This window comes from Streptomyces sp. AP-93 (assembly GCF_022808175.1).
Classification (GTDB): Bacteria; Actinomycetota; Actinomycetes; order Streptomycetales; family Streptomycetaceae; genus Streptomyces.
Genome location: NZ_JALGBX010000006.1, coordinates 1 through 56,432, shown reverse-complemented (window position 1 = coordinate 56,432; position 56,432 = coordinate 1). Strand labels below are relative to the sequence as shown.

At 71.4% G+C, this 56,432-nt stretch carries 52 protein-coding genes, 4 tRNA genes and 1 pseudogene (1 of these 57 running past the window's edge); 17 read left to right on the top strand and 40 right to left on the bottom strand.

The window, feature by feature from the left end; translation table 11 throughout:
• From rplL to MTF69_RS11810, 8 genes are all read right to left on the bottom strand, one after another.
• Window positions 1-139 carry the 5' portion of a 50S ribosomal protein L7/L12 gene (gene rplL, locus MTF69_RS11845; RefSeq protein ID WP_243333341.1) on the bottom strand. It extends 242 nt beyond the left edge of the window, so 139 of the gene's 381 nt are visible here — the first part of the coding sequence; its start codon is at window positions 137-139; its stop codon lies off the left edge, out of view.
• A 110-nt stretch (window positions 140-249) separates the two neighbouring features.
• The gene (gene rplJ, locus MTF69_RS11840; protein WP_215023401.1) at window positions 250-780 is read right to left on the bottom strand and encodes a 50S ribosomal protein L10; all 531 of its coding nucleotides are present in this window, start codon (window positions 778-780) and stop codon (window positions 250-252) included.
• A 281-nt stretch (window positions 781-1,061) separates the two neighbouring features.
• A complete protein-coding gene (locus tag MTF69_RS11835) occupies window positions 1,062-1,952 on the bottom strand; it encodes an LppX_LprAFG lipoprotein (RefSeq protein WP_243333340.1) in 891 nt (296 codons plus the stop codon).
• Between the two features lie 167 nt (window positions 1,953-2,119).
• Window positions 2,120-2,848 carry a 50S ribosomal protein L1 gene (gene rplA / locus MTF69_RS11830; RefSeq protein WP_243333339.1) on the bottom strand — a complete coding sequence of 243 codons (729 nt, stop codon included), beginning with the start codon at window positions 2,846-2,848 and terminating at the stop codon, window positions 2,120-2,122.
• Between the two features lie 86 nt (window positions 2,849-2,934).
• On the bottom strand, window positions 2,935-3,369 hold the full coding sequence (gene rplK / locus MTF69_RS11825) for a 50S ribosomal protein L11 (RefSeq protein ID WP_053682632.1): 435 nt from the start codon (window positions 3,367-3,369) through the stop codon (window positions 2,935-2,937).
• A gap of 170 nt (window positions 3,370-3,539) precedes the next feature.
• Complete coding sequence (nusG, locus tag MTF69_RS11820) at window positions 3,540-4,472, bottom strand: transcription termination/antitermination protein NusG (RefSeq protein ID WP_243333338.1); 933 nt, start codon at window positions 4,470-4,472, stop codon at window positions 3,540-3,542.
• 84 nt (window positions 4,473-4,556) lie between these two features.
• Window positions 4,557-4,838 carry a preprotein translocase subunit SecE gene (gene secE / locus MTF69_RS11815; RefSeq protein WP_243333337.1) on the bottom strand — a complete coding sequence of 94 codons (282 nt, stop codon included), beginning with the start codon at window positions 4,836-4,838 and terminating at the stop codon, window positions 4,557-4,559.
• A 107-nt stretch (window positions 4,839-4,945) separates the two neighbouring features.
• Window positions 4,946-5,018, bottom strand: a tRNA-Trp gene (locus MTF69_RS11810).
• Window positions 5,019-5,209: 191 nt separating this feature from the next.
• Here MTF69_RS11810 and MTF69_RS11805 point away from each other — a divergent pair.
• Window positions 5,210-6,436 carry a pyridoxal phosphate-dependent aminotransferase gene (locus MTF69_RS11805; protein ID WP_243333336.1) on the top strand — a complete coding sequence of 409 codons (1,227 nt, stop codon included), beginning with the start codon at window positions 5,210-5,212 and terminating at the stop codon, window positions 6,434-6,436.
• 413 nt (window positions 6,437-6,849) lie between these two features.
• Window positions 6,850-7,869: an adenosine deaminase gene (locus MTF69_RS11800; protein ID WP_243333335.1), complete on the top strand. Its 1,020-nt coding sequence runs from the start codon at window positions 6,850-6,852 to the stop codon at window positions 7,867-7,869.
• A 38-nt stretch (window positions 7,870-7,907) separates the two neighbouring features.
• Here the strand turns inward: MTF69_RS11800 and MTF69_RS11795 are convergent, their stop codons facing one another.
• The 10 genes and pseudogenes from MTF69_RS11795 to MTF69_RS11750 form a co-directional block, all read right to left on the bottom strand.
• Window positions 7,908-8,324, bottom strand: a complete 417-nt coding sequence (locus tag MTF69_RS11795) for a hypothetical protein (RefSeq protein ID WP_243333333.1) — start codon at window positions 8,322-8,324, stop codon at window positions 7,908-7,910.
• Window positions 8,325-8,341: 17 nt separating this feature from the next.
• A pseudogene (locus MTF69_RS11790) lies at window positions 8,342-9,415 on the bottom strand (UDP-N-acetylmuramate dehydrogenase); the annotation flags it as partial.
• A 78-nt stretch (window positions 9,416-9,493) separates the two neighbouring features.
• Window positions 9,494-9,961 carry a DUF3291 domain-containing protein gene (locus MTF69_RS11785; protein ID WP_243333329.1) on the bottom strand — a complete coding sequence of 156 codons (468 nt, stop codon included), beginning with the start codon at window positions 9,959-9,961 and terminating at the stop codon, window positions 9,494-9,496.
• A gap of 109 nt (window positions 9,962-10,070) precedes the next feature.
• Complete coding sequence (locus tag MTF69_RS11780) at window positions 10,071-11,552, bottom strand: DHA2 family efflux MFS transporter permease subunit (protein WP_374322938.1); 1,482 nt, start codon at window positions 11,550-11,552, stop codon at window positions 10,071-10,073.
• 147 nt (window positions 11,553-11,699) lie between these two features.
• Window positions 11,700-12,254: a TetR/AcrR family transcriptional regulator gene (locus tag MTF69_RS11775; RefSeq protein ID WP_243333326.1), complete on the bottom strand. Its 555-nt coding sequence runs from the start codon at window positions 12,252-12,254 to the stop codon at window positions 11,700-11,702.
• 196 nt (window positions 12,255-12,450) lie between these two features.
• The gene (locus tag MTF69_RS11770) at window positions 12,451-12,879 is read right to left on the bottom strand and encodes a MaoC family dehydratase (protein WP_243333324.1); all 429 of its coding nucleotides are present in this window, start codon (window positions 12,877-12,879) and stop codon (window positions 12,451-12,453) included.
• Window position 12,880: 1 nt separating this feature from the next.
• Window positions 12,881-13,372 (bottom strand): MaoC family dehydratase N-terminal domain-containing protein, encoded by a 492-nt coding sequence (locus MTF69_RS11765; RefSeq protein ID WP_243333321.1) that lies wholly within the window; start codon window positions 13,370-13,372, stop codon window positions 12,881-12,883.
• A gap of 108 nt (window positions 13,373-13,480) precedes the next feature.
• Window positions 13,481-13,645, bottom strand: coding sequence for a 50S ribosomal protein L33 (gene rpmG, locus MTF69_RS11760; RefSeq protein WP_003956487.1), 165 nt, complete (start codon window positions 13,643-13,645; stop codon window positions 13,481-13,483).
• 89 nt (window positions 13,646-13,734) lie between these two features.
• Window positions 13,735-13,807 (bottom strand) — tRNA-Met (locus tag MTF69_RS11755).
• A 48-nt stretch (window positions 13,808-13,855) separates the two neighbouring features.
• A tRNA-Thr gene (locus tag MTF69_RS11750) sits at window positions 13,856-13,928 on the bottom strand.
• An 865-nt stretch (window positions 13,929-14,793) separates the two neighbouring features.
• Between MTF69_RS11750 and MTF69_RS11745 the strand changes: the two genes are divergently transcribed.
• Window positions 14,794-16,119: an amidohydrolase family protein gene (locus tag MTF69_RS11745; RefSeq protein ID WP_243333319.1), complete on the top strand. Its 1,326-nt coding sequence runs from the start codon at window positions 14,794-14,796 to the stop codon at window positions 16,117-16,119.
• A gap of 54 nt (window positions 16,120-16,173) precedes the next feature.
• Window positions 16,174-16,830 carry an SDR family oxidoreductase gene (locus MTF69_RS11740; RefSeq protein ID WP_243333318.1) on the top strand — a complete coding sequence of 219 codons (657 nt, stop codon included), beginning with the start codon at window positions 16,174-16,176 and terminating at the stop codon, window positions 16,828-16,830.
• A 159-nt stretch (window positions 16,831-16,989) separates the two neighbouring features.
• Here the strand turns inward: MTF69_RS11740 and MTF69_RS11735 are convergent, their stop codons facing one another.
• From MTF69_RS11735 to MTF69_RS11725, 3 genes are all read right to left on the bottom strand, one after another.
• On the bottom strand, window positions 16,990-17,427 hold the full coding sequence (locus MTF69_RS11735; protein WP_243333316.1) for a DUF3574 domain-containing protein: 438 nt from the start codon (window positions 17,425-17,427) through the stop codon (window positions 16,990-16,992).
• A gap of 87 nt (window positions 17,428-17,514) precedes the next feature.
• Window positions 17,515-17,946 carry a hypothetical protein gene (locus tag MTF69_RS11730; protein WP_243333313.1) on the bottom strand — a complete coding sequence of 144 codons (432 nt, stop codon included), beginning with the start codon at window positions 17,944-17,946 and terminating at the stop codon, window positions 17,515-17,517.
• 145 nt (window positions 17,947-18,091) lie between these two features.
• Window positions 18,092-18,173, bottom strand: a tRNA-Tyr gene (locus MTF69_RS11725).
• A gap of 198 nt (window positions 18,174-18,371) precedes the next feature.
• On the opposite strand from MTF69_RS11725, the gene MTF69_RS11720 reads away from it, so the two are divergent.
• From MTF69_RS11720 to MTF69_RS11710, 3 genes are all read left to right on the top strand, one after another.
• Window positions 18,372-18,860 (top strand): YajQ family cyclic di-GMP-binding protein, encoded by a 489-nt coding sequence (locus MTF69_RS11720; protein WP_243333311.1) that lies wholly within the window; start codon window positions 18,372-18,374, stop codon window positions 18,858-18,860.
• 253 nt (window positions 18,861-19,113) lie between these two features.
• Window positions 19,114-20,541 (top strand): SulP family inorganic anion transporter, encoded by a 1,428-nt coding sequence (locus tag MTF69_RS11715; protein ID WP_243333309.1) that lies wholly within the window; start codon window positions 19,114-19,116, stop codon window positions 20,539-20,541.
• A 39-nt stretch (window positions 20,542-20,580) separates the two neighbouring features.
• Window positions 20,581-21,804, top strand: coding sequence for an APC family permease (locus MTF69_RS11710; protein ID WP_243333826.1), 1,224 nt, complete (start codon window positions 20,581-20,583; stop codon window positions 21,802-21,804).
• On the opposite strand, the gene MTF69_RS11705 is transcribed toward MTF69_RS11710, so the two are convergent.
• The 14 genes from MTF69_RS11705 to MTF69_RS11640 all read right to left on the bottom strand — a co-directional run bounded on the left by MTF69_RS11705 (window position 21,788) and on the right by MTF69_RS11640 (window position 35,757).
• On the bottom strand, window positions 21,788-22,333 hold the full coding sequence (locus MTF69_RS11705; protein ID WP_243333308.1) for an SMI1/KNR4 family protein: 546 nt from the start codon (window positions 22,331-22,333) through the stop codon (window positions 21,788-21,790). The two genes, MTF69_RS11710 and MTF69_RS11705, sit on opposite strands and share 17 nt — an antisense overlap.
• Before the next feature lie 78 nt (window positions 22,334-22,411).
• Entirely contained in the window at window positions 22,412-23,431 is a 1,020-nt protein-coding gene (locus MTF69_RS11700; RefSeq protein ID WP_279345667.1) for a glycosyltransferase family 2 protein, read from the bottom strand.
• Between the two features lie 102 nt (window positions 23,432-23,533).
• Entirely contained in the window at window positions 23,534-23,926 is a 393-nt protein-coding gene (locus MTF69_RS11695) for a YccF domain-containing protein (RefSeq protein ID WP_243333307.1), read from the bottom strand.
• Window positions 23,923-24,786, bottom strand: coding sequence for a zinc metalloprotease HtpX (htpX, locus tag MTF69_RS11690; protein WP_243333306.1), 864 nt, complete (start codon window positions 24,784-24,786; stop codon window positions 23,923-23,925). Before htpX ends, MTF69_RS11695 begins: the two co-directional genes overlap by 4 nt.
• Before the next feature lie 299 nt (window positions 24,787-25,085).
• On the bottom strand, window positions 25,086-26,669 hold the full coding sequence (locus tag MTF69_RS11685) for an NADH-quinone oxidoreductase subunit N (protein WP_243333305.1): 1,584 nt from the start codon (window positions 26,667-26,669) through the stop codon (window positions 25,086-25,088).
• Window positions 26,666-28,234, bottom strand: coding sequence for a NuoM family protein (locus MTF69_RS11680; protein ID WP_243333823.1), 1,569 nt, complete (start codon window positions 28,232-28,234; stop codon window positions 26,666-26,668). Before MTF69_RS11680 ends, MTF69_RS11685 begins: the two co-directional genes overlap by 4 nt.
• Before the next feature lie 38 nt (window positions 28,235-28,272).
• Entirely contained in the window at window positions 28,273-30,354 is a 2,082-nt protein-coding gene (locus MTF69_RS11675) for an NADH-quinone oxidoreductase subunit L (protein ID WP_243333304.1), read from the bottom strand.
• Entirely contained in the window at window positions 30,351-30,731 is a 381-nt protein-coding gene (nuoK, locus tag MTF69_RS11670; protein WP_243333303.1) for an NADH-quinone oxidoreductase subunit NuoK, read from the bottom strand. The genes MTF69_RS11675 and nuoK overlap by 4 nt, the downstream gene beginning before the upstream one ends.
• Window positions 30,731-31,336, bottom strand: coding sequence for an NADH-quinone oxidoreductase subunit J (locus MTF69_RS11665; RefSeq protein WP_243333302.1), 606 nt, complete (start codon window positions 31,334-31,336; stop codon window positions 30,731-30,733). Before MTF69_RS11665 ends, nuoK begins: the two co-directional genes overlap by 1 nt.
• A complete protein-coding gene (locus MTF69_RS11660) occupies window positions 31,333-31,956 on the bottom strand; it encodes an NADH-quinone oxidoreductase subunit I (protein WP_243333301.1) in 624 nt (207 codons plus the stop codon). The genes MTF69_RS11665 and MTF69_RS11660 overlap by 4 nt, the downstream gene beginning before the upstream one ends.
• Complete coding sequence (locus tag MTF69_RS11655) at window positions 31,957-32,925, bottom strand: complex I subunit 1 family protein (RefSeq protein ID WP_243333299.1); 969 nt, start codon at window positions 32,923-32,925, stop codon at window positions 31,957-31,959.
• Entirely contained in the window at window positions 32,922-34,745 is a 1,824-nt protein-coding gene (locus tag MTF69_RS11650) for an NADH-quinone oxidoreductase subunit C (RefSeq protein WP_243333296.1), read from the bottom strand. Before MTF69_RS11650 ends, MTF69_RS11655 begins: the two co-directional genes overlap by 4 nt.
• A complete protein-coding gene (locus MTF69_RS11645) occupies window positions 34,742-35,359 on the bottom strand; it encodes an NADH-quinone oxidoreductase subunit B (protein ID WP_243333295.1) in 618 nt (205 codons plus the stop codon). The genes MTF69_RS11650 and MTF69_RS11645 overlap by 4 nt, the downstream gene beginning before the upstream one ends.
• The gene (locus MTF69_RS11640; RefSeq protein WP_243333294.1) at window positions 35,350-35,757 is read right to left on the bottom strand and encodes an NADH-quinone oxidoreductase subunit A; all 408 of its coding nucleotides are present in this window, start codon (window positions 35,755-35,757) and stop codon (window positions 35,350-35,352) included. The genes MTF69_RS11645 and MTF69_RS11640 overlap by 10 nt, the downstream gene beginning before the upstream one ends.
• Window positions 35,758-35,912: 155 nt before the next feature.
• On the opposite strand from MTF69_RS11640, the gene MTF69_RS11635 reads away from it, so the two are divergent.
• From MTF69_RS11635 to rarD, 6 genes are all read left to right on the top strand, one after another.
• Window positions 35,913-37,106, top strand: coding sequence for a sensor domain-containing protein (locus MTF69_RS11635; RefSeq protein WP_243333293.1), 1,194 nt, complete (start codon window positions 35,913-35,915; stop codon window positions 37,104-37,106).
• A 1,183-nt stretch (window positions 37,107-38,289) separates the two neighbouring features.
• On the top strand, window positions 38,290-39,600 hold the full coding sequence (locus MTF69_RS11630; RefSeq protein ID WP_243333292.1) for a sensor histidine kinase: 1,311 nt from the start codon (window positions 38,290-38,292) through the stop codon (window positions 39,598-39,600).
• A 323-nt stretch (window positions 39,601-39,923) separates the two neighbouring features.
• Complete coding sequence (locus tag MTF69_RS11625; RefSeq protein WP_308313410.1) at window positions 39,924-40,583, top strand: response regulator transcription factor; 660 nt, start codon at window positions 39,924-39,926, stop codon at window positions 40,581-40,583.
• Between the two features lie 144 nt (window positions 40,584-40,727).
• A complete protein-coding gene (locus tag MTF69_RS11620; RefSeq protein WP_243333289.1) occupies window positions 40,728-42,731 on the top strand; it encodes a 2-oxoacid:acceptor oxidoreductase subunit alpha in 2,004 nt (667 codons plus the stop codon).
• Window positions 42,724-43,791, top strand: a complete 1,068-nt coding sequence (locus tag MTF69_RS11615) for a 2-oxoacid:ferredoxin oxidoreductase subunit beta (protein ID WP_243333287.1) — start codon at window positions 42,724-42,726, stop codon at window positions 43,789-43,791. Before MTF69_RS11620 ends, MTF69_RS11615 begins: the two co-directional genes overlap by 8 nt.
• A gap of 185 nt (window positions 43,792-43,976) precedes the next feature.
• Window positions 43,977-44,972 (top strand): EamA family transporter RarD, encoded by a 996-nt coding sequence (gene rarD / locus MTF69_RS11610; RefSeq protein ID WP_243333285.1) that lies wholly within the window; start codon window positions 43,977-43,979, stop codon window positions 44,970-44,972.
• Between the two features lie 120 nt (window positions 44,973-45,092).
• On the opposite strand, the gene MTF69_RS11605 is transcribed toward rarD, so the two are convergent.
• On the bottom strand, window positions 45,093-45,500 hold the full coding sequence (locus MTF69_RS11605) for a DUF6193 family natural product biosynthesis protein (RefSeq protein ID WP_243333283.1): 408 nt from the start codon (window positions 45,498-45,500) through the stop codon (window positions 45,093-45,095).
• Between the two features lie 192 nt (window positions 45,501-45,692).
• Here MTF69_RS11605 and MTF69_RS11600 point away from each other — a divergent pair, with 192 nt between their 5' ends.
• On the top strand, window positions 45,693-47,009 hold the full coding sequence (locus tag MTF69_RS11600; protein ID WP_243333281.1) for a M28 family metallopeptidase: 1,317 nt from the start codon (window positions 45,693-45,695) through the stop codon (window positions 47,007-47,009).
• Between the two features lie 98 nt (window positions 47,010-47,107).
• On the opposite strand, the gene MTF69_RS11595 is transcribed toward MTF69_RS11600, so the two are convergent.
• The 3 genes from MTF69_RS11595 to MTF69_RS11585 all read right to left on the bottom strand — a co-directional run bounded on the left by MTF69_RS11595 (window position 47,108) and on the right by MTF69_RS11585 (window position 49,064).
• The gene (locus tag MTF69_RS11595; protein ID WP_243333280.1) at window positions 47,108-47,524 is read right to left on the bottom strand and encodes a hypothetical protein; all 417 of its coding nucleotides are present in this window, start codon (window positions 47,522-47,524) and stop codon (window positions 47,108-47,110) included.
• Window positions 47,521-47,724 (bottom strand): ribbon-helix-helix domain-containing protein, encoded by a 204-nt coding sequence (locus MTF69_RS11590; protein ID WP_239516343.1) that lies wholly within the window; start codon window positions 47,722-47,724, stop codon window positions 47,521-47,523. Before MTF69_RS11590 ends, MTF69_RS11595 begins: the two co-directional genes overlap by 4 nt.
• Before the next feature lie 98 nt (window positions 47,725-47,822).
• Window positions 47,823-49,064, bottom strand: a complete 1,242-nt coding sequence (locus MTF69_RS11585) for a sigma-E factor regulatory protein RseB domain-containing protein (RefSeq protein WP_243333278.1) — start codon at window positions 49,062-49,064, stop codon at window positions 47,823-47,825.
• Window positions 49,065-49,523: 459 nt separating this feature from the next.
• On the opposite strand from MTF69_RS11585, the gene MTF69_RS11580 reads away from it, so the two are divergent.
• Window positions 49,524-51,164 (top strand): IS200/IS605 family accessory protein TnpB-related protein, encoded by a 1,641-nt coding sequence (locus MTF69_RS11580; protein ID WP_243333276.1) that lies wholly within the window; start codon window positions 49,524-49,526, stop codon window positions 51,162-51,164.
• Between the two features lie 50 nt (window positions 51,165-51,214).
• Here the strand turns inward: MTF69_RS11580 and MTF69_RS11575 are convergent, their stop codons facing one another.
• Entirely contained in the window at window positions 51,215-52,225 is a 1,011-nt protein-coding gene (locus MTF69_RS11575) for a polyprenyl synthetase family protein (RefSeq protein WP_243333274.1), read from the bottom strand.
• 212 nt (window positions 52,226-52,437) lie between these two features.
• Between MTF69_RS11575 and MTF69_RS11570 the strand changes: the two genes are divergently transcribed.
• A complete protein-coding gene (locus MTF69_RS11570) occupies window positions 52,438-53,955 on the top strand; it encodes a peptide MFS transporter (RefSeq protein WP_243333272.1) in 1,518 nt (505 codons plus the stop codon).
• A 65-nt stretch (window positions 53,956-54,020) separates the two neighbouring features.
• Entirely contained in the window at window positions 54,021-56,027 is a 2,007-nt protein-coding gene (locus tag MTF69_RS11565) for a CocE/NonD family hydrolase (protein ID WP_243333820.1), read from the top strand.
• The last annotated feature ends 405 nt before the right edge of the window (window positions 56,028-56,432 follow it).

The window sequence follows — 56,432 nt, the reverse complement described above, 5'->3', positions numbered from 1 at the left end:
CACCCGGACCGGCAACGGCGACGGCCGCAGCGGCGGTGACGTCGAACTTCTCCTCGAACGCCTTCACGAACTCGGAGAGCTCGATGAGGGTGAGCTCCTCGAACTGAGCGAGCAGGTCTTCCTGAGAGAGCTTCGCCATGATGGGCGATCCTTCCACTAAATCGGCAGGTGCCGGATGTATATAGAGGCGGGCGTAACGGCCCGCTTTGACCCACGCACTAGGCGGCGTGGATCAGTGCGCGAGCCGAATTACTCGGCACCGCCCTGCTCGGCGAGCTTGACGCGAAGCGCTTCCGCGGTGCGGACGAACTTCGACGGCAGCGCCTGGAAGAGCGAGGCAGCCTGAGACTGCTTGCCCTTGAACGCGCCGGCCAGCTTGCTGAGCAGAACCTCGCGGGACTCGAGGTCCGCAAGCTTCTTGATCTCATCGGCGGTGAGCGCCTTACCATCAAGGACACCCGCCTTGATGATGAGGTTCGGGTTTTCCTTGGCGAAGTCACGCAGGCTCTTCGCCGACTCCACCGGGTCACCGGTGATGAAGGCGACCGCGGTGGGACCAGCGAAGTGCTCGTCCAGCGCGGTGATCCCGGCCTGGTTGGCCGCAATCTTGGTCAGCGTGTTCTTCACCACGGCGTACTGGGCGTTCTCACCGAGAGAGCGACGCAGCGTCTTGAGCTGCGCGACGGTGAGACCCCGGTACTCGGTCAGCACGGCGGCGTTCGAGTCGCGGAACTGGTCCGTGAGCTCGGCTACCGCGGCAGCCTTGTTGGGCGTCGGCATAGTGCGTCGGCCTCCTTCCGGGTGATGAGGACCGCTCAGAAGGGGCATAAATACGAAACGCCCCGGCGCAGGCGCCAGGGCGTAGCTCAACCGGAACGAGTCCGGGAACTTTCCTTGAACACCTGCGCAGGACGTCCGCAGTTAGCGGATCCTTCGGCCACCGCCCCCTTGCGGGCACGGCAACGACCAGCGGTCTTTGGCTTCTCCGGAAGAGTACGGGACCGGTGCCGCGCAGAGCAAATCGGTCACCCGACGACCCCGCGCGGCCCTGAAATGCCAGGTCAGCCCTGCTCCTGCCCGGCGCCCTTCATCATCTCCGCCAGGTCGGTGACCTGGTCGGCGGGCGGCGCGGCCACCTCGACCGGCTGGTTGTAGTCCAGGAACTTGATGGTCGTGTCCACCGGGCCCTTGGCCGCGTCACCGCGGGTGCGGACCTGCTTGGTGTGGTCCGACTCGTCGATCCACATGTCCAGGGTCAGCTTCTTGACGCCCTGCGCCTCCAGCGCCTTGACGGACTGCTCCTGGCGCTTCTTGGCCTCGGGGGTCGCGGAGGCCAGCGCGGCCCGCAGGTCGTCGAGGGTGACCGTGCCGCTGAGGTGCCTGGTCTTCACCCCGTCGATGGTCTCCTCGCCGACGAACGTGAGGTCCTTGGCCTTGAGGAGCTCACCCGCCCGGTCACCGGGGTTCTCGCCGGTCCTGTTCGCCGTACCGCCGGCGCCGTTCAGCTTCTTCGTCAGGGCCGGGTCCAGGCTCTTCATGTCGAACTTGATCCACTTGCCCTCGGCGCCGATGAACATCGCCTCGTCGACGAGGCGGATCTCGGCCGCCTGGCCGCCCTCGCCCGAGGTGGTCATCTTCATCGACATGGCCACCGACGGCTTGAGCCGCATGGAGACGTCGCCGGAGAACTGCTCGCCCTCCGCCGTACCCGTCATCGAGTAGCGCAGGGAGGTGATCTCCTGCGACTTGACCTTGACCTTCTCCAGGTAAGCGGCCGGGACCACCTCCACGGCGCCCTTCGCGGCGCCCTTCCCGGCGCCCTGGGCGGCCGCAGCCTTCCCCGTGCCGTCATTCTGCCCGCTCTCGCACGCCGTGGCCCCACCCACGAGCAGTACGGCGGCCAGCGCGGCCCCAGCGGTCTTCGTACGGTTGCTGTTGCGGTACGCGAACAAGAGTCCCCACCCCTGATGTGATCGTTTGATGTGATCCGACCCTACGGGCAAGGCCCCCGATCGCTTCGGCATTTTCCGCGCGAAACGCAGAACGGGCCCTCCTCCCCCCGTGAAGGGAGAGAAGGGCCCGTTCGGGCAACTCAGGCGAGCCGTCAGGCCCGGCTCAGTCAGACCGCGGCCGGGTCTTCCTCGACGAGGAGGTTCCGGGTGCGGTTGGAGTCCAGCAGGATGCCGGGGCCCATGGTGGTGCTGAGGGCGGCCTTCTTGATGTAGCGGCCCTTCGCGGCGGACGGCTTCAGACGAAGGATCTCGTCCAGGGCCGCGCCGTAGTTCTCGACCAGCTGCTCATCGGAGAAGGAGACCTTGCCGATGATGAAGTGCAGGTTCGAGTGCTTGTCGACGCGGAACTCGATCTTGCCACCCTTGATCTCGGTGACAGCCTTCGCGACGTCCATCGTGACGGTGCCGGTCTTCGGGTTCGGCATCAGGCCACGGGGACCGAGCACGCGGCCGAGGCGGCCGACCTTGCCCATGAGGTCCGGCGTGGCGACAACGGCGTCGAACTCGTTGAGGCGGTTGCCCTTGGCGATCTCGTTGATGAGCTCGTCGTCGCCGACAATGTCGGCGCCGGCGGCTTCCGCGGCCGCAGCACGGTCACCGGTCGCGAAGACCAGGACCCGGGCGGTCTTGCCGGTGCCGTGCGGGAGGTTCACGGTGCCGCGGACCATCTGGTCGGCCTTGCGCGGGTCTACACCCAGGCGGAAAGCGACCTCGACGGTGCCGTCGAACTTCGTGGTGGAGGTCTCCTTGGCGAGACGGACGGCCTCGAGCGGGGCGTACTGCTTCTCCCGGTCGACCTTGGCGTCCGCAGCGCGGAGAGTCTTGCTGCGCTTCACTTCTGCTCCTGTGTTGTGGCTTCAGGTGTGGAGTCGTGGTGCGGACCAGCGCTTGGCCCTACCACTGTGGTGCTGGGGTGGCTGAATCAGCCTTCGACCGTGATGCCCATCGAACGCGCGGTGCCGGCGATGATCTTCTCGGCCGCGTCGATGTCGTTGGCGTTCAGGTCAGGCATCTTGAGCGTGGCGATCTCACGGACCTGGTCACGCGTGAGCTTCGCGACCTTCGTCTTGTGGGGCTCGCCAGAGCCCTTCTCCACGCCGGCGCTCTTCAGGATGAGGCGCGCGGCCGGCGGCGTCTTGGTGATGAAGGTGAAGGAGCGGTCGTCGTAGACCGTGATCTCCACCGGCACGACCATGCCACGCTGCGACTCGGTCGCGGCGTTGTAGGCCTTGCAGAACTCCATGATGTTGACGCCGTGCTGACCGAGCGCGGGGCCGACCGGCGGAGCCGGGTTGGCCGCACCGGCCTTGATCTGGAGCTTGATAAGCCCCGTGATCTTCTTCTTCTTGGGAGGCATTGCTCTCTCCGGGTCCTAGTGAGAGTTTTCGCCGCCAATCCGGTCATCCGGATGGAGGCATACCGCACCACGATAACGGGTATCGGTGCGAGGCTGAAAACCGAGCAGGTCAGACCGCCCCCAAGGGGGCAATCTGACCTGTCCGGAAGCGTGTGCCAGAAGGCTGTGGATCAGTTCTTCTGGATCTGGTCGAAGCTGAGCTCGACCGGGGTCTCGCGGCCGAAGATCTCGACGAGACCCTTGACCTTCTTCGAGTCCGGGTTGATCTCGTTGATGGTCGCCTGCAGCGTCGCGAACGGGCCGTCGGTGACGGTGACCGAGTCGCCGACCTCGAAGTCCAGGACCTCGATGGCGCGCTTGACGGCGGGCGCCGGCAGACCGGCCTCTTCCGCTGCCAGCTTGGCGGCCTTCTCCTGCAGCTCCGGGGCGAGCATCTTGACGATCTCGTCCAGGGTCAGCGGGTACGGGTCGTACGCGTTGCCCACGAAGCCGGTGACGCCCGGGGTGTTGCGGACGACGCCCCAGGACTCGTTCGTCAGATCCATGCGGACGAGAACGTAACCGGGCAGCTTGTTCTGCCGGACGTTCTTGCGCTCGCCGTTCTTGATCTGGACGATCTCTTCCTCGGGCACCTCGGCCTGGTAGATGAAGTCCTCGACGTTGAGCGAGACGGCGCGCTGCTCCAGGTTGGCCTTCACGCGCTTCTCGTAGCCGGCGTAGGTGTGGATGACGTACCACTCGCCGGGCAGGAGGCGCAGCTCTTCGCGCAGGGCCTGGATGGGGTCGACAGGCTCGGCGGGCTCGACGTCGGCGGCGTCCTCGGCCTCCGCGTCATCGGCCTCGGCCTCGGCCTCGGCGGCATCGTCGTCGGAAGCCTCGTCGGCCTCTTCGGCGTCGTCCTCGTCGGCGTCCTCGGAGTCGTCGGCCTCTTCGGCTTCGTCGGCCTCTTCGGCGGTGTCGTCGTTGGAGTCCTCGACCTCAGCCTCGGCGTCGGCGAGCTCGGCCTCGTCCGGGTCCACAGCGTCTGCAGCCTCGACGATGTCGAGCTCGTCCTCGACGGACTCGACGGAGTCGGGGCTCACGTTCAGGTTCGGGTCAGACACGGTGGCTGCTTCTTCCTGGATACAAAAGGTGGTCGAACATGCGAAAACGGGCGGCACCCATCAAGGCGCCGCCCTCCGCGGGGATCAGCCGAAGACGAACTTGATGGCTTCCTGGAACCCATAGTCAATCACGGTCACCAGACCGATCATGATGACGACGAAGACAATCACCACGGAGGTGTACGTCGTCAGCTGGTTGCGAGTGGGCCAAACAACCTTGCGGAGTTCCGCGACGATCTGGCGGTAGAACAGCGCGAGACGACCCAGAGGGCCCTTCTTGCCGCGCTTGCCGCCCTTGCGGGCCTTCTTCTCGCGAGTGTCATCCTCGGCGTCAGGCATGTCGATGGAGCCCAGGGCGTCCGTCACGTCTCTCACCTGAATCCGGGTCGTGGCCGTAGCCGCGCCCGGTTGCGCCGCACGGCACTGCATCTAAGTACGTACCTGCGCACACACTTCCGAGATGGAGTGTGGAGCAGGGCCGGAGGGACTCGAACCCCCAACCGCTGGTTTTGGAGACCAGTGCTCTACCAATTGAGCTACGACCCTTTGCGTCCCTCAACCTACCGCATCCGGGCGTGTGCACGGTGTGCTCACGCTCTGCAGCGGTCGACGAGGGCCAACGACGGTTGAGTGTACGTGGTCCGGGCCCTGACGTCGAACAGCGCCGTCCGGAGAGCGTCCGTCCGGTAACTGAAACGGCGTGCGGCGCTCGTTTGACGTCTGGGACGATTGGCCGCATGACCTCTGAAACGCCTTCCGCCGAGCGCCGCGTCTCCGCCCGTATCGGTGCCATCTCCGAGTCCGCCACCCTCGCCGTCGACGCCAAGGCCAAGGCCCTCAAGGCCGCCGGGCGTCCGGTCATCGGTTTCGGAGCCGGTGAGCCCGACTTCCCGACCCCGGACTACATCGTCGACGCCGCGGTCGAGGCCTGCCGCAACCCCAAGTACCACCGCTACACGCCGGCCGGCGGCCTGCCCGAGCTGAAGGCCGCCATCGCCGCGAAGACGCTGCGCGACTCCGGCTACGAGGTCGACGCGTCCCAGGTCCTGGTGACCAACGGCGGCAAGCAGGCGATCTACGAGGCGTTCGCGGCCATCCTGGACCCGGGTGACGAGGTCATCGTCCCGGCCCCGTACTGGACGACGTACCCGGAGTCGATCCGTCTCGCCGGCGGTGTCCCGGTCGAGGTCGTCGCCGACGAGACCACCGGTTACCGGGTCTCCGTCGAGCAGCTCGAAGCGGCCCGCACCGAGCGCACGAAGGTCGTCCTCTTCGTCTCCCCGTCGAACCCGACCGGCGCCGTCTACTCCGAGGCCGACGCCGAGGCGATCGGCCGCTGGGCCGTCGAGAAGGGCCTGTGGGTCCTGACCGACGAGATCTACGAGCACCTGGTCTACGGCGACGCGAAGTTCGTCTCGCTCCCGGCGATCGTTCCCGAGCTGGCCGACAAGTGCATCATCGTCAACGGCGTCGCCAAGACGTACGCCATGACGGGCTGGCGCGTGGGCTGGGTCATCGGCCCGAAGGACGTGGTCAAGGCCGCGACCAACCTGCAGTCGCACGCCACCTCCAACGTCTCCAACGTGGCCCAGGTCGCGGCGCTGGCCGCCGTCTCCGGCAACCTGGACGCCGTCCACGAGATGCGCACGGCCTTCGACCGCCGCCGCCAGACGATGGTGCGGATGCTGAACGAGATCGACGGCGTCTTCTGCCCGACCCCCGAGGGCGCCTTCTACTGCTACCCGGTGGTCAAGGACCTCCTCGGCAAGGAGATCCGCGGCAAGCGCCCGCAGACCTCCGTCGAACTCGCCGCGCTGATCCTGGACGAGGCCGAGGTCGCGGTCGTCCCGGGCGAGGCCTTCGGCACCCCCGGCTACCTCCGCCTCTCCTACGCCCTGGGCGACGAGGACCTGGTCGAGGGCGTCTCCCGCATCCAGAAGCTCCTGGCGGAGGCGAAGGCCTAAGCCTCCGGCGGTTCGCAGCCTGACCTGAGCGGCGGTTCCCTCCGGGGGAGCCGCCGCTCAGGCGTGTCCGGAGCTGCCGCTCCACCCCCGCCCTCTGCGCGGGGCTGCTGTCCCCTACCCGCCCTTCGCCCGTTCCCCGGACTCCGCCCGGACCCAACCTGGGGCTCCGCCCCAGACCCCGCGCCTCAAACGCCGGCCGGGCTGGATCTTCCCGACCGCCGACGGTCACGTACGGACTGACGCCGGCAACATCCAGCCCCGCCGGCGTTTGAGGAGCGGGTCCGGGCGGCGCCCGGGAAGCCCCGCGCAGCGGCTTCCCGGCGCCCCCGCGCACCCCTGGATTTACGTTCGGGCAAGGACCCGTTCAGGGAATCGGGCTGCCGATCGGGTGACAAGTGCGGCAGGATCAGCAAATGGAGCACGTACGCGATCTCACGCTTCTGCCGAAAGCCCACCTCCACCTGCACTTCACCGGCTCGATGCGCCCGTCGACCCTGCTGGAGCTCGCCGACAAGTACGGCGTCCGCCTCCCGGACGCCCTCACCTCCGCCGAGCCCCCCAAGCTCCGCGCCACCGACGAACGCGGCTGGTTCCGCTTCCAGCGGCTCTACGACGCCGCCCGCTCCTGCCTCCGCGAGCCCGACGACATCCGCCGCCTGGTCCGCGAGGCCGCGGAGGAGGACGTGCGCGACGGCAGCGGCTGGCTGGAGATCCAGGTGGATCCCACCTCCTACGCCCCCCTCCTCGGCGGGATGATCCCGGCCGTCGAGATCATCCTCGACGCCGTGGACGCCGCCTCCCGCGAGACCGGCCTCGGCATGCGCGTCGTCATCGCCGCCAACCGCATGAAGCACCCCCTCGACGCCCGCACCCTGGCCCGGCTCGCCGTCCGCTACGCCGACCGCGGCATCGTCGGTTTCGGCCTCTCCAACGACGAGCGCCGCGGCATGGCCCGCGACTTCGACCGGGCCTTCGCCATCGCCCGCGAGGGCGGACTGCTCGCGGCCCCGCACGGCGGCGAGCTCACCGGCCCGTCCTCCGTCCGCGACTGCCTCGACGACCTGCACGCCGCCCGCATCGGGCACGGCGTACGGGCCGCCGAGGATCCCCGCCTGCTCAAGCGGCTCGCCGACCGGCAGATCACGTGTGAGGTCTGCCCGGCGTCCAACGTCGCCCTCGGGGTGTACGAACGCCACGAGGACGTCCCGCTGCGCACCCTCTTCGAGGCCGGGGTCCCGATGGCCCTGGGTGCGGACGATCCGCTGCTCTTCGGGTCCCGGCTCGCGGCCCAGTACGAGATCGCCCGCCGGCACCACGCCTTCACGGACGCGGAGCTCGCCGAGCTGGCCCGCCAGTCGGTGCGCGGCAGCGCGGCGCCCCCCGACGTGCAGGACAAGCTGCTGGCCGGAATCGACCACTGGATCGCCTCGTAAGGGGGCGCCTCGTAAGGGGGCGAGAGGGGCGGCGCGCGTCAGCGCGTGAGCCGCAGGTCGCCTTCGTGGCAGTCGGCCCGCACCCGCGCGCCGTCCGGGAAGCCGATCTCCAGGTGGGTGCGCCCCTGCGCGGGCAGCGCGAATTCGGCGACCGACTCGACGGTCTCGCCGAGGTGGCGCAGGAAGGGGTGGTCTCCGAGGTCCTCGCCGACCTCGATGCGGCCCCACTCCCCCATGTCGTAGGGCTCGTGCGGCGCCTCGGATTCCACGATGAGACAGGCGTCGGACCCGGTGGTGATCCGGGTGGACTCCCCGTCGCTGTCGAGGAGCCAGACGTCGAGGGGAGCCTCGGAGCGTTCGCCGTCGCTGATGTGCCAGGACGCGACGACCTTGTCGATCGTGCGTCCCACCAGCCGGGTGGGGTCCGTACCGGCCCCGTGCAGGGGACAGAGCATGGGCGGGCCGGGACTCCTCAGATGCTGACGCCGACCGTTACCGGCTCGTTGACCAGGGTGACGCCGAAGGCCGCGTGCACGCCCGCGACGACCTCGCGGGCCAGGGCGAGGAGGTCTTCGGTGGTGGCCTCGCCCCGGTTGGTGAGGGCGAGGGTGTGTTTGGTGGAGATGCGGGCGGGGCCGTCGCCGTAGCCCTTGGTGAAGCCGGCCTTGTCGATCAGCCAGGCCGCGCTGGTCTTCGTACGGCCCTCCCCGGCCGGGTACGCGGGCGGGGCGGTCTCGGGGCCGAGCCGCTCCTGGGCGCGGGCGAGGAAGGCGGCGTACGCCTCGTCGCCGAGGATCGGGTTGTGGAAGAAGGAGCCGGCCGACCAGGTGTCGTGGTCGGCGGGGTCGAGGACCATGCCCTTGCCGGCGCGCAGCCGCAGGACGGTCTCGCGGGCCTGGGCGGCGGGCACCCGGTCGCCGGCCTCGACGCCGAGGGCGCGGGCCGTCTCGGGGTACTTGACCGGCGCGGACAGGCCGCCCGCGTCCTCCAGGGCGAACCGGACGCGCAGGACGACGTACCGGTCAGGCTGGTGCTTGAAGAGGCTGTCGCGGTACGAGAACGCGCAGTCGGCCGCCGAGAGGGTGATCGTTTCCCCGCGCGTGCGGTCGTAGGCGACGACCTCGGTGATCGTGTCGCAGACCTCCTGGCCGTACGCCCCGACGTTCTGGATCGGGGTGGCGCCGGCCGAGCCGGGGATCCCGGCGAGGCATTCGATGCCCGCGAGCCCGGCGTCGACGACGCGGCCGACGGCCTCGCTCCAGTTCTCACCGGCCGCGAGCTCGAGCCGGGTCCCGTCGAGCACGAAGCCGGTGGTCGCGATCCGCAGGGCGGTGCCGTCGAAGCCCTGGTCGCCGATGACCAGGTTGCTGCCGCCGCCGATGACCAGGAGCGGGGTGCCGCTCTCGTCCGCGGCGCGCACGGTGGCGACGACCTCGGCGTCGGTGGTCGCGGTGACCAGCCGGGCGGCGGGGCCGCCGAGCCGGAAGGTGGTCAGCGGGGCGAGGGGGGCGTCGTGGAGTTCCTGCACGTGGACAAGAGTACGGTCCGCGTCCCCCCGACCAGGCGGGGGGACGCGGACCGTACGCGCGGCGCAGGGCCGTAGGGGGCCCCGCCGGGCCCCGCCTCAGCCGCGCTCCGGCTCCGTATCCGTATCCGTATCCGTATCCGTATCCGTATCCGGCCCCTTCGCCTTCTCCTGCTTCCGGGCCTGCTCGGCGAGGCGGCGCTCCGCCTCGGCCCAGTCGATGGGGAGCTCGCTCGCCGGGACGGTCCAGAAGACGAACCCGGACTCCTTCATGTAGGCGGCGGCCGCCCGGGAGCTGGAGCGGTGGGGTTCGCTGCCCGCGAAGCGGTAGAGCGCGTCCCGGTCCTTCCAGGCGGACAGGGTCAGGAAGGTGCGGCGCAGGACCCGGGCCCGCAGGGCGAACCCGTGGGCTCCGGGGGCGTTGCGCATCTGGCGGATGATGCCGGGCGACTTCAGGAAGAACCTCAGGGCTCCGGTCAGGCTCGCGGTCTCGAAGCGGGAGGCCATGACGTAGACCTCGGCGCCAGGGGCGGGCCGGGTGGGCGTGGACCACGGGATGTCGGGCATGACGGGCCTTCCCTCGCTCGTGACGTGTCGTACGGAACTTCGTGCGGTGCGGCGGCTGCGGTCCCCCCGCCGGCCGCCGCCGAGGCACCGGCCGGCGAGCGGGATCCGCTCAGACGGCCACCTTCTCGGGGGCGCGCCCGTCGGCCGGGGCGACACCCCGGTCGTCCGCCGGCCGTTCCTCCGTCGGCAGGGACGCCGCGGCCCGGGCCTGCTCCTCGACGCGGCCGGGGAGCAGCAGTGCCAGGGCGGCCGCGACGGCGACGGCCGCGGCGCCGATCCAGAGGGCGGGGACGGTGCCGTCGGTGAAGGACTGCCCGGACTGGTAGCCGCCCTGGGCGGAGAAGACGGAGGCGAGGACGGCGACGCCGAGGGCTCCGCCGACTTCGCGCAGGGCGCTGTTGGCTCCGGCGGCCTTGCCCTGGTCGGCGGGGGCGACGGTGGACATGAGGGCGTTGGAGGCGGGGGCGAAGAACAGGCCCATCCCGATGCCACTGATGATCAGCGCCGGGAGCTGGGCGGCGTAGGAGAGATCGGTGCCCAGGATCACGGCGAACCAGCCGAGGCCGATGGCCTGGAGCGCCAGTCCGGCGACCACGACGGGCCGGCTGCCGATCCGGTCGGAGAGGATCCCGGAGATGGGGGCGGCGATCATGGGCATGGCGGTCCACGGGAGCATGCGCAGCCCGGCTTCGGTGGGCGAGTAGCCGAGGACGCCCTGGAGGAACTGGCTCAGCAGGAAGATCGAGCCGAACATCCCGACGAACATCAGCAGGCTCGCCATGTTGATGCCGAAGAAGCCCCGGTCGCGGAAGAGCCGCATGGGCAGCACCGGGTTGGCGCTGCGGAAGCCGTGGCCGATGAAGCCGCCCACGAGCGCGGCCCCCACCAGCAGCGGGGTGAGTACGGAAAGGCTGGTCCAGCCGTGCGCGTTGGCGTTGACCAGCCCGTAGACGATGCCGAAGAGCCCGCCGCTGATGAGCACGGTGCCCGGGACGTCGAGCTTCGCCTGCGGGGCGGTGGACTCGCCGAGGCGCATCCGGGAGAGCGGGATGAGCGCCAGTCCGACGGGGACGTTCAGCCAGAAGATCCACTGCCAGGAGATGTGCTCGGTGAGGCTGCCGCCGATGAGCGGCCCGCTCGCGACGGCGAGGCCGGTGAGGGCTCCGTAGATGCCGAGGGCCATTCCGCGACGGGCGGCGGGGACGGCGACGGTCAGCAGCGTGAGCGAGAGCGGCATCATGATCGCCGCGCCGACTCCCTGGACGGCTCGGGCGGCGATGAGCTCGTTGATGCCGGGCGACAGGGCCGCGGCGGCGGACGCGGCGGTGAACACGGCCGTACCGGCGATGAAGAGCCGCCGGCGGCCGAACCGGTCGCCGAGGGCCGCGCCGAACATGAGCAGGACGGCGAAGGTGAGCGTGTACGCGTTCACCGTCCACTCGAGGTCCTCCAGCTTTCCGCCGAGGTCCTCGCGGATGGAGGGGAGCGCGGTGGTGACGACGAGGTTGTCGAGCGCGGCCATGAAGCTGGCGGCCCCGGTGATGACGAGGGCCCAGACCGCGGGCCCGCGAAGCTTGGTGTCCTGCACGATTCCCCCAAAACTAGTTATTGATCACTAACTTCAATGGACAGAACTGACCCCTGCACCGGCCGATGCGCGGACGGCGGGATGGAGAGGCAGGGAGGCAGGGAGGGAGAGTGATAGAGGGGTGGAGAGGTGGGCGGGGGGGCGTACTCGCTACTCGGGCCGGATGCCCGGGTAACAGCCGTCCCAGACCCGGTGCCCGGGAGGGAACCCCATGGCGGACAGGACGTTGATCAGCATTCCGTACGCGAGGAAGCTGCTCGTCTCCTCCACGTCGGCCCCGAGCGGCACGTGCAGGGTGTCCCACAGCTCCATCCAGGCGGCCCGCACCATCTCGCCGAACTCCGGCTCCCCGGCAGCCTCGGCGGCGGCGACGGCCACGTACGTCTGGAGCTGCATCTGCAGCTTGTCGGGCTGCTCGGCGATCAGCTTCATGTAGGCCACGCTCATCGCCTCGACCGCGTCCTCGCCGTGGAGGTCCTTGCCGGCTTCCTGGAGGACGAGTCGGATGTCCTCCATGCAACGGGCGGCGGCGGCCAGGAAGATGGCCTGCTTGTTCGGAAAGAGCCGGAACAGGTACGGCTGGGACACCCCGACCCGCTTGGCGATCGCCTCGGTGGAGGTCCCGTAGTACCCGCCCCGCGCGAACTCGCCCATCGCCGCCAGAATGACGCTCTCGCGACGCTCTTCCGCACTCATCCTTGCCATGCTTAAAAGTTAGTACTCAATCACTAACTTGACAAGCCCTACCCCGGAACGCACACCAAAAAGGCCCTGACCTGCGAGTCTCCTCGTCGCCCAGGGCCCTGTCGGCAACGCCTGAAGCGGATGACCCCTAAGGGTCTCCCCCGTCGAACCGAGGAACGACCGGGGAGGCCGGGGGGAACGACGGGGGGGACCCTCCCTACGCGAGAGCAACCACCGCGCGCGACATCCCCAGCACCTTCTGCCCGGCGCTCATGGCCGTCAGGTCCACCCGCACCCGGTTGTCGTCCAGCTTCGCCGCGACCTTGGCCGTGACCTCGATCAGCGCGCCCTGCCCGTCGTTCGGAACGACGACCGGCTTCGTGAACCGCACGCCGTACTCGACGACCGCACCCGGGTCGCCCACCCAGTCGGTCACCACGCGGATCGCCTCGGCCATGGTGAACATGCCGTGGGCGATCACGTCGGGCAGTCCGACCTCGGTGGCGAACTTCTCGTTCCAGTGGATCGGGTTGAAGTCACCCGACGCACCCGCGTACCGCACCAGCGTCGCCCGCGTGACGGGGAAGGACGCCGCCGGCAGCTCTGTGCCGACCTCGACGTCGTCGTACTGGATCTGGGCAGCCATCTCAGGCCTCCTCGGGAGCGGAACCGGCGGCGGCGGGAGCGGCGGCGGGCTCGGGCGCCCGGGAGACGAGCTTCGTCCAGGCGGTCACCACGTGCTCGCCGGATTCGTCGAGGACCTCGCCGCGGATGTCGATGACGTCGTTGCCCGCGAGCGACTTGACGGCCTCGATGGTCGAGGTCACCGTCAGCCGGTCACCGGCCCGGACGGGACGGGTGTACGTGAACTTCTGGTCGCCGTGCACGACGCGGCTGTAGTCCAGCGCCAGCTGCGGGTCGTCGATGACCTGGCCGGCCGCCGCGAACGTGATGGCAAACACAAAGGTCGGCGGGGCGATCACGTCCTGATGACCGAACGCCTTGGCCGCTTCCGGATCCGTGTACACCGGATTGGCGTCACCCACGGCGACCGCGAACTCGCGGATCTTCTCCCGGCCGACCTCGTACGGATCGGTGGGCGGGTAGCTCCGCCCCACGAAGGACTGGTCGAGCGCCATGACTCCCCCTCCTTGTTGAAAACGATCTGTCGAAACGACATAAGGCCGCCCCCCGAATGAAGGGGACGACCTCATGACTGTGCCTGTTGAACGAGACTTCGCTAAGTGCTAGCGGGTCTCGCGGTGCGCGGTGTGCGAGTTGCAACGCGGGCAGTGCTTCTTCATCTCAAGACGGTCCGGGTTGTTACGCCGGTTCTTCTTGGTGATGTAGTTCCGCTCCTTGCACTCCACGCAGGCCAGCGTGATCTTCGGGCGGACGTCGGTGGCAGCCACGTGAGTGCTCCTTGACGGACATTAGGGACGGATGAACGCATAAAAGAGTAGCCGATCGGGAGACCGACCCCGCAATCGGCTACTGTGTGTAGCGGCGACCGGACTTGAACCGGTGACACAGCGATTATGAGCCGCTTGCTCTACCGACTGAGCTACGCCGCTTTGATGAGATCCGCTCCCCACCCGAGGGTGGGGAACCTCTCTCACCAGAGCCCCAATGCGGAATCGAACCGCAGACCTTCTCCTTACCATGGAGACGCTCTACCGACTGAGCTATTGGGGCGAGCGAGGAAGACATTACACGGTCGTCCGCCGATCGCCCAAATCCTTTGCGGGGCCTGGCCTCGGAGCACCCACGCCGCCTTTCTTGATCCGCGCGAAACGCGTCTCCGACCCCCCTTCAGCCGCCTTTCACCCCGAAAGGTGTCAGGCATCACACCCGCAACCACCCGAGCACCACCCTGAGTCACCAAGAAGCCCCGCCGAACCCCGGGCAACCCCCCGGCGGCCCCCTCACCGCCAAAGCCACCCCCTGGGCACCCCTTCCCCCCACCACTCCAGCCGTCGCCACGGGCACCCCGGAGCAGATCCCGGACGAGTCCGCGGATGGGGCCGGAGCCGGGGCCCGAACAGCGGGCAGGGCCGCGGATCGGGGCCGGAGCTGGGGCCGGGGCCCGAACAGCGGGCGGGTCCCGCGGATCGGGGACGGAGCCGGGGCCCGAACGGACCCGGGAGGCGCGCTCGGAGGCGAACTCCGGAGGCGGACTCGGAGGCAGGCCCGAGGGCGGCTCGGAGGCAGGCTCCCGCGGCGGCGGGCAGGCCGGGGGCGGGCTCGGACGCGGGCTCCGGAGCAGGCCAGGGGCGGGCTCGGACGCGGGCTCCGGAGGTGAGCGCCGGAGGGGGCTCCGGAGGTGAGCCTTGGAGGGGGCTCATGGGGTGAGCGCCGGAGGGGGCTCTCGGTTCGGCTCCGGTTCGGGCCCGGCGGGGTGGCCTCGCCGGCGCGGTCCACCCAGACGCACCGGTACGACTATTGCCCTCTTCCGCGAAGCGGGCACCCCTGCCCCCTAGGCTCTGAGCACGCTGCGTGATCTTGGGCCGCGGGCCGCGGCCACGGCCCCAGAAACCGCCCGAGCCACCGCAGGAGCGCGATGTCCGACAGCCCGCCGCAGCAGCCGTCCCAGTCCCCGCGCAACCGCCCCGGCAGCGGCCAGGGGCGGGGGCACGGCCCCGAAGGCACCCAGGGAAGCCAGGGAAGCCAGGGGCCGGTGGCCCCCGAGTCCGGCACCCTGCTCCTCACCGGCGCCCGCCTCACCGACGGCCGCACCGTGGACGTCCGCCTCGGCGGCGGCCGGATCCAGGCCGTCGGGACGGCCGGCAGCCTGCCCGCCGCCGCGGGCGCCCGCGTCGACCTCACCGGCTACCTGCTGCTCCCCGCGCCCGCCGAGCCCCATTCCCACGGGGACACCGCCCTGACCGCGGACAGCGAGGGACCCGTCTCCTACTCCCCCGACGAGGTGCAGCGCCGCGCCACCGAGGCGGCCCTGCTCCAGCTCGGGCACGGTGCCACGGCCGTCCGGTCCCACGTGCGCATCGGCGACGTACACGGCCTCGGCCCCCTGGAGGCCGTGCTCCAGGCCCGCCGCTCCCTGCGCGGGCTCACCGATCTCACCACCGTCGCCGTTCCTCGGCTGCTGACCGGGGTGGCCGGGGCCGACGGGCTCGCCATGCTGCGGGACGCCGTGAAGATGGGTGCCTCCGTCATCGGTGGCTGCCCCGACCTCGACCCCGACCCCACCGGCTTCCTCGAAGCCGTACTCGAACTCGCCTCCGAGCACGGCTGCCCCGTCGATCTGCACACCGACGGCGACGACCCCGCCCGCCTGTCCCGGCTCGCGGCCATGGCCGGCGGGCTGCGGCCCGGGGTCTCCATCGGGCCCTGCGGCGGGCTGTCCCGGCTCCCGCTCGACGTGGCGACCCGGGCCGCCGACCAGCTGGCGGCCGCCGGCGTAGGGGTGACCTGCCTTCCCCAGGGCGATTGCGCGGCCCTGGAGCGGCGGGGCCTGCGCACCGCCCCCGTACGGCTGCTGCGCGCCGCCGGGGTTCGTGTCGCGGCCGGCAGCGGGGCCCTGCGCGACGCGGGCAACCCGGTCGGGCGCGGGGACCCGCTCGAAGCCGCGTACCTCCTGGCCTCCCAGGGAGGGCTCCGCGCCACCGAGGCCTACCACTCGGTCGCCGGCGCCGCCCGCGAGGCGATGGGCCTGCCGGAGGTGCGGGTGGAGGCCGGCTTCCCGGCCGAGCTGCTCGCCGTGCGCGGGGACCGGATCGCGAGCGTGCTGTCCCTCGCGTACAGCCGGATCGTGATCCACCGCGGACGGGTGGTAGCCCGGACGAGTGCCGTACGGGAGTACTGCGACTCCGCCGTGGCGGTGGCCCTGGACCTGCCCCGGCAGGGCCGTATGGAGCCCGGTCCCTGAGGGTTCACCGCATGTTCCCGGGCGCGGGCGCCCGGCTCGTCGTACGGTCGTGTCATGCGCATCGTCATCGCGGGTGGACACGGTCAGATCGCGCTGCGGCTGGAGCGCCTGCTCGCCGCGCGCGGGTACGAGGTCGCGGGCATCATCCGCGATCCGGCACAGGGCGACGCCCTCAGGGAGGCGGGTGCCGAACCGGTGCTGTGCGACCTGGAATCGGCGTCGGTCGAGCACGTGGCGGGCATCCTGCAGGGTGCGGACGCCGCGGTGTTCGCGGCGGGCGCGGGGCCCGGCAGCGGGGCCGGGCGCAAGGACACGGTGGACCGGGGAGCGGCGGTGCTGTTCGCGGACGCCGCCGAACGGGCCCGGGTACGCCGCTTCCTGATGGTCTCTTCGATGGGCGCGGACACCCGCCGCGAAGGCGACGAGGTCTTCGACCACTACCTCCGCGCCAAGGGCGAGGCCGACGAGCACGTCCGCACCCGTCTGGGTCTGGAGTGGACGATCCTGCGCCCGGGCTCGCTGACCGACGACGAGGGCGCGGGCCTGGTCCGCCTGGAGGCGCAGACGGGCCGCGGGCCGGTCACCCGCGACGACGTGGCGGCGGTGCTCGCCGAACTGATCGAGACGCCGGCGACCGCGGGCCTCACCCTGGAGCTGATCGCGGGCTCGACCCCGGTCCCGGTGGCGGTCAAGGACGTGGCGGGCAACTAGCCCCGCCGCCCGAGCCCCGGCCCGTCGCGAGCCACCGGTCGCGGCAGGGGCGGCGACCAGCAGGCCAAGGGCCACCGGCCAGTCCGCCGGCCGGGGCCGTGGCGGGTGGCCGGTGGCCGTGGCCGGTGGACTGGCCGGCGGCCGATGGCCCGTGGCCGGTCAGAAGTCGACGGTCAACCGGTCGTCGGACCGCCCGACGGAATCCTGCTGGAACCGCTTCTCGTAGGCCTCCCGGATCCGCTCGATGCGCACGCCGCGCTCGTCGGCCTCCTTCTCCGGGTACAGCAGCACCACCTCGTACGAGGTCTCGCGGATGATCTTCCCGTCCCGCTGCCACTGGCCGTGCCCGTCCTGGAGGGTCAGCCCCTCGGGGAACGCGGGGGTGATCTCCCGTTCGAGGAACCCCATGAACTCCCGCTCCCCGACCGGTGGACGGCCGTCCGGCCGCTCGGTGCCGAAGTAGAGCCGGGTCTCCTGGTAGGGATGCCCCACATCACTGTTCAGCGCGGCTCCGACCAGAGCCGGGATCCCCGCTCCGAGCAGGGCGAGGAGCACCCCGCCGCCGACCTTTCCGCGCGCGTTCGAAGTCCATTTCACGCCGGATGAACGACCGGAGCCCCGCATCGGTACGCCCGATCCACCCGATGGCCTCACCCCATGCCCGCGCCCGCCCCGTCCGGCCCCTCATGCCGTCTCCAGCCGGCGCCGCCACCACGGATCCCCCGGCGGGGCGTACGGGTCATTGAGCGTCCGGGCGAGGAACCGCGCGTCGAGCGGCGCGAGCACGGCCCGCAACTCCCGCGCGGCGCGCCGGGGCAGGGCCTGGCAGAAGACCTCCAAGGTCTCCCGGTGATCCCCGCCCCAGGCGGTTTGGCAGCAGGGGCATTCGTCGTACCAGCTCGGGTAGATGATCCACGACGGTCCCCGCCCGTACACCGTCGCGCGCCAGTCGGACAGCGCGCGATAGGCCGCGCCCGGCTCGTACCGGTGGCGTTCGACGCGGGCGATCTCCACGAGGGTGCGGGAGGAGACGCCCGGAACGACGGCTCGGTCGCCCTGTCGGGACGTCCGGCGTGGCAGGTCCGACCGGACCCGCGAGGGCGCCTTACGCGCCATGGCCCTTTCGGCCGCTGATGCTGATCATGTGGACAGCATGCGTCCCGGACCGCTTCGCCGCCAGCGGATTCCGTGGGCGGGGGTGCGGTGTACGAGAAAACCCCCGCTCACTGCATTTCTGCAATGAGCGAGGGTTTCACTCGCGTGGCGGCGCCAGGGTTCGAACCTGGGTAGGCTGAGCCGGCAGATTTACAGTCTGCTCCCTTTGGCCACTCGGGCACACCGCCAAGATCGCTGCCATCTTTCCGCCTTGCGGCGGCGCTCCGTGGCAACGACGTAAACGATACCCGATGACCGGGGGTGCTTCGCCACCGGATTGATCAGCACCGCACGTGGGCGCGGTGGCTAGGCTTTGCGGAGCGGTCCGGGGATGTCCGGCCGCGCCCTTCGGGGCCGTCACTACCGACTTCAAGGAGCCACAGCACATGGCCGACTCCAGTTTCGACATCGTCTCGAAGGTCGAGCGGCAGGAGGTCGACAACGCCCTCAACCAGTCCGCCAAGGAGCTCTCGCAGCGCTACGACTTCAAGGGCACCGGCGCCACCATCGCCTGGTCCGGCGAGAAGATCCTGATGGAGGCGAACTCCGAGGAGCGCGTCAAGGCCGTCCTGGACGTCTTCGAGACCAAGCTGGTCAAGCGCGGGATCTCCCTCAAGGCGCTCGACGCCGGTGAGCCGCAGCTGTCCGGCAAGGAGTACAAGATCTTCGCCACGATCGAAGAGGGCATCTCCCAGGAGAACGCCAAAAAGGTCGCGAAGATCATCCGTGACGAGGGCCCCAAGGGCGTCAAGGCCCAGGTCCAGGGTGAGGAGCTGCGCGTCAGCTCCAAGAGCCGCGACGACCTCCAGGAAGTCCAGGCCCTTCTCAAGGGCAAGGACCTGGACTTCGCGATCCAGTTCGTGAACTACCGCTGATCACCGGCTTAGGCCTCGGTTCAGCCCGCACGCCGGCCCGGCGGTCCTTCGAGGACCGCCGGGCCGCGGTCGTTGCGGCGGCGGCGGTGTCGCGGTGTTGTCGCGGTGGTGTCGCGGAACCGGCGCCCGGTGGGTGAGTGCCGGGCGTGAGCGGCGTACGCGCTCGTGGCGCCCTCCGTGTGCACTTGGGCGGCGGGGAGTGCGCCCACCAGGGTGAGGGGTGTCCGTCACCGCCTCGACAGGGGGTTCCCACATGCCTGGGGCCGGCACGTTACGTGAAGACTTCGGGGCGTCCGTGGTGGTCGCCCTGGTCGCGCTACCGCTCTGCGTCGGAGTGGCCGTCGCCTCCGGGGTGCCGGCCGAGCTCGGGATCCTCACCGGGGTGGTGGGCGGGCTGGTCACCGGCTGGTTCCGGGGCAGTTCCCTCCAGGTGAGCGGCCCGGCAGCCGGGCTCACCGTGCTCGTCTACGAGGCCGTGCGGACCTACGGGCTGCCCGCGCTCGGCGTACTCGTCCTGGCCGCAGGCCTGGTGCAGCTGGGCATGGGAGTGCTGCGGCTCGGGCGGTGGTTCCGGGCGATCTCGGTGGCCGTCGTGCACGGGATGCTGGCCGGCATCGGACTCGTGCTGATCGCCGGTCAGCTGTACGCCCTGGCCGATGCGCAGGCCCCGGCGCGGACCCTGGACAAGCTGGCCGGAGTCCTGGAGCTCGGCGGGCGCGCCGACTGGACCGCCGTGGCGCTCGGGGCCGGGACCGTCGCGGTCCTGGTGGCCTGGCGGCGGATGCCCGCACGGCTGCGGCTCGTGCCGGGTGCGCTCGTCGGGGTCGCGGCCGCGACCGCCGCGGCCGTACTGCTGCGGCTGCCCGTGGAGCGGGTCCGGGTCACGGGCGTCCTGGCGGCCGTGACCCCGCCCGGCTGGGAGGACTTCGGAGTGCTGGCCTCCGTGGGGGCCGTCGGGACCGTGGTCGCGCTCGCGCTGATCGCCTCCGCCGAGACGCTGTTCAGTGCCGCCGCCGTGGACCGCATGCACGACGGGGACCGGACCGACTACGACCGCGAACTGGTCGCCCAGGGCGTCGGGAACACCCTCTGCGGGCTGCTCGGGGCCCTGCCGATGACCGCCGTCATCGTCCGCAGCGCCGCCAACGTCGAGGCCGGCGCCCGCACCCGGGCCTCCCGGATCCTGCACGGCGGCTGGCTGCTGCTGTTCGCCGTGGCCGTCCCCGGGCTGCTGGAGTCCGTCCCGCTCGCCGCGCTGGCCGGGGTACTGCTGCACGCCGGCTGGAAGCTGCTGCCGGTGCGGGCGGTGGCCGCCCTGTGGCGGTCGCACCGGGGCGAGGCGGTCGTCCTGGTGGCGACGGCCTCGGCGATCGTCGCCACGAACCTCTTCGAGGGAGTGCTCGCCGGCCTGGGGCTCGCCGTCGCCAAGGCGGCCTGGGAGACCTCCCACGTCCACATCGAGCCCGTGTGGGAGGGCGACGAACTGCGCGTGCGGATCCTGGGGAACGCCAGCTTCCTGCGGCTGCCCAAACTGCTCGACGAGCTGGACGCGCTCCCCCGCGGCGGCGCCGTCCGCCTCGACCTGAGCGGGCTGCGCCACCTCGACCACGCCTGCCTGACCGCGCTGGACGGCTGGGAGCGCAGCCGCACGCCGGTCCCCGGCAGGGAAGGCGTCACCTAACCCGGATACCCTCCGGCCGTGAACGCCACGAGTAACGAGATGAAGCGCACCCTGGGCGTCTTCGACGCGGTCGTCGTCGGGCTCGGCGCGATGATCGGCGCCGGGATCTTCGCCGCACTGGCCCCGGCGGCGCGTGCGGCGGGCGGGGCGCTCCTCGCGGCGCTCGCGCTCGCGGCCCTGGTGGCCTACTGCAACGCGCACTCCTCGGCGCGGCTGGCCGCCCGCTATCCCTCCTCGGGCGGCACCTACGTGTACGGGCGCGAACGGCTCGGGCCCTTCTGGGGATATCTGGCCGGCTGGGGCTTCGTCGTCGGCAAGACCGCCTCCTGCGCGGCGATGGCCCTCACGGTCGGGGCCTACGCGTGGCCCGGGCAGCAGCACGCGGTGGCCGTGGCGGCAGTGGTGGCGCTGACCGCCGCGAGCTATGGCGGGGTGCAGAAGTCCGCCCGGATCGCCTGGGTGATCGTGGCGGTGGTGCTGGCCGTCCTGGCCGGGGTCGTCGTGGCGTGCCTGTCCTCCGGCGCGGCCGACGCCGGCCGTCTCGGCGGCTCGGACTGGGCCGCCGCCGGGCTGCTCCAGGGCGCCGGGCTGCTGTTCTTCGCCTTCGCGGGCTACGCCCGGATCACCACCCTGGGCGAGGAGGTGCGTGATCCGGAGCGCACGATCCCGCGGGCGGTTCCCCTCGCCCTGGGGATCGCCCTGCTCGTCTACGCCGCGGTCTCGGTGGCGGCGCTGTCGGTGCTCGGAGCCGACGGGCTGGGGCGGTCGGCGGCTCCGCTGGCCGATGCCGTGCGCGCGGCCGGCTGGCCCGGGCTGACTCCCGTCGTCCGGGTGGGCGCGGCCCTGGCGGCGCTGGGCTCGCTGCTGGCGCTCGTGCTCGGGGTGTCGCGGACCACCCTGGCGATGGCCGGGGACGGCCATCTGCCGCGCGCGCTGGCCGCCGTACATCCGCGGCATCAGGTGCCGCACCACGCCGAGCTGGCGGTGGGCGCGGTGGTGGCGGTGCTCGCGGCCACCACCGATCTGCGGGGCGCGATCGGCTTCTCCTCCTTCGGCGTGCTCGCCTATTACGCGATCGCGAACGCCTCCGCGTGGACTCTCGATTCAGGTGTCAAGGGCCGGGCCGTGGCAGCGGTGGGGCTGTCCGGCTGTGTGGTGCTGGCCTGCGCGCTGCCCGCCGCGTCGACGGTCGCGGGGGCCTCGGTGCTGGCGCTGGGCGCGCTGGCCTACGGCGTGCGCCGGCGGCTCACACCCGGGCTCTGAAGCCTGCCCAGGGGGTCAGCTCCAGGTCCCACTCCTCCCCCGCGCCCGATTCCTCGCTGAACCAGGCGCTGCCGTCGAGCCAGCCGCGCAACCAGTCGGCGAGCGCGGGCGATTCGAGGAACCAGGCGAGGTCGGGGTCGCCCGAGTTCGGTTCGAACAGCAGGACTTGGGCGGTTGCCGAGCGGCAGTCCACGCAGGCGCGCAGGGCGCAGCCGAAGTCGGCTATGGGCAGGACGCCCTCGGGCCAGCGCCAGGCCGACGCGCGCATCGCGGTGTACTCGGCGACGGCGCGCTCCAGGGACAGCAGGCCGTTCTCCGGGCCGAAGCCGCCGTCCGCGACCCGGGTGTGCAGGGCCGCGAGGAGGGGCGGCAGGGCGAAGCCCAGGGCGGCCTCGGCCCGGTGCAGTTCCGCGGTGGCCAGGGGCGCCGGAAGGGGCGCGGGCGGGATGCCGGTGGCCGCGTACCGCCCCTGGTGGGAGCTGTGCGCACGACCGGCGACTTGCTTCAGCAACTGCTCGGTGTCATCCATGCACACAGAGTGACACCCCCCACTGACAATCCCTCTGACCTGGGACTTCAGGGATCCCGGCAGCTGCCGGAGGGGGCCTCAGTCCGCTTGGCGTTCCGGGTTCCGCGCCGCCGCGGCGTGCGAGTCGTACCCGACGAAGAAGGTGGGCCGGCGCTGCACCGCCGTGTAGATGCGGCCGATGTACTCGCCGAGCAGGCCGACGCAGATCAGCTGCACCCCGCCGAGGAACAGCATCACGATGAACAGCGAGGTCCAGCCGGGGACGGTCTGGCCCTTCAGGTAGATCGCCAGGGTGGCGCCCACCATCAGCAGGCAGCCGAAGAAGCTTGCCACGCCCAGCCAGGTCGCCAGGCGCAGTGGAGCGGCGGAGAAGTTGATGACGCTGTCGACGCCGAGCCTGAGCATCTTGCTCAGCGGGTACTTGGTCTCGCCCGCCACCCGCTCCTCGCGCTGGTAGGTGACCTGGCCGCTGGGGAAGCCGAGCCACGGCACGAGCAGGCGGTACACCTGGTGCTGGTCGGGCATGGCCTTGACCGCGTCGACCGCCGCGCGGCTCAGCAGCCGGAAGTCGCCCGCCTGCGCGGGCACCTGCTTGCCGACCAGGCGGCGCACCAGCCAGTAGTAGGCACCGGCCGTGTGCCGCTTGAACCCGGTGTCGGTGCTGCGGTCGGCCCGGACCCCGTAGACGATGTCGAGGCCGTCCGCGCGGGCCAGGTCGAGCATCTCCGGGATCTTCTCCGGCGGGTCCTGGAGGTCCGCGTCGATGCTGGCCACGTACGCGCCCGAGGCGCTGTGCAGGCCCGCGGTCAGGGCGGCCTGGTGGCCGGAGTTCCCGCGCAGCCGCACGATCCGCAGCTCGGGCCATTTGGTCTGGAACTCGGTGAGCAGTTCCGCGGTGCGGTCCTTGCTGCCGTCGTCGACGGCGACGACCTCGTAGCGGACGGCCATGGAGTCGAGTGCCGGGCGCAGCCTGCCGACCAGGGCCGGCAGCGCGTCCTCCTCGTTGTACATCGGCACGACCACCGAGAGGGTCGTGGGCAGCTCGCAGAACTCAGAGGGCTCGGAGGGCTCGGAGGGCTGGTTGGGCTCAGTCGACATCGGTTCTTCCCTGCCCGTTGTGCGTGCCGCTCGTCCGCGTCACTCGTCAGCAACCCGGAACTTTAATACGAGTGGATGAACCGGATGCGGGCTCGGCGCGGGTCAGCGCGAGGCGAACGGAGCGTCCGTGGGGACGATCTCACGGCCCAGCGGGAGCAGGGAGAGCGGGACCATCTTGAAGTTGGCGATGCCGAACGGGATGCCGATGATCGTGATGCACAGCGCGATGCCGGTGACGATGTGGCCGAGGGCCAGCCACCAGCCCGCGAGGACCAGCCACAGCACGTTCCCGACGCAGGACGCGGCGCCCGCGTCACGCCGCTCGACGGCGGTGTACCCGAAGGGCCACAGGGCGTACACCGCGATGCGGAACGCGGCTATGCCGAAGGGGATTCCGATGATGGTGATGCAGAGGATCACACCCGCCAGGCAGTAGCCCAGGAAGAGCCAGACTCCGCTGAGGACGAGCCAAATGAGGTTCAGGATGGTCTTCACTGACTTCGGCCTGCCAACTGTTCGAGCCGGGCGATGCGCTCGGCCATCGGGGGATGCGTGGAGAACATCTTGGACAATCCTTCGCCGGGGCGGAAGGGATTGGCGATCATCATGTGGCTCGCGGCCTCCAGTCGCGGCTCGGCCGGCAGCGGGAGCTGCTTGGTGCCGGCGTCCAGCTTGCGCAGGGCGCTGGCGAGGGCGAGCGGGTCCCCGGTGAGCTGGGCCCCGGAGGCGTCCGCCTCGTACTCGCGCGAGCGGCTGATGGCGAGCTGGATCACGGAGGCCGCCAGCGGGCCCAGGATCATGATCAGCAGCATGCCGAAGAGCCCCGGGCCCTCGTCGTCGTTGGAGCGGCCGATGGGGATCAGCCAGGCGAAGTTGACCAGGAACATGATCACGGAGGCGAGGGCGCCCGCCACGGACGAGATGAGGATGTCGCGGTTGTAGACGTGGCTGAGCTCGTGGCCGATGACCCCGCGCAGCTCGCGCTCGTCGAGTATGCGCAGGATGCCCTCGGTGCAGCAGACCGCGGCGTTGCGCGGGTTGCGGCCGGTGGCAAAGGCGTTGGGGGCCTCCGTCGGGGAGATGTAGAGCCGGGGCATGGGCTGGCGCGCGGACGTGGAGAGCTCGCGCACCATCCGGTAGAGCTCGGGTGCCTCGAACTCGCTGACGGGGCGTGCCCGCATCGCGCGCAGGGCCAGCTTGTCGCTGTTCCAGTACGCGTACGCGTTGGTGCCCAGGGCCACGAGGACGGCGACGATCAGGCCGCCCCGGCCGAAGAAGCTTCCGATGAGGATGATGAGGGCCGACAGACCACCGAGGAGTACGGCGGTCTTCAGCCCGTTGTGCCGGCGGTGCACGGTGCGCCCTCCAAGTGGTGCGGCAGGGGAACCCGTCCAGGATCTGGGGATCGGAGGGCCTACGGTCCAGTGGACCCTTCCTTCCTGGTCAACGCGAGGTGAGCGCGGCAGGTTCCCCGGGCGCGCCCGTCCCCGCCGCCCCGGTGGACCGGGGGGCGGGGTCGCGGCGGGCGCGATGGAGGTTAGGCCGTACGGGTTACGGGCGCGGGGCGGGCCACGGCTCCGACGGGGCCCTGACCGGGCCCTCACAGGGCTCTGGCAGGGCTCTGGCACGGCTCCGGCTGCGCTCCGGCGCGGCTCTACAGCGGGAAGAGGCTGCCCGTGGCGAAGCGCAGGACGAGCTGCGGGGCGCCGGAGAGGACCAGGGCGGTGGCGGCGGTGAGCACGATGGCCGCCGTGACCGGCCAGGGGGCCCTCGTACGGGGCTGCGCGCCCTCCTGGGCGCCCTCCCGGGCCGCGTCCCCGTCGGGGGCGCGGAAGAGCAGGGCGGTCCAGCGCAGGTAGTAGTACAGCGCGATGACGACGTTGACGGCCATGACCACGGCGAGCCAGCCCAGCCCCGCGTCGACCGCCGAGCGGAAGACGGTGACCTTCGCGAAGAGCCCGATGATGCCCGGCGGCAGACCGGCCAGGCAGAGCAGGAAGAAGGCCATCGCGAGGGCGGCGAGCGGGCTCTCGGAGTACAGGCCCCGGTAGTCGGAGAGCCGGTGCAGGGGCTTCGTACGGGCCACCAGGGCGGCCACGGCGAAGGCGCCGAGGTTCACGGCGGCGTACATGAGGGCGTAGGCGACGGTGGAGCCGATCTGGTCGCGGCCGGCGTAGGCGGCGGCCGCGATCGGGACCAGCAGGTAGCCGGCCTGGCCCACGGAGGACCAGGCGAGCAGCCGTACGGCGCCGCCGGGACGGTCGGCGGACTGGCGCAGGGCCGCCGCGTTGCCGAGGGTCATGGTGAGCGCGGCGAGGACGGCGAGGGCCGGGCCCCAGACGTCGGAGTACGCGGGGAAGGCGATCACGGTGACGAGGACGAGGCCGGTGAAGCCGACGGCCTTGCCGATGACCGACAGGTATCCGGCGACGGGCAGCGGGGCGCCCACGTAGGTGTCCGGGACCCAGAAGTGGAAGGGGACGGCGGCCGTCTTGAAGGCGAAGCCGACCAGGGTGAGCGCGACGCCGGCCATGGCGAGGGTGTCGAGCTGCCCGGGGACGTTCCCGAGCCGGTCGGCGACCTGGGTGAGGTGCAGGGAGCCGGTGGCGGCGTAGACGAAGCTGACGCCCATCAGGGACACGGCGGTGGCGGTGACGGAGGACAGGAAGAACTTGAGGGCGGCCTCGGAGGAGAGCCGGTCGCCGCGCCGCATGCCGACGAGGGCGAAGGCGGGCAGCGAGGCGACTTCGAGGGCGACGATCAGGGTGGCGAGGTCGCGGGAGGCGGGCAGCAGGGCCGCGCCGGCGGCGGAGGAGAGCAGCAGGAACCAGTACTCACCGGCCGGCATGCGCGCCTCGCGGACGGCCGTGACCGACAGCAGGGCGGTGACCAGGGCGCCGCCCAGGACGAGGAACTGGACGACGAGCGCGAAGTGGTCGGCGGCGTAGCTGCACGCGCCGGGGTCCGCCGTACCGGGTCCGGTCAGGCAGAAGGTGGTGCGGTCGCCTGCGCGCAGCGGCAGCAGGGTGGCGGTCGCGGCGGCCAGTCCGGCGACGGAGATCCAGCCGAGCAGCGGCTTGCGGTGCTCCGGCAGGAAGAGGTCGGCGACCAGCACGAGGAGGCCGACGGCGGCGGTGATGACGACCGGCGCGATGGCGAGCCAGTCGACGGACTGGACCATGCTGGGGCCGTCTGCGGCGGCGATGGCGGTGGTGATGGTGGGGCGAAGGACCGTCATGAGTTCCCTCCCGCGAGGAGCTTCTGGACGGCCGGGTCGGTGAGGCCGAGGAGGACCGCGGGCCACAGGCCGGCGAGGAGCGTGAGGGCGACGAGCGGGGTCCAGGCGGCGTACTCGTAGCGCTGGATGTCCGCGAGGACCACGGGGGCGGCGGCGCTTTCGCGCGCGGCCTTCGGGTCGCCCATGCACACCCGCCGTACGACGATCAGAAGATAGGCGGCGGTGAGCAGGGTGCCGAACGCGCCGACGGACATGTACGTGAGGAACGCGGGCCGCGACAGGCCCTCGGCGGGGTCGAACGCGCCGAAGAGGGCCAGCATCTCGCCCCAGAAACCGGCCAGGCCGGGGAGGCCGAGCGAGGCGATGGCGGCGAAGGCGAGGAGGGCGCCGAAGCGGGGGGCGCGGCCGTAGAGGGCCGCGCCGGTGGCTCCGGCGAGGGTGTCGAGGTCGGCCGTGCCGTAGCGGTCCTTGAGGGCGCCGACCAGGAAGAAGAGGAGGCCGGTGATCAGGCCGTGCGCGACGTTGGCGAACAGCGCGCCGTTGACCCCGGTGGGTGTCATGGACGCGATTCCGAGCAGCACGAAGCCCATGTGGCCGACGGAGGAGTACGCGATGAGGCGCTTGAGGTCGCCCTTGTTGCCCTTGCGGGCGAGGGCGAGGCAGGCCAGGGACCCGTAGACGATGCCCACGGCGGCGAAGGCGCCCAGGTACGGGGCGAAGGTGGCCATGCCGTCGGGGGTGGCGGGCAGCAGGATCCGGACGAACCCGTAGGTGCCCATCTTCAGCAGGACGCCTGCGAGGAGGACGGAACCGACGGTGGGTGCGGCGGTGTGGGCGTCCGGCAGCCAGCTGTGCAGCGGCCACATCGGGGTCTTCACGGCGAGGCCGATCCCGATGGCCAGAACGGCCAGGACCTGGGTGGTGTGGGACAGTTCGCGGCCATTGTCAGAGGCGAGTGCCACCATGTCGAAAGTGCCGCTGTTCAGTCCGATCAGCAGCAGACCGAGCAGCATGACGACGGAGCCGAGGAGCGTGTAGAGGATGAACTTCCAGGCGGCGGCCTGCCGCTGAGCACCGCCCCAGCGGGCGATGAGGAAGTACATCGGGATGAGGACCATCTCGAAGGCGAGGAAGAACAGCAGCAGGTCCAGGACGGCGAAGGTGGCGAGGGTGCCCGACTCCAGGACCAGGAGCAGGGCGACGAAGGCCTTCGCGGAGGGGCCCGCGGGGAGCTTGAAGTAGCTGTAGAGCGCGCAGAGGAAGAACAGCAGCGCGGTCATCAGGAGGAGGGGGAGCGAGATGCCGTCGATGCCGAGGTGGATCCGGACGTTCAGCGCCTGGATCCAGCTGATGTCCGTCGTCGCCTGGAAGCGGGACGGGGCGTCGTGGTCGAACCCCACGGCGAGGACGATCGCCGCGGCGAGGATGGCACCGGTCACGGTCACGCCGTGGCGCAGGACGGCCTGTTCGGGGCTCTTGCCCTTCAGTCCGGGCGGGGCCGGCAGGAGGGCGGCGACCGCGCCGACGAGGGGTCCGGCCACGACGAACGCCAGAAGGAACTGCATCACGGACGGGCTGATATCAATCACGGCTGACTCACGGCTCACGATCCGGCGTTGACGTTGGCGAGGACGGCGGTGGCGATCGCCAGGACCACGGCGCCGGCGAGCAGGGCACTCAGGTAGCTCTGCACGTTGCCGGTCTGGCCGCGGCGTACGAGGCCGCCGAGCAGCCGGGGGCCGAGGCCCGCGCCACGGACGTACGAGTCCACCACCTCGCGGTCGAGGAAGCGTACGAGGGCTGCGGCGGCTCGGACGGGGCGGACGAACAGGCGGTCGTAGACGGCGTCGAGGTGGAAGCCGACGGCGGCGTGCCGGTGCAGCGGGCCGAGCAGCGCGCGGCCGGGGTCGGCGGCGGGGCCGGCCGGGACGACGGGGTGGTCGTGGGTGACCTCGGCGACTTCGGGGGCCTCGGCGGCGGACTCGGCGGCGACGACGGCCGCGGACACGGCGTCGGGCACTGCGGCGGAGCCGGGCGCTCCGGTGGTGGCGACGGCGGCGCCTGCTCCGGACGGGGCCAGGGCGGCCTGGGCCAGGGCGGCCTGGGCCTGGGCGCGCTGCCACAGGGCGTAGGTGAGGACCGCGCCGACGGCGGCGGCGCCCGTGCCGAGGACCGAGGTCGTCAGCGACGGGGTGAGCTCGCGGCCGTCGAAGAAGTCGGCGAGGGGGAAGTCGGCGAGGGGGCCCGCCAGCAGGCCGAAGCCGATGGACGGGACGGCCAGCAGCCACAGCACGCCGGTCATGGCGACGGGCTCCTTGCCGTGGTCGGGTGCGGCCGCACCCCGGCCGCGGAAGGCCATCAGCCACAGCCGGGTGGCGTAGGCGGCGGTGAGCAGGGCGGTCAGCACGCCGGCGACGAGGACCACCCAGCCGGCCGCGCTCGGGGCGAACTCCGAGTGGCCGCCGGCGGTGTGCTCGGCTGCGACGAGGACGGCTTCCTTGGAGAAGAAGCCGGCGAAGGGCGGGAAGGCGGCGAGCGCGAGCAGCGCGATCGTCATCGTCCAGAAGGCGTCGGGGATGCGCTTGGCCAGGCCGTCCATGCGGGACATGGCGGCGAGGGAGTTCGTCCCCGCGGCGTGGATGATCACGCCGGCGCCGAGGAACAGGAGCGCCTTGAAGGCGCCGTGGGACAGGAGGTGGAAGACGGCGGCCGCACGGTCGCCGACGGCCAGGGCCCCGGTCATGTAGCCGAGCTGGCCGATCGTGGAGTAGGCGAGGACCCGCTTGATGTCGTCCTGGGCCAGGGCGGCGAGGGCGGAGCCGACCATCGTGACGGCCGCCATGACGGCCAGGACCACCAGCGCGGCCCGGGAGGCCGCGAAGACGGGGAGGAGGCGGGCCACGAAGTAGACACCGGCGGCGACCATCGTCGCGGCGTGGATCAGTGCGGAGACCGGGGTGGGGCCGGCCATGGCGTCCGGAAGCCAGGTGTGCAGCGGGAACTGCGCGGACTTGCCCGCGACTCCGGCCAGCAGGAGGAGCGCGATGAGTGTCGGGTGGTCGAGCCCGCCCGCGGCGACGGTGCCCAGGATCTTGGTGATCCGGAAGGACCCGGCGTCGGTGGCGAGCGCGAACAGACCGATGAGGAAGGGGACGTCGCCCAGCTTGGTGACGAGGAAGGCCTTCAGGGAGGCGGAGCGGGCCGCCTCGGTCTCCCAGTAGTGGCCGACCAGGAAGTACGAGCAGATGCCCATGATCTCCCAGCCGACCAGCAGCACCATCAGGTCGCCGGAGTAGACGACGAGCAGCATGGCGGAGGTGAACAGTGAGACCAGGGCGGCGTAGGACGGGAAGCGCGGGTCCTCGCGCAGGTACGCCGTGGAGTAGATCTGCACGCAGGTGGCGACGACGCCCACGAGGACGGCCACCATGACGGCGAAGCCGTCCAGGTGGAGCGAGAGCTCGATGGGCACCGAGCCGGTCGGGGTCAGCTCGGTCGCCGTGTCGATCGCCTTGCCGCCGGCCTGGCGGAAGGCGACCAGGACCGCGAGGACTGCGGCGGCCAGCGTCGGCAGGACGGCGAGCGGCTTGACGAAGCCGGGGGCGGTGCGGCCGAGCAGCAGTCCCGCCAGCGCGCCCAGGAAGGGCAGGAGGGGGACCAGTACGGCGAGGGTGGGGGTGCTCACGCGGCGGCTCCGGTCGCAGGGTTCGCGCTGTCCGGGTTCACACCGGCCGGGTTCCAGCCGTCCGGCTCGTGGCCCTCGGCGGTGTCGCGCAGTCGGTCGACGTCCGCGGTGCCGCGGTTGCGGTAGACCATCAGCACGATCGCGAGGCCGATGCCGATCTCGGCGGCGGCGATGGCGATGGTGAAGAGGGTGAGGGCCTGGCCGGCGTGCAGGCTGTCGCGCAGCCAGACGTCGAAGGCCACCAGGTTGAGGTTGACGGCGTTGAGCATCAGCTCGACGGACATCAGGACCAGGATGGCGTTGCGGCGGGCGAGCACTCCGTACAGGCCCGTGCAGAAGAGGAGCGCCGCCAGCACGGCGGGGTAGGCGAGGTGCATCAGCGCTGCCCCTTCTTGTCTGTGGCGGGCGCGCCGGGGGTCGCGGCGGCGGACGCCGCGGTGTCGGGGGTGTCCTTGCGGGACAGCACGATGGCGCCGATCAGGGCCGCGAGGAGGAGGACGGAGAGCGCCTCGAACGGCAGCACCCAGTGCCGGAAGAGGATCTCTCCGGAGACCTTGGTGGAGCCCTGGGCGGGACCGTCGAGGTCGATCCAGGTGGTGCGGAAGGCGTCGACGACCACCCAGACGAGCGCGGCGGCCGCGACGAGGGCGACGCCGAGCGCGACCAGGCGGTTGCCGGAGTCGGCGTCCGGTGAGCGGCCGATGGGGGCCTTGGTGAGCATCAGCCCGAAGAGGAGGAGGACGACCACGGAACCGAGGTAGATCAGTACCTGGACCCAGGCGATGAACTCGGCGGTCAGCAGCAGGTACTCGACGGCGATCCCGCCGAGCGCGACGACCAGCCACAGGGCGGCGTGCACGAGCTGCTTGGTGGTGACCGTGACGGCGGCCGCGCCGAGGGTGGCGAGGCCGACGAGGACGAAGGCGATCTCGACGCCGGTCGGGGAGAGGAAGCCGTTGCCTTGGGCGGCTGCGGTGATCACGCGTCTCCTTCCGGGGCCGGGTCCTGGGGCTGGGCCGGGTCCTGGGCCGTGGTGTCGGGGTTCGACTCGGCGGCTGCGGCAGCGGCGGCTGCCGCGGCTGCGGTCTCCGCCTTCTCCACGGCCTTGCGGGCGGCCGCGATTTCCTTGGGCTCCTCGGCGGCCGGGTCCAGGGCGGGCGGGGCCGGGACGGTCCACATCCACTCGCGCAGCTTGTCGCGCTCGTGGGTCAGTTCGTGGATGTCGGTCTCGGCGTACTCGAACTCCGGCGACCAGAACAGCGCGTCGAAGGGGCACACCTCGATGCAGATGCCGCAGTACATGCAGAGGGAGAAGTCGATGGCGAAGCGGTCGAGGACGTTGCGGCTGCGCTCACGGCCACCGGGGGCGGCGGCCGGGAGCGTCTCCTTGTGGGAGTCGATGTAGATGCACCAGTCGGGGCACTCGCGCGCGCACAGCATGCAGACCGTGCAGTTCTCCTCGAACAGGCCGATGACCCCGCGCGAGCGCGGCGGGAGTTCGGGCTGCACCTCGGGGTACTGGGCGGTGTGCGAGCGCTTCGTCATCGTGCGCAGCGTGACGGCCAGGCCCTTGGCGAGGCCGGAGCCGGGGATGGGAGGCATTTACTGGATCGCCACCTTCACGATGCCGGTGAGCGCGATCTGGGCGAGCGCGAGCGGGATGAGTACGGTCCAGGCGAGCTTCTGGAGCTGGTCCTCGCGCAGCCGCGGGTAGCTCACGCGGAGCCAGATCACCACGAAGGAGAGCGCGGCGATCTTGAGCAGGGTCCAGATCCAGCTGAAGTCGTCGCCGCCGAAGGGGCCGTGCCAGCCGCCGAGGAAGAGGACGGTGGTCAGGGCGCACAGGACGACGATGCCGGCGTACTCGGCGAGCAGGAACAGCGCGAAGCGCAGGCCGGTGTACTCGGTGTACGCGCCGAAGATGATCTCGGAGTCGGCGACGGGCATGTCGAAGGGTGGCCGCTGGAGTTCGGCGAGGCCGGCGGTGAAGAAGACGAGCCCGCCGACGATCTGCCAGGGCAGCCACCACCACTCGAAGGCACCGACGATGCCGGGGAGCGACACCGTTCCGGCGGCCATGGCGACCGAGGCCGCCGTGAGCAGCATGGGGAGCTCGTAGGCGAGCAGCTGGGCGGCGGTGCGGAGGCCTCCGAGGAGGGAGAACTTGTTCGCGGAGGCCCAGCCGGCCATCAGCGAGCCGAGCACGCCGACGCCCATGACGGCGAGCGCGAAGAAGACCCCGGCGTCGATGACCTGGCCGACGGCGCCTTCGCCGGGGCCGATGGGGATGACGAGGAGGACGAGGAGGTACGGGAGCAGCGCGACGGCGGGGGCCATCTGGAAGACGCGGCGGTCGGCGTTGGCCGGGACGATGTCTTCCTTCTGCGCGAACTTGACTCCGTCGGCGACGAGCTGGGCCCAGCCGTGGAAGCCGCCGGCGTACATGGGGCCGAGGCGGCCCTGCATGTGGGCCATCACCTTGTGCTCGGTCTGCCCGACGACGAGCGGGAGCACGAGGAAGACGGCGAAGACGACGATCAGCCGCAGGGCGACGTCGAGGACGTCGTTCACGCGGCGCCTCCGGTGGGGTCGTTGGGGGTGGGGTCCGTGTCCGAGGGGTCCGTCTTGGGGGCGGACTTGGACTCGGGGCCGGGCTCCTGCTCGGACTCGGCGGAGCCCGCCGGGGCGTCGGCCGGGGCGGCCTGGTCCGCCGGAGCGGGCGGGGTCGCCGGAGCGGGCGGTTCAGCCGTGGCCGGAGCCGCCGGAGCGGCCGAAGCCGCTTGGTCGACCGGATCGGCCGAGGTGGCCGAAGCAGCCGGTTCGGCCGGGGTGGCCGGTTCGGCCGGTTCGGCCGGAGCGGCCGGTTCGGCCAGGGGGGCCGGAGCGGCCGGGGTCGCCGGAGCGGCCGTAGGGGTGTCGAAGGCGGGCTTCGGGTTGTGCCAGGGGGCGTCCGTGCTGCCGCGCACCGGGCGCGCGGGGGGCTGCGGTTCCGCCGCGGGCGTGCCCTCGGCTTCGGCCGGAGCCGCGGCCTGGCTCGCGGAGCCATCCGCGACCGAGCGGGTACGGCGCGGCGCGCGGGCAGGGGTTCCACCCGTGCCCGGCTCCGCCTCCGGGGTGCCCGCTGCGTCGGCCGGGGCCTCCGCCTGGCTCGCCGAGCCTTCGGAAGCCGAGCGGGTACGGCGCACCGGGCGGCCCGGGGCCGCCTCGGCGGGGGCCGGGCTCGCTTCGGCCGGCGTCGCTGCCGCCGGGGCCGCCTCGGTTGAGGCCGCCGGGGTGGCCGCCGTAGGGGCCGGGGTGGCCGCCGCCGGAGCCGGGGCGGCTGCCGCCGGAGCCGGGGCGGCTGCCGTGGGAGCCGAGGTGGCCGCTGCCTGAGTCGGGGTGGCCGCCGTAGGGGCCGGGGTGGCTTCCGCCGGAGCCGGGGCGGCTGCCGCCGGAGCCGGGGCGGCTGCCGTGGGCGTCGGGGCGGCTGCCGTAGGAGCCGAGGTGGCCGCCGCCGGAGCCGAGGTGGCCGCCGGAGGGGTCGGCGTGGCCGCCGCCGGCGTCGGGGTGGTTGCCGTGGGCGAGGCTTGTGCCTGGCTCGCGGAGCCGTCCGTGACCGAGCGGGAGCGGCGTACCGGACGGGCCGGGGGCGCTTCAGCCGAGGTCGCCGGGGCTTCGGTCAAGGCCGGCGAGGGCGGGGTGCCTTCGCGGGGGGTGCGGGCCGGGCGGTCGCCGGGGGCGCCGGCCGCCGCGCGCGGGGTGCGGGCGGGGCGGTCGGCGGCAGCGCCGGCCGCCGCGCGGGGGGTGCGGGCGGGGCGGGCGGGGGCCGGGGGGAGCTGGCCCTTCATCGGGCCCCAGTCGTTGGGGTCCGGTACGCCCGGGGGGAGCATCTGGCGGCGCTTCGGGGCGTCCGGGTCGTGCGCCTCGCCCGGCTCCTTCGCGCCCGGCCAGGCCTTGGCGACGCGTGCCGCGAGGACGAAGTCCTTGCGCAGCGGGTGGCCCTCGAAGTTCTCGGGGAGGAGCAGCGGAACCAGGTTCGGGTGGTCCGTGAAGACGACCCCGAACATCTCGAAGGTCTCGCGCTCGTGCCATTCGGCGCCGGCGTAGACGGCGACGGCCGACGGCAGGGAGGGCGCCGAGTGCGGGACGGTGGTCCGCAGCAGGAGGCGGCGTACGCGGTGGTTCTCCAGGGAGACGACGTGCGCGCAGATGCGGAAGCCCGTGCCCGGCTCGTCCACCGCGCTCAGCCAGTCGAAGTAGGTGCAGCCCAGCTTGTCGCGGGCGATCTCCAGTGCGGGGATCCAGCTCGCGGTGGGGACGTCGACCGTGAGGACGGAGTAGGCGAAGGAGCCGACGGCTTCCTCGCCGAAGACCGTTCCCGCCGCGTCGGGGAGGGAGTCGTAGAGGTTCACGCGTCCGCCCCGGGAGCAGGAGGAGGGGAGATCAGGCCGCTCGTGAGTTGTGCCGGGGACGGCGCGGGCGTGTTCGTGTAGCGCTCCGCCAGCGATTCGCGGGCGATCTTCTCCTGGAGTTTGAGGATGCCCTGCAGCAGCGCCTCGGGGCGGGGCGGGCAGCCGGGGACGTAGACGTCGACCGGGATGATCTGGTCTACGCCCTTCGTCACCGAGTACGAGTCCCAGTACGGGCCGCCGCAGTTGGAGCAGGCGCCGAAGGAGATCACGTACTTGGGCTCGGGCATCTGCTCGTACAGCCGCTTGACGGCCGGGGCCATCTTGTCCGTCACCGTGCCGGAGACGATCATCAGGTCCGCCTGGCGCGGGCCGGGCGCGAAGGGGATGACGCCGAGCCGGATGAAGTCGTGGCGGGCCATCGAGGCCGCGATGAACTCGATCGCGCAGCAGGCGAGGCCGAAGTTGAAGACCCACAGGCTGTAGCGGCGGCCCCAGTTGAGGACCACCTTCATGGGCTCGGGCGCGAGGCGGGACAGGACGCCCAGCCGCTTCGGCTCCGGGAGCAGCTGCGGCTCCGACGGCACGGCCGGGGTACCGGCCGGGGTCACAGCCATTCGAGGACGCCCTTCTTGTACGCATAGAGCAGGCCGACGGCCAGGAAGCCGAGGAAGATGAACATCTCCACCAGCGTCGTGGCGCCGTAACCGGCGGCGGCGAACACCGTCGCCCAGGGGAAGAGGAAGATCGAGTCGACGGCGAAGATGACGTAGAGGAAGGCGTAGACGTAGTAGCGGACCTGGGTGTGCGCCCAGCCCTCGCCGACCGGGTCCACGCCGCACTCGTAGGTCAGCAGCTTCTCGCGGGTCGGGACGGACGGGCTCAGCAGGCGGTTGGCGCCGAACGCCACCGATACGAAGAGCACGCCGAGCGCGGCCAGGAGGCCGACGACCGAATACGTACGGAAGTAGTCCGCTGCGAGCACGGTTACGGTCGATACCGTTGGTTCGGGCACGTCCGTTCCTCGTTCCTCGGCCACTGTCGACGATCAGGTTGATCTGGTACGGACGGGAGTCTAGGGCCTGGGGTCCACGGGGTGGGGTTATCCCCCGTTTACCTCGGCCCGGCTACCCCATGGCATCGGGCCCCGGCGCTTGACAGGGTGGGCGCATGACCGCGAGCAAGCACACCCCCGACGACGGCGCTCCTCCTCCCGTACGCGCAGCCCTCGATGCCGTGACGTGGAAGGAAATCGCCTACCTGCTGAGCAATTTGCCCGCCGCCCTCATCGGGTTCGTCTACACGGTGGTGATGGTGGCGACCGCGGGCGGTCTGTCGGTGACCGCCATCGGTCTTCCGCTGTTCGCATGTGGTCTGTTCATGTCTCGCCAATTGGGACGGCTGGAACGGGCGCGGGCCCGCGACCTCTTGGGCGTACGAGTCGATGAGCCGACGCCGATGCCGGGGCCGGGCCGGTCCGGCGGGTTCTTCCCCTGGCTGTGGGCGAGCCTCAAGGACCCGGTGGCGTGGCGGACCGTGCTGTTCGAGCTGATCCGGCTGCCGTGGGCGGTCCTCACCTTCAGTGTGGCACTGACCGGGCTGTTCGTGCTGTGGCCGGTGCTGCCGTGGGTGGTCCGCGGGCTCGCGAACGTGGACCGGGCGATGGTACGGGGCCTGCTGTCGCCCTCCGACGAACTGGAGCGGCGCATCGCCGAGCTGGAGTCCGACCGCGGTGTCGTGGTCGACACGGCGGCGGCGGACCTGCGGCGCATCGAGCGGGACCTGCACGACGGGGCGCAGGCCCGGCTGGTGGCGCTGGCGATGGGGCTGGGCCTGGCCAAGGAGAAGCTGCTGGAGGACCCCGAGGGGGCGGCGGCGATGGTGGACGAGGCGCACGGAGAGGTGAAGATCGCCCTCCAGGAGCTCCGCGACCTGGCCCGCGGGATCCACCCGGCGGTGCTGACCGACCGGGGGCTGGACGCGGCGCTGTCCTCGGTGGCCTCGCGGTGCCTGGTCCCCGTGAAGGTGGCGGTGGATCTGCCGGCGCGGCCGGCGGAGGCGATCGAGGGGATCGCGTACTTCGTGGTCTCGGAGCTGCTGCAGAACGTGAGCAAGCACGCCGGGCCGGGGGCGCGGTGCGCGGAGGTCGAGGTGTGGCGCACGGGTGGCTCCGCCGACGGGCGGCTGCTGATCCGGGTGTCGGACGACGGGCGCGGCGGCGCGAACGCTTTGGCCGGGTCGGGGCTGGCGGGACTGGGTGTGCGGCTCGACGCGGTGGACGGGGTGCTGGTGGTCGAGTCGCCCGTGGGGGCGGGGACCGTGGTCACGGCGGAGCTGCCGTGGCGGGAGCGGTCCGCGCGGTAGCGCTCCGCGCAGCGGGGCCGGGTCCCCCCGGGCCGGCATCCCGGAGCCCCGGCCTGCGGGCTGGGGGTGTGGTGCACTGCCCTCCGTGGGTGGGCAGTGCCCCGCTCCCGGGGCCCAGCCCCCGGACCCCCGCGCCTCAAACGCCGGCGGGGCTGGATTTTTGGCCGCGGCCCGTCTGCACGTGCGGGCCGTGGGGGCCGGGTTTTGGCCGCGCCAATCTGCACGTGCGGGCCGTTTTGGGGCCGGACCTTGGCCACGCCCGTCTGCACGTGCGGGCCGTCCGAGCCGGATTTGGCCGCGGCGATCTGCCCGTAGGGGCGGTTTGGCCGCGGCGATCTGCACATGCGGGCCGGCGGAGCCCCGACCTTGGCCGCGCCCGTCTGCGCGTGCGGGCCGTAGCGGCCGGATTCGGCCGCGCCGATCTGCATGTACGGGCCGTGGGGGCCGGATCTTGGCCGCGCCGATCTGCATGTACGGGCCGTGGGGGCCGGATCTTGGCCGCGCCGATCTGCACGTACGGGCCGTAGCGGCCTGGTTTTGGCTGCGCCCGTTTACGCGTGCGGGCCGTTGCGGCTGGGTTTGCTGCGCAGGTTTGTGCGTGCGGGCGTCGGGCCTGGATTGGTTGCGCCCGTCTGGGCTTGCGGGCCGTTGGGGCTGGATCACCATGCAGGGCGATCCAGCCCCGCCGGCGTTTGAGGCGTGGGTCTGGGCGGAGCCCAGGGAACGGGCGAAGGGTGGGTAGGGGGCTCGGCTTGGCCTCCGGTCAGCGGCTCCGATGGCCGTGGCGGGGGGACCGGGGCCGGGACCGCGGGACGAGGACCCCGGGGCGACCCCGGGCGGTGATCCCGGCCTGGCCCCGGCCCCCGGCCGCTGGCCCTGGCCTCCTCCGGTCAGCGGCTCCGATGGCCGTCGCGGCGGGACCGGGGCCGGGCCCCCGGGGCCGGGACCCCGGGACCCCGGGACGGCCGGGACCGCGGGCCGGGACCCTGGGGCGGCTCCGGGGCGGGACCCCGGCCAGGCCCCGGCCGCTGGCCCTGGGCGCTGCCCCCGCCCCCGCCCCGCCCCCCGCGGCGGGTGGGGTGGGGTTAACCCCCCGGGGGAGAGGCCGACCTGCCGGATGGTTGCGGCAGGGGGGTGGGCGGGAGGGTGGGGGGACACAGTGGATGAAGGGCGGGTTGGCGATATGGGTAGCGGCGCACACAGCGGCAGCGGGTTCGGCAGGGTGGTGCGGGCTCCCTTCGAGGGGCGGACCTGGCGGGAGTTCGGGTACCTGATGCTCGGGCTGCCGCTCAGCACCCTGTACTTCTCGCTCGCCATCACCGGCGTCAGCCTCGGCGCCGGGCTGCTCGTCACCTTCCTCGGGGTCCCGGTGCTGGCCGGGGTGCTGGCCATGTGCCGCGGGTTCGGGCGGGTGGAGCGGGCCCGGGTGCGCGGGATGCTCGGCCACGACATCGCCGAGCCCGCGCCGATCCGGGCGGAGAAGGGCGGGGCGATCGCCCGGATGGGGGCGCTGCTCAAGAGCGGGAGCGCCTGGCGGCACGTGCTGTACTCGGTGATCCACTTCCCGTGGGCGGTGTTCGCCTTCTGCGTGGCCCTGACGTTCTGGGCCTACGGGTGGGCCATGCTGCTCTACCCGCTCTGGTTCTGGGTGTTCCCGGCGTTCACCGACCAGCCGGGGCTGCAGCTCTTCCAGAACGACGACTACGCCTTCTACCTGGACTCCCCGCTCGCGATCGCGGCGACCTGCGCGACCGGGCTCGCCCTCACCCTCGCCACCCCCTGGGTGGTCCGCGCCCTGACCACCGTGGACCGGGTGCTCGTCTGCGGGCTGCTCGGGCCGTCACGGCTCGCGCACCGGGTCAGCGAGCTGGAGTCCGACCGGGGTGTCGTGGTCGACACCGCGGCGGCCGACCTGCGGCGCATCGAGCGCGATCTGCACGACGGGGCGCAGGCGCGGCTGGTGGCGCTGGCCATGGACCTGGGGCTGGCGAAGGAGAAGCTGACGGAGGACCCGCGGGCCGCCGCCCGCATGGTGGACGAGGCGCACGGCGAAGTGAAGATCGCTCTGCAGGAGCTGCGGGACCTGGCCCGCGGGATCCACCCGGCGGTGCTGACCGACCGGGGGCTGGACGCGGCCCTGTCCTCGGTGGCCTCGCGGTGCGCGGTGCCCGTACGGGTGGCCGTGGACCTGCCCTCGCGGCCGGCGGCGGCGATCGAGGGGATCGCGTACTTCACGGTGTCGGAGCTGCTGCAGAACGTGAGCAAGCACGCGAGGGCCCGTACGGCCGGGGTCGACGTGTGGAAGTCGGGCGAGCGGCTGCTGATCCAGGTGGCCGACGACGGTGTCGGCGGGGCCGACGCGGTGGCCGGATCGGGACTGGCGGGGCTGGCCGAGCGGCTCGACGCCGTGGACGGGGTGCTCGTCGTGGACTCCCCCGCCGGTGGCGGCACGACCGTGACCGCGGAACTCCCCTGGCGGACCGCCACCGCCTGAAACGCACCCTCCGATGACGTGACGTGTCGTGTCGTGGCGTGACCGCACGGATGCCCCGCCCCGGGAGCAGCCGTGCGGTCACATGTCATGTCCTCCCGTCGCCCCCACCCCGGTGCCGTTCGGCCCCTGCTCGGCGGGGGCCAAAGCCCTGACTTGGGGACGGGGGTGGCTCAGTGGGGCGCCCAGGGCCGAAAACAGCCGGTACGGGGGCACGCGTTGATCGCGCTCCGGATATATCCGGGCTCAAGACTGGGATGCTTGGCTGAGTCAGGGAAACACGGGGCATGAGCGGACGCGGGAGCAGCGAAGTCGTGGAAGACAGGGTGCGGGTGGTCATCGCCGAGGATTCAGTGCTGCTGCGTGAGGGCCTGACCCGGTTGCTGACCGACCGGGGGCATGACGTCGTCGCGGGCGTCGGGGACGCGGAAGCCCTGATCAAGACGGTGGCGGAGCTGGCGGCCGAGAACGCGCTGCCGGACGTGGTGGTCGCCGACGTGCGGATGCCGCCCACACACACCGACGAGGGCGTACGGGCCGCCGTACGGCTGCGGCGCGATCACCCCGGCATAGGTGTGCTCGTGCTGTCCCAGTACGTGGAGGAGCAGTACGCCACCGAACTGCTGGCCGGGTCCAGTACCGGGGTGGGGTACCTGCTGAAGGACCGGGTGGCCGATGTGCGCGAGTTCCTCGACGCCGTCGTCCGCGTCGCCCGGGGCGGTACCGCCCTGGACCCGGAGGTCGTCGCGCAGCTGCTCGGCCGCAGCCGCAAGCAGGACGTGCTGGCGGGGCTGACCCCGCGCGAGCGCGAGGTGCTCGGGCTGATGGCCGAGGGGCGGACCAATTCCGCGGTGGCCAAGCAGCTGGTGGTGAGCGACGGCGCGGTGGAGAAGCACGTCAGCAACATCTTCATGAAGCTGGGCCTGTCACCCAGTGACGGGGATCACCGGCGCGTGCTGGCCGTTCTCACCTACCTAAGATCTTGATCAACTGACACTCTGTCAGGTAAGGCCGGATTCGGACAGACCGCCGAAGGGGCGGTCCAGAAAATGAGCACCCCGGGGAACGGATCCCTACGGACGTAGGGTGGGAATCGGGCAGTGCTCACGCCTCGAAGGAGGTCCAGTTCAGTGACCAGCCAGGTCAGTAGCCCAGCCGAACAGTCCGACGGGGCCGAAGGCGCAGTCGTCGGCGAGCAGCGGACGTCCCCGGGCCCGAACGGTGACTCCCCGGGCCACGGCGCCCACGGTGGAGACACCGGACCCGCCGGGGGCGCCGGGACGAAGGAAGTACGCCGCCTCGATCGGGTGATCATCCGCTTCGCGGGTGACTCCGGTGACGGAATGCAGCTCACCGGTGACCGTTTCACCTCGGAGACCGCCTCCTTCGGCAACGACCTCTCGACGCTCCCGAACTTCCCGGCCGAGATCAGGGCGCCCGCAGGCACCCTCCCCGGTGTGTCGTCCTTCCAGCTGCACTTCGCCGACCACGACATCCTGACGCCGGGCGACGCCCCGAACGTCCTGGTGGCGATGAACCCGGCGGCGCTGAAGGCGAACATCGCGGACGTGCCGCGCGGCGCGGAGATCATCGTCAACACCGACGAGTTCACCAAGCGCCCGATGGCCAAGGTCGGCTACGAGACCTCCCCGCTGGAAGACGGCTCGCTGGACGCCTACAACGTCCACCCGGTGCCGCTGACCAGCCTCACCGTCGAGGCGCTGAAGGACTTCGGGCTCTCCCGCAAGGAGGCCGAGCGCAGCAAGAACATGTTCGCGCTCGGGCTGCTGTCCTGGATGTACCACCGGCCCACCGAGGGCACCGAGACCTTCCTGCGGCAGAAGTTCGCGAAGAAGCCCCAGATCGCGGAGGCGAACGTCACCGCCTTCCGGGCCGGCTGGAACTTCGGCGAGACCACCGAGGACTTCGCCGTCTCCTACGAGGTGGCCCCGGCCACCCGCGCCTTCCCGCCCGGCACCTACCGCAACATCTCGGGGAACCTCGCCCTGTCCTACGGGCTGATCGCGGCGGGCCAGCAGGCCGATCTGCCGCTCTACCTGGGCTCGTACCCGATCACCCCGGCCTCGGACATCCTGCACGAGCTGAGCCGGCACAAGAACTTCGGCGTACGCACCTTCCAGGCCGAGGACGAGATCGCCGGCATCGGCGCGGCGCTGGGCGCGGCCTTCGGCGGCGCGCTCGCCGTGACCACCACCTCCGGCCCGGGCGTGGCCCTGAAGTCCGAGACGATCGGGCTGGCGGTCTCCCTGGAGCTGCCGCTGCTGATCGTGGACATCCAGCGCGGCGGCCCGTCGACGGGTCTGCCGACCAAGACCGAGCAGGCCGACCTGCTCCAGGCGATGTACGGGCGCAACGGCGAGGCCCCGGTGCCGATCGTGGCCCCGCGCACGCCGGCGGACTGCTTCGACGCCGCGCTGGACGCGGCCCGGATCGCGCTGACCTACCGGACCCCGGTGTTCCTGCTCTCCGACGGGTACCTCGCCAACGGCTCCGAGCCCTGGCGGATCCCGGACGTGGCGGACCTGCCGGACCTGAAGGTCCAGTTCGCCTCCGGACCGAACCACGAGCTCGCGGACGGCACCGAGGTCTTCTGGCCGTACAAGCGCGATCCGCAGACCCTGGCCCGCCCGTGGGCGGTCCCGGGCACGCCGGGGCTGGAGCACCGGATCGGCGGCATCGAGAAGCAGGACGGCACGGGCAACATCTCGTACGACCCGGCCAACCACGAGTTCATGGTCCGCACCCGCCAGGCCAAGATCGACGGCATCGAGGTCCCCGACCTGGAGGTCGACGACCCGGACGGCGCGCGGGCCCTGGTGATCGGCTGGGGCTCGACGTACGGGCCGATCACGGCGGCCGTACGGCGGCTGCGGATCGCCGGGATCCCCATCGCGCAGGCCCACCTGCGCCACCTCAACCCCTTCCCGAGGAATCTGGGAGAGGTCCTGAAGCGTTACGACAAGGTAGTGGTGCCGGAGATGAACCTCGGGCAGCTCGCGACCCTCCTGAGGGCGAAGTACCTGGTCGACGCGGCGTCGTACAACCAGGTGAACGGCATGCCGTTCAAGGCCGAGCAGCTCGCCAACCATCTCAAGGAGGCCATCAATGGCTGAGGTGACCGACAGCCCCTCCCTGCTCTCGCTGGTGCCCAAGGCGGCCGCCAAGCAGTCGATGAAGGACTTCAAGTCGGACCAGGAGGTCCGCTGGTGTCCCGGCTGCGGCGACTACGCGGTGCTCGCAGCCGTCCAGGGCTTCATGCCCGAGCTGGGGCTGGCGAAGGAGAACATCGTCTTCGTCTCCGGCATCGGCTGCTCCTCGCGCTTCCCGTACTACATGGACACCTACGGGATGCACTCGATCCACGGCCGCGCCCCGGCCATCGCCACGGGGCTGGCCACTTCGCGCCGCGACCTGTCGGTCTGGGTCGTCACCGGTGACGGGGACGCGCTGTCCATCGGCGGAAACCACCTGATCCACGCCCTGCGGCGCAACGTCAACCTCAAGATCCTGCTGTTCAACAACCGGATCTACGGGCTGACCAAGGGGCAGTACTCCCCCACCTCCGAGGTCGGCAAGATCACCAAGTCGACCCCGATGGGCTCGCTGGACGCGCCCTTCAACCCGGTCTCGCTGGCGATCGGCGCGGAGGCCTCCTTCGTGGCCCGTACGGTCGACTCCGACCGCAAGCACCTCACCGAGGTGCTGCGCGCGGCGGCCGACCACGAGGGCACGGCGCTGGTGGAGATCTACCAGAACTGCAACATCTTCAACGACGGCGCCTTCGAGGTCCTCAAGGACCGCGAGCAGGCCCAGGAGGCCGTGATCAGGCTGGAGCAGGGGCAGCCGATCCGCTTCGGCACGGACAACGCCAAGGGCGTCGTGCGCGACGTGGCCACCGGCGACCTGGAGGTCGTGACCGTGACCCCCGAGAACGAGTCCCGGATCCTGGTCCACGACGCCTCCTCGGCCTCCCCGACCAACGCGTTCGCGCTGTCCCGGCTGGCCGACCCCGACACGCTGCACCAGACGCCCATCGGGGTGTTCCGCAACGTGCGGCGGCCCGTCTACGACACGCTCATGGCCGAACAGCTGGAGACGGCCGTGGACCGCAGCGGCAAGGGCGACCTGGGCGCGCTGCTGAGCGGGAACGACACCTGGACCGTCGTCGGCTGAGCCGTCCGGCCGGCCGGCCACCGCACGCCTTCGAAGCCCGGACCCGCAGGAGGGTCCGGGCTTCGTCGTGTCCCGGCCGACCCGCGGACACCGAAGTGTCATGAGCATCTCGTCGAACGCTAATGACTTTCGGCGTGCTCGGCGCTACCGTCGTCAGGTTGGCTTGAAGTAGCTCTGGAGGTCCCTTGAAGGCAGAGAACGACCAGCGCGCGGGGTTGCTCTACGGCTTCGCCTCGTACGGAATGTGGGGGATCGTGCCCCTCTTCTGGCCGCTCCTCCAGCCCGCCGGAGCGATCGAGATCCTCGCCCACCGCATGGTGTGGTCCCTGGCCGTGGTCGGCCTGGCGCTGCTGGTCCTGCGGCGCTGGGGATGGATGGCGGAGCTGCTGCGCCAGCCGCGCAAGCTCGCCCTCACCGGGGTGGCCGCCGCCCTGGTCACCGTGAACTGGGGCGTCTACATCTGGGCCGTCAACAACGGCGCGGTCGTCGAGGCGAGCCTCGGCTACTTCATCAACCCCCTGGTCACCATCGCGCTCGGCGTTCTGGTCCTCGGCGAGCGCCTGCGCCGCACGCAGTGGGCGGCGGTCGCGATCGCCGTCACCGCCGTGCTGGTCCTCGCCGTCGGATACGGCCGGCCGCCGTGGATCTCGCTGATCCTGGCCTTCTCCTTCGCCCTGTACGGGCTGATCAAGAAGCAGCTCGGCATGGGCGGCCTGGAGTCGCTGACCGCCGAGACCGTGATCATGTTCCTGCCCGCCCTCGGCTACCTGCTGTGGCTCGGCTCGCAGGGCGAGTCCACCTTCACCACCCAGGGCCCGGGGCACGCCGCCCTGCTGGCCTCGGCCGGGCTGGTCACCGCGATCCCGCTGATCTGCTTCGGCGCGGCCGCGATCCGGGTCCCGCTGTCCACGCTCGGGCTGCTCCAGTACATGGCCCCGGTCTTCCAGTTCGGCCTCGGCGTCCTGTACTTCCACGAGGCCATGCCGCCCGCGCGCTGGGCCGGCTTCTCCCTGGTCTGGGTCGCCCTCTCGATCCTCACCTGGGACGCCCTGCGCACCGCCCGCCGCTCCCGGGCCCTGCGCCTGGAGGCCCTGTCGGCGTCCCTGCCGAGCCCCCTCGCGAGCCCCCTCCCGAACCCTCTCCCGAACCCTCTCCCGACCCCGGCGCGCGAGAGCGCGTAACACCGCTCGGAGCATCGACGGGCGCGTCTTCGGACGCGCCCGTCCGCATGTCCCCGCTCCCTGCACCCCCTCCGCCCCCTCCCGCACCTCCCCTCCCGCACCTCCCCCTCCGCCCCGGGCCTACCCCTCCATCGGCAGCCCCGTGGTGGCGAGCCGGAGGCCCGGCGGTACGTGCGCGACCACCAGGTCCACGGCCTCCCCGGCCGTGGCGACCTCGCCGACCTCCCCGGCGGGATCGCGCCGCACGACGCGGAACCGCCCGTCGGGCAGCGGGATCACGAAGGGGACCGCCACCTCGTAGGGGAAGCGGGTCGTGCTGCTGAAGTGCACGTGGCAATGGCTCGTGTACGGGTAGAGCTGCCGTAGAACCGGGTCCTCGTGGGCCGCATCCAGCACCGCGATGGTGCCGAGGTGCCAGACCTTCGGACCGAGGTGCTCCAGGCGCTCCAGGCGGTCCGCCCATGCCCGCCGCGCGCCGAGCCACTGCGCCTCGACGACCGCCGCACGGGTCTCTTCGTTCACATTCATCCCCCCAGTGTGCTCCCGCCCCGGCCCCACAGGCGGCTCCGTCCGCTTTCCGAACGGGTGTGACCGGATTGAGGTCTTGACGGACTGTCATGCTCTCGCTGACCATCAGGCTCGCACTGACGCACGTTGCTCACTTGTTCTACCCCGCACGTTTCCGCACACATCCCCAGTACGGAATCCCGGAGCCCCCACATGAGCCTGTCCGTCTCCCGGCGCCTCGCCACCGTGACCGCCTTCGCGGTCGCCGGCCTGTTCGCCGCCACCGCCCCCGCTGCGCTCGCCTCGCCGGCCTCGGTCGCCGCGGCGCCCACGCCGCCCGACATCCCGCTCGCCAACGTCAAGGCGCACCTGACGCAGTTGCAGTCGATCGCCACCGCCAACGGCGGCAACCGCGCCCACGGCAGGGCCGGTTACAAGGCCTCGATCGACTACGTGAAGGCCAAGCTGGACGCGGCCGGTTTCACGACCAGCCTGCAGACCTTCACCTCCGGCGGCGCCACCGGCTACAACCTGATCGCCGACTGGCCGGGCGGCGACCCGGGCTCGGTCCTGATGTCCGGCGCGCACCTCGACTCGGTGACCTCCGGCGCGGGCATCAACGACAACGGCTCCGGCAGCGCGGCCGTGCTGGAAACCGCGCTCGCCGTCTCCCGGGCCGGCCTCACGCCCACGAAGCACCTGCGCTTCGGCTGGTGGGGCGCGGAGGAGCTCGGCCTGATCGGGTCGAAGGCCTACGTCAACAGCCTGCCGACCGCCGAGCGGGCGAAGTTCGCCGGGTACCTGAACTTCGACATGATCGGCTCGCCGAACCCGGGCTACTTCGTCTACGACGACGACCCGACGATCGAGCAGACCTTCAAGAACTACTACGCGGGCCTCGGCGTCCCCACGGAGATCGAGACCGAGGGCGACGGCCGCTCCGACCACGCGTCCTTCAAGAACGTCGGCATCCCCGTCGGCGGCCTGTTCACCGGCGCCAGCAACACAAAGTCGGCGGCCCAGGCGCAGAAGTGGGGCGGCACCTCCGGTCAGGCCTTCGACCGCTGCTACCACTCCTCCTGCGACAACACGTCGAACATCAACGACACCGCCCTGGACCGCAACTCCGACGCCATCGCCTACGCGATCTGGAACCTCGGGTTCGCCGTCCCGGTCCCGCCGGGCCCGTCCTTCGAGAACACGGCCGACGTGAACATCCCGGACTCCCCGGCCGCCGCGGTGAACTCGCCGATCACGGTCTCGGGCGTCACGGGCAACGCCCCGGCCACCACCAAGGTCGACGTGAACATCGTCCACCCCTACATCGGTGATCTGGTGGTCGACCTGGTCGCCCCCGACGGCACCCTGTACAACCTGCACAACCGCACCGGCGGCAGCGCGGACAACATCGTCAAGTCCGTCACGGTCAACGCCTCCTCCGAGGTCGCCAACGGCGTGTGGAAGCTCCAGGCCAAGGACGTGGCCGCGCAGGACGTCGGCTACATCAACAGCTGGAAGATCACCTTCTAAGACGCCAACCCGCCAAGTGGTCCAGTCCTTTGGGGCTCCGGTGTGATCCGATCGGGATCATGCCGGAGCTCCTCGCTGCACTGTTCGTGCCGCGTGTCCTACGAGTCCTGCGCGAGGCCCCGTAGCGAGGCCGACAGCGGTTCCTGGATCCGGGCCCGCAGCTCCTGCGCGACCGCTGCGACATCGGCGCGGCCTAGCTTCGCGGCCTCCACCAGATCGCCGAGTTCCTCCGGCGAGGGCAGCTGCTTGGCACCGGCGACCCGCAGGTACGAGCGGGTGGCGGCGGCGGCGTAGAACTCGTTCATCGGGGATTCCAGCGCCGGGCACACCGCGAGGGTGTGCAGAAACGCGGCGGCCCGCCACGCGGTGTCCGGGGCGGGCTGTTCGGGGACCAGGACGAGGTCGTTCTGGTGGCGGGCCACGGCGGCGGCCACTCCGGAGGGATCCCACACGGCGGGATCTGACGGGAGATGGTGGGCCAGAGCGGTCCAGGCCCACTCCATGGTGATCTTCAATGCCCGAACCGCTCCTGGAAGTAGCCCCAGTGGTCGGCGAACTCCTCGATTCCGGACAGGAAGTTCTTCCGGTCCTCGTCGAGCTCGCGTTCCGTGACTTCGGTGATCAGAGCGGTGACCGTCGTGCCCAGGGCCGCCGCACGCGCCTTCAGGCGTTCGTGGAACTCTTCTTCCAGGCGGATGGTGACGTGTCTCGACATGCTTTTCACGGTACAGCGGGGCCGCTGTACACAGGGCCGGAACGGCCCAAGGGTGGGCAGGGACACAGTCCCCGCCCACCCTTGGACACCCGCTGCGGTTACTTGTTGGCGTCGGCCGCCTTCACCAGCTCGGCCTTGGTGACCGCGCCGACGTAGACCTTGCCGTCGTCCGTGATCAGCGCGTTGACCACGCGGGTCTTCAGGACGCGGCCCTCGCCGAACTTCCCGGAGACCTTCTCCCCGAGCGCGTCGAGGAACTGCGAGGCGCCCTTCGGCGCGTTCTCGTCCTTCGCCGCGTCGTCGAGGCCCTTGAGGGTGTTGTTCGCGCCGGTCTCGATCCGGGCGATCGAGGTCCAGCCCTCGCCGAGGACCTTCGGCTCGCCGTTGACGCCCTCGGCGCCGCCCGTCAGGCCGCCCAGACCCGGGATGGCCTCCAGGGCGTCCAGACCCTTGTCCTTGCCGTCCTTGCCACCCTTTCCGTGCTCGCCAGCCGCGCCCTCGGTCACCTTGGCGTCCTTGGGCGGGGTGAAGGCGAAGGTGTCGGCGGCGGGCTTGGAGAAGTCCACCTTGGTGAAGCCGGCGTCCACGATCGGCTTGCCGCCGTCGGTGGAGAGCACCTGCACGCGCAGCGGCATGCCCTTCTTCGCGTCCACCGCGATCTTCACCGAGGAGACCGTCGAACCGGTCCCCTTCGGCTTCAGGACCAGCTGGTAGGCGTCGCGCCCGGCCACCTGGGCCGTGTCCCCGACGCTGACGTCGGTGGTCGGTCCGGCGGCCTTCAGGACCTCCTGGGCGATCTCCTGCGGGGAGGCGGGGAGTCCGTCGCCGGTCTTGCGCTCGGAGCTCTTGCCGCCCTTGTCCGCATCCGACGTGTCGGTGGGCGCCTTCTCGTGGAAGACCTCCTTCGACTTGGAGTCGTATCCCCAGACGTCGTCGCCGTTGTGGACGAGGCTGTACTCGTCCTTGCCGTCCACGAAGGTCAGCTTCTGGCGGTCCGGGCCGTCGGCGGCCACCCGGAAGGTGTGGGTGCCGCTCACCAGCTGGGCGAGCTTGTCCTGCGGGTCCGCGGAGCCGCCGGTCACGCCGCCACCGCCGCCCAGCAGGCCGGCCGGAAGGCTCGGCAGGCCCAGGTCCGTGCTGATCTTGGCGCTGCCGGACAGCTGCTGCACGTCCGAGGCCGCGATCTTCTCGATGAGCTGCTGGGCCGTCACCTTCGGAAGGTCCGGTCCCCCGGCGTTCGCGAAGGCCGGAACCATCGCGATCGTGCCGGCGACCACACCGAACACCGCGACCGGTACGGCGTACCGAGCAGCCTTGCGGGTCTTTGCGTTCGTTGCCATGTCTGTCTGCCCTACCTCTGTGTGTACGGCGGCGACCTACCCGTCTTGCAGTCGTCGACAAGCACGACCACGTCCACCCCGCGCCGCCACTCTCACCCGATCTGGTGGGGATGTAGCTCTATCTGACCAAAGAGGAGGGGGTCGCGGCGTCAGCCCCCGGAGCCAACTGTGCGTACGCCCCTGGGATGACATGACGAGGGCCCGGCCTCCCCCACCCCTAGGGGTAGGGCACTGCTGGTTCATTTGTTCACTCTTGTGAGCGATGGTCCATGTGGGTGAGTGTCGTTACGGTCGGGTGTATGGATCTCAAGGAGTCGGCGAAGACGCGGGGTGTACATCCCCAGAATGCGTATCGCTGGTTCCGTGAGGGCAGTTCGCTGACGTCGTCTCGTGCCCGCTTGTACGGACAGCGTTCCGCAAGGAACCGGGCGCACAGGACGCTGGAGGCGGCGGCCGGGGATGGCTGAGCCAGCCAAGAAGTTGCGCACTATCGCTCCCTCCTTTGTGGCGCTCGGTCCGTCCGGTGTGGCGGTACGCGACCGCCTCAAGCACCTGAGTACCGAGGACGAGGAAGTCCTCCACCTGGTGGGCGCGCATCAGGGCGCTCTGGCTTCCCGTGACCTCAAGCAACGGTGCGCGGACGGCCCCGACCACTCCGCCGACACGTGGGCGGCCCGCAAGCGGGGGCTGACGGGGGAGTCCTCTTCGCGGATCGCGGGGGCGATCACCAAGGCCAGCCACGATCAGTGGGCACTCGCCCGCCGCTGCCAGGCCGCGCACATCCAGAACCTGGACGCCGGCATCAAGACACTGAAGCATCGCCTGTCCCTGTCCATCAGGGAGAAGGGCACCAAGCGGGCTGGGGGCGGATACCGCTCCAAGAGCGAGTGGTTCAACAAGTCCCGCCGTCTCATCGTCCTGGAGGCGCGCCATGAAGCCGCTCTCACAGACTGGCGGGCGGGTCGGGTCCGGGTGGTGCGGGGTGGGAAGCGGCCGGCGAACACCCGGCACAACCTGGCCGAGGCCCAACTCACGGAGGAGCAGTGGCGTGCCCGCTGGGAAGCCGCACGCTGGTTTCTCGCCGCTGATGGCGAGTCCGGGAAGCGGTTCGGGAACGAGACGATCCGCGTCACCCCCGACGGCGAGGTGTCGGTCAAACTGCCCGCCCCTCTCACACACCTGGCCAACGCCACACATGGGCGGTACGTCCTGGCCTGCCGGATCGCGTTCGCGCATCGGGGCGTGGAATGGGCCGACCGCATCGAAGCGAACCGGGCCGTGGCCTATCGCATCCACCTGGACGTCGCACGCGGCCGCTGGTACCTGACGGCCTCCTGGCAATACCCCGTCGTCCAGACGGTCCCGCTCGCCACGGCACGCGCGAAGGGCATGGTCGGGGTCGATACCAACGCCGATCACTTCGCCGCCTACCAACTCGACCCGCACGGCAACCCTGTGGGCGAGCCACAGCGCTTCCCCTACGACCTGTCCGGTACTGCCGATCACCGCGACGCGCAGATCCGCCACGCCATCACCCAGGTACTGCACTGGGCCAGGCAAGTGGGCGTCAACGCCATCGCTATCGAGGACCTCGACTTCACGACCGAGAAGACCCGCGAGAAGCACGGCGGCAGGAAACGCTTCCGGCAGCTGATCTCCGGCATCCCGACCGGCAAGCTCAAGGCCCGACTCGTATCGATGACCGCTGAGCACGGCCTCGCCGTCGTCGCGGTCGATCCCGCGTACACCTCCCAGTGGGGAGGCCGGCACTGGCAGAAGCCGCTGGCCACCCCGCGCCGAAAGATGTCCCGTCACGATGCCGCAGGTATCGCGATCGGGCGACGCGCCCTCGGACACCCGATCCGGCGTCGGACAGCACCGCCCCGTAGCGACCAGAGCGATCGCTACGGGCATCGGACCGTCCAGGCCGCACCGGGTACCCAGGGGCGTGAGGGAAACCGCCCACCCGCAACGGATCACGCCCCCAGAGACGTGCCGCCGAGCGGGAAGAGAAAGCGGGGACCCAGTGCATCCAAAACCGTTCGGGATGCGCCCAGTACGCGTGAGTGGGTCCAGGACTCACTCACGCGTACTGGCTAGGAACGGTTGCCGGGCCCTCGCCCCTGCACTCGGTGTTGCGGACTCCGCCGTCAGCCCGCGCGGTGGACCACGGCGTCGCAGAGCTCCACCAGCGCCGACTTCGCGAAGCAGTCGGGCAGCGGGGCCAGCGTGGCCCGCGCCTCCTCCGCGTACCGCACGGTGTCCTTGCGGGCCTGCTCCAGGGCCGGGTGGACCCGCAGCCGGGCGAGCACCTCGGCGTGCCGGGCGTCGTCCGTCAGGTCGCCGTCCAGGAGCCGTACGAGCTCCAGGTCGTCGGGGTCGCCGCCCTGGGCCGCCATCTCCCGCAGCCGCAGGACCGGCAGCGTCGGGATGCCCTCGCGCAGGTCGGTGCCGGGGGTCTTGCCGGACTCGTGCGAGTCGGAGGCGATGTCGAGGACGTCGTCGGCGAGCTGGAAGGCGGTGCCGAGCCGCTCGCCGTACTGGGTCAGGATGTCGACGACCGCCTCGTCGGCGCCGGACATCATCGCGCCGAAGCGGCCGGAGACCGCGATCAGCGAGCCGGTCTTGCCGGCGATGACGTCGAGGTAGTGCTCGACGGGGTCGCGGCCGTCGCGCGGGCCGGCCGTTTCCAGGATCTGGCCCGTCACCAGCCGCTCGAACGCCTCGGCCTGGACCCGTACGGCCTCGGGGCCGAGGTCCGCCAGGATGTGCGAGGCGCGGGCGAACAGGAAGTCACCCGTCAGGACGGCCACGGCGTTGCCCCAGCGGGCGTTGGAGCTCTCCACGCCGCGGCGCACGTCCGCCTCGTCCATGACGTCGTCGTGGTAGAGCGTCGCCAGGTGGGTGAGCTCCACGACCACGGCGGAGGGGACGATCCCGGGCGCGTAGGGATCGCCGAACCGGGAGGCGAGCATCACCAGCAGCGGCCGGAAGCGCTTGCCGCCGGCGCGGACCAGGTGCTGTGCGGCCTCGGTGATGAAGGGGACTTCGCTCTTGGTGGCTTCCAGCAGACCCGCCTCGACGGCGGCCAGTCCGGCCTGGACATCGGTCTCAAGAGCCTGGTCCCGCACGCTCAGTCCGAACGGCCCGACGACGGTCACGAGGGGTACTCCTGTCTGCTGACGATCACCTTGACGATCACACGGATTGTCGATGTGTCGCTGCCATCACTCAAGCCAGCGTATCGGGTCTGTTTTCGATCACCCAGGGCGCCTGTCCGGCCACGGGCCGCGTACCGGTCGCGTACCGGCCGGGCAGCGCCCCATCCGCCCCGGTATGTTCTAGAGCAGCCGAAACAACCGGAGAATGCGTTTTGTCCAGAACTGCTACCGATATAGACGACTCCTCCGACCCGGAGGCCGACCAGCCGCCGCCCGGCGACGACCACGCCTTCCTCGGGCACCCCAGGGGCCTGGCCACGCTCTCCGGGCTGGAGGTCTGGGAGCGCTTCTCGTTCCTGGGCATGCAGGCCATCCTCGTCCTCTACTTCGCGGACACGGTGGCCAACGGCGGCCTGGGGATGAACCCGGGCACCGCGGCCTCCGTCTCGGCGGCCTACGGGACCATGGTCTACCTCGTCTCCGTCGCCGGCGGGTGGCTCGCCGACCGGATCCTCGGTTCGTACCGCGCCGTGCTCTGGGGCGGCATCCTGATCGCCTGCGGCCACTACGCCATGGCCGTGCCGACCGCCGCCATGACCTGGGTGGGCCTCGGCCTGATCAGCGCCGGCACCGGCCTGCTGAAGCCGAACGTGGCCAGCATGGTCGGCAAGCTGTACAGGACGGACGACGACCGGCGCGACGCCGGCTTCGCCCTCTACTACATGGGCATCAACATCGGCGCCTTCGCCGGTCCCCTGATCACCGCCTGGCTCGGCGAGCACCAGGGCTGGCACTGGGGCTTCTCGGCCGCCGCCATCGGGATGACCGCGGGCCTGATCCAGTACGTGGCCGGCCGCCGCCACCTGGCGGGACGCAAGCACTCCGCCGAGTTCGCGCTCGCGCCCGACGCGATGCGCTCGGCTGTGATGAAGATCATCGGCGGGATCCTGATCTTCGCCGTGCTCGCCACTCTTCTGGCGGTAGTGGGCTGGCTGACGATGGACCGCTTCGTCGACCTCCTCACCCTGATCTCGGTGATCGCACCGATCGTCTACTTCGCGATCATGTTCCGGAGCGACCGGGTGACGGCCGCCGAACGGGGGCGCCTGCGCCCGTACGTCGTGCTCTTCCTGGCCTCGGTCGCCTTCAACTTCATCCTCTTCCAGGCGTATTCGACGATGATGCTGCTCGCGTCGACGAACGCCCGCACCGAGATCCTCGGCTTCACCTTCCCGGCCGGCTGGTACGCCTCCGCGCTCGGCGCGTTCGAGGTGCTCCTGGCCCCGGTCGTCGCCGCGCTGTGGGTCCGGATGGGCCACAAACAGCCGCACGCGTCCAACAAGATCGCCATCGGCGTGATCCTGGGCGGCCTGTCCTTCCTCCTGATGGCCATCCCGACCTCGGGGCACAGCGGCGACACGTACAAGATGGCCGCCTGGTGGATCATCGGCTCCTACCTGCTGCTCGGCCTCGGCGACATCCTCCTCGAAACCTCCGGCATGTCGGCCACCACGAAGCTCGCCCCCAAGGCGTTCGCCAGCCAGACGATGGCCCTGTGGTTCCTCTCCCTCGCCCTGGCCAACGGCATCCAGGCCCAAGTCGTCAAGCTCTACGGCCAGGTCTCCAACCCCGCCTACTTCGGCGTCAACGGCGCCATCGCCGTCGCGGTGGGACTGGCCGTGATCGCGCTCGCGCCATGGCTCAAGCGCACGATGCACCCGGTCCACTGACCCCTGCTGTCCACTGCCCCCGGCTGTCCACTGACCCTCCCGAGGAGATGGGCGAGAGAACTCCGATGATCATCCGTACCGATTTTCCCTACGGGACCACCCACGAGGACGTCCGGATCCCCCTCCCGGACGGCACCCACCTCTACGCCCGCATCTGGCGGCCGGTCACCGACGAGCCCGTCCCGGCGCTGCTGGAGTACCTCCCGTACCGCCTCACCGACTGGACCGCCCCGCGCGACTGGCAGCGCCACCCCTGGTACGCGGGCCACGGCTACGCCTCCGTACGGGTCGACGTGCGCGGCCACGGCAACAGCGGCGGCGACCCGGGCGACGAGTACGACGCCCAGGAACTCGCCGACGGCGTCGCAGTCGTCGAATGGCTGGCGGCCCAGCCCTGGTGCACCGGCTCCGTGGGCATGTTCGGAATCTCCTGGGGCGGCTTCAACAGCCTGCAGATCGCCGCACTCGCCCCGGAACCCCTCAAGGCGATCGTGACGGTCTGCTCCACGGACGACCGCTTCGACAACGACGTCCACTACATGGGCGGCTCCCTCCTCGCCGTGGACATGCACGCGTGGGCGGCGACCATGCTCGCCTTCGCCTCCCGCCCCCCGGACCCCCTCTACGCGGGCGAGGGCTGGCGGACCCAATGGCTGTCCCGCCTCGGCGCGGTGGAACCCCTCCTCCACACCTGGCTCTCCCACCAGACCCGCGACGCGTACTGGCGCCACGGCAGCGTCTGCGAGGACTACGGCGCGATCGGCGCGGCCGTCCTCGCCGTCGGCGGCTGGCACGACCCGTACCGCGACACGGTGCTCCGCCTGGTCTCGGCCCTCCCCGCCGACCGGGTCCGCGGCCTGATCGGCCCCTGGTCGCACCAGTACCCCGACCGGGGACTGCCCCCGGGCCCCGCGATCGGTTTCCTCCAGGAGACCCTGCGGTGGTGGGACCACTGGCTCAAGGGCAAGGACACCGGCGTCATGTCCGAACCCCTCCTCCGCTCCTGGATCTCCGAGTCGCACCCGCCCGCGACCACCTACCCGACCCTGCCGGGCCGCTGGGTCGGCGACCCGTCCTGGCCCTCGCCGAACGTCGACCCCGTCACCTACGCCTTCCAGGGCTCCCCGGTGGTCGTGGCCTCCCCGCAGCACACGGGCGTGGACGCGGGCCGCTTCTTCCCCTTCGGCAACGACGCCGACCTGCCGCCGGACCAGCGCGAGGAGGACGCGAAGTCGGCCTGCTTCGAGTTCCCCGTCGGCGACGGCTCCGGCCCGGTGGAGATCCTGGGCCGCCCGGTGGTCCGCCTGCGCCTGCGCATGGACGTCCCGTACGGCCAGGTCGTGGCCCGCCTCTGCGACGTGGCCCCGGACGGCTCCTCCACCCTGGTCACCCGAGGCGCGCTGAACCTGTCCTCCCGACAGGGCCGCGACAAGGCGGCGCCGTGGCCGGTGGGCTCGTACGAGGACGTGACCTTCGCCCTGAACGGCATCGGCCACTCCTTCCCGCCCGGACACCGCATCCGCCTGGCCCTCTCCTCGGCCTACTGGCCATGGATCTGGCCCCGGGCCGGCTCGGAGGCGGGCTGGACCCTCGACCCGGCGGGCAGCGCGGTGGAACTCCCGGTCCGCGACCCGTCCTCCGACGAGGAGCCGATCCTCTTCGAGGCCCCGGAACAGTCGGAGCCACTAGGGGTCTCCTACCCGGCGACCCTGGACGCCCCTCGGCCGGAGCGGCTGGTCGTACGGGACGTCGCGCGCGGCCTGTGGCGCCTGGAGGTCGACCCCCGCTACGGCGGCACCCGGGTGTACCCGGACGGCCTGGAGTTCAGCGAGGACGCGCTGGAGGTCTACGAGATCCAGGAGGCGGACCCCTTGTCGGCCCGGACCCACTCCACCTGGACGGTGCGGCTCCACCGCCCAGAACTGGCCTGGGACGTCTCGGTGGTGACCCGCTCCGAAATCACGTGCGACGAGGGCGGCTTCCTCACGTCGAACGAGGTGGTGTGCCGCGAGGGCGACGAAGTCCTCTTCCACCGCACGTGGGAACGCCGCCTGCCGCGCGCGGCGGTGTAGCCGACTCCGGGGGCCCCGGTCAGCGCGGGCAGTGCTGCCGTCCTCGGCGTCCCCGTCGGCCACGGGTGGGTCGCCCTGCGGGGCGAAGTCCCCGCCCCGCCCTTCCACCGTTCCCCGGGCCGGCCCGGACCCGCGCCTCAAACGCCGGCGAGGCTGAAAGCGAGGCCCCGGGCTCCGCCCGGACCCCTGGGGCTCCGCCCCAGACCCCGGTCCTCAAACGCCGGACGGCTGGATTGGCGCGGGCGGGCCGGATTGACGCGGGCGGGCCGGATTGGCGCGGGCGGGCTGATAACCCCCTCCCGTCAGCGGGGCCGGGAGCGGCCCGGGACGGGGACGGGGGCGGGGTGGGGTGTCGGCCTGGACGTAAAGCGTGATTTGTGGCGCTGGCACACCCCGCGCCCTGTC

What these genes read in the sequence shown, in the direction of transcription:
- rplJ (WP_215023401.1), bottom strand. Translation starts at nt 780, where the DNA reads ATGCCGACGCCCAACAAGGCTGCCGCGGTAGCCGAGCTCACGGACCAG.
- rplK (WP_053682632.1), bottom strand. Translation starts at nt 3,369, where the DNA reads ATGCCTCCCAAGAAGAAGAAGATCACGGGGCTTATCAAGCTCCAGATC.
- MTF69_RS11805 (WP_243333336.1), top strand. Translation starts at nt 5,210, where the DNA reads ATGACCTCTGAAACGCCTTCCGCCGAGCGCCGCGTCTCCGCCCGTATC.
- MTF69_RS11800 (WP_243333335.1), top strand. Translation starts at nt 6,850, where the DNA reads ATGGAGCACGTACGCGATCTCACGCTTCTGCCGAAAGCCCACCTCCAC.
- MTF69_RS11795 (WP_243333333.1), bottom strand. Translation starts at nt 8,324, where the DNA reads ATGCTCTGTCCCCTGCACGGGGCCGGTACGGACCCCACCCGGCTGGTG.
- MTF69_RS11785 (WP_243333329.1), bottom strand. Translation starts at nt 9,961, where the DNA reads ATGCCCGACATCCCGTGGTCCACGCCCACCCGGCCCGCCCCTGGCGCC.
- MTF69_RS11775 (WP_243333326.1), bottom strand. Translation starts at nt 12,254, where the DNA reads ATGGCAAGGATGAGTGCGGAAGAGCGTCGCGAGAGCGTCATTCTGGCG.
- MTF69_RS11770 (WP_243333324.1), bottom strand. Translation starts at nt 12,879, where the DNA reads ATGGCTGCCCAGATCCAGTACGACGACGTCGAGGTCGGCACAGAGCTG.
- MTF69_RS11765 (WP_243333321.1), bottom strand. Translation starts at nt 13,372, where the DNA reads ATGGCGCTCGACCAGTCCTTCGTGGGGCGGAGCTACCCGCCCACCGAT.
- MTF69_RS11745 (WP_243333319.1), top strand. Translation starts at nt 14,794, where the DNA reads ATGTCCGACAGCCCGCCGCAGCAGCCGTCCCAGTCCCCGCGCAACCGC.
- MTF69_RS11740 (WP_243333318.1), top strand. Translation starts at nt 16,174, where the DNA reads ATGCGCATCGTCATCGCGGGTGGACACGGTCAGATCGCGCTGCGGCTG.
- MTF69_RS11730 (WP_243333313.1), bottom strand. Translation starts at nt 17,946, where the DNA reads ATGGCGCGTAAGGCGCCCTCGCGGGTCCGGTCGGACCTGCCACGCCGG.
- MTF69_RS11720 (WP_243333311.1), top strand. Translation starts at nt 18,372, where the DNA reads ATGGCCGACTCCAGTTTCGACATCGTCTCGAAGGTCGAGCGGCAGGAG.
- MTF69_RS11715 (WP_243333309.1), top strand. Translation starts at nt 19,114, where the DNA reads ATGCCTGGGGCCGGCACGTTACGTGAAGACTTCGGGGCGTCCGTGGTG.
- MTF69_RS11710 (WP_243333826.1), top strand. Translation starts at nt 20,581, where the DNA reads ATGAAGCGCACCCTGGGCGTCTTCGACGCGGTCGTCGTCGGGCTCGGC.
- MTF69_RS11705 (WP_243333308.1), bottom strand. Translation starts at nt 22,333, where the DNA reads ATGGATGACACCGAGCAGTTGCTGAAGCAAGTCGCCGGTCGTGCGCAC.
- MTF69_RS11700 (WP_279345667.1), bottom strand. Translation starts at nt 23,431, where the DNA reads ATGTCGACTGAGCCCAACCAGCCCTCCGAGCCCTCCGAGCCCTCTGAG.
- MTF69_RS11685 (WP_243333305.1), bottom strand. Translation starts at nt 26,669, where the DNA reads ATGACGGTCCTTCGCCCCACCATCACCACCGCCATCGCCGCCGCAGAC.
- MTF69_RS11680 (WP_243333823.1), bottom strand. Translation starts at nt 28,234, where the DNA reads ATGCAGTTCCTTCTGGCGTTCGTCGTGGCCGGACCCCTCGTCGGCGCG.
- nuoK (WP_243333303.1), bottom strand. Translation starts at nt 30,731, where the DNA reads ATGCACCTCGCCTACCCCGCCGTGCTGGCGGCGCTCCTCTTCTGCACG.
- MTF69_RS11660 (WP_243333301.1), bottom strand. Translation starts at nt 31,956, where the DNA reads ATGCCTCCCATCCCCGGCTCCGGCCTCGCCAAGGGCCTGGCCGTCACG.
- MTF69_RS11645 (WP_243333295.1), bottom strand. Translation starts at nt 35,359, where the DNA reads ATGGCTGTGACCCCGGCCGGTACCCCGGCCGTGCCGTCGGAGCCGCAG.
- MTF69_RS11635 (WP_243333293.1), top strand. Translation starts at nt 35,913, where the DNA reads ATGACCGCGAGCAAGCACACCCCCGACGACGGCGCTCCTCCTCCCGTA.
- MTF69_RS11630 (WP_243333292.1), top strand. Translation starts at nt 38,290, where the DNA reads ATGGGTAGCGGCGCACACAGCGGCAGCGGGTTCGGCAGGGTGGTGCGG.
- MTF69_RS11615 (WP_243333287.1), top strand. Translation starts at nt 42,724, where the DNA reads ATGGCTGAGGTGACCGACAGCCCCTCCCTGCTCTCGCTGGTGCCCAAG.
- MTF69_RS11605 (WP_243333283.1), bottom strand. Translation starts at nt 45,500, where the DNA reads ATGAATGTGAACGAAGAGACCCGTGCGGCGGTCGTCGAGGCGCAGTGG.
- MTF69_RS11600 (WP_243333281.1), top strand. Translation starts at nt 45,693, where the DNA reads ATGAGCCTGTCCGTCTCCCGGCGCCTCGCCACCGTGACCGCCTTCGCG.
- MTF69_RS11590 (WP_239516343.1), bottom strand. Translation starts at nt 47,724, where the DNA reads ATGTCGAGACACGTCACCATCCGCCTGGAAGAAGAGTTCCACGAACGC.
- MTF69_RS11585 (WP_243333278.1), bottom strand. Translation starts at nt 49,064, where the DNA reads ATGGCAACGAACGCAAAGACCCGCAAGGCTGCTCGGTACGCCGTACCG.
- MTF69_RS11580 (WP_243333276.1), top strand. Translation starts at nt 49,524, where the DNA reads ATGGCTGAGCCAGCCAAGAAGTTGCGCACTATCGCTCCCTCCTTTGTG.
- MTF69_RS11565 (WP_243333820.1), top strand. Translation starts at nt 54,021, where the DNA reads ATGATCATCCGTACCGATTTTCCCTACGGGACCACCCACGAGGACGTC.